We start from the raw sequence: 43,369 nt of genomic DNA, 5'->3' as shown, positions 1-43,369 counted from the left end.
ACAAGAAGAGGGGCGGGGAGCCCGTGCTCCCCGCCCCCGGTCCGTTCGTGGAAGGTCAGTGCAGGACGCCCAGGTCGGTGAGGCGGGCCTCGAGGTAGCCCTCCAGGCGTTCGATGCCGGCCGGCGCCAGCGGCCGCCCGTGCTCCTCCTCGGGCAGCAGGTCGACGACGCACCGCAGGTCCCAGTAGGGGTGGTGCTCGTAGTTGCCGCGCACCTGCTCGAAGGCCGCGGCGAAGGCGTCGGCGGCGTCGCGCCCGTAGCGCAGCAGGAGACCGCACCGCATGTGGGCGACGTCGATGCCGATGGGCCCGTAGGAGGCCCTGTCCCAGTCGACGATCCCGCACAGCCGCCCGCACGCCCACAGGGAGTTGTCGGGGTGGTAGTCGCGGTGGATGAAGTGCGGGGTGAACTCCGGCGGAGGGTCGGTGACGACCTCCAGGGCCTTGTCCCAGATCCCGGGGTTGCGGGCGTGGAAGGGCGGCTGGCGGATCTGCAGCCGGTTGTAGGGGGTGTAGGGCGGCATCGTGGTGCCGCCCTTGACGTCGTGCAGGCTCACCAGGGCCGCGGCCAGCTGGATGAGGTACTCGGAGAGGTCCTCGGGCACGGGGCGCGGCGGGTGGCCCGGCAGCCGGGTGATGAGCAGCGCTGGAGCGCCGCAGCGGCCCCCTGAGGGGTCGGCGGCGATGAGCTGGGGGGTCGGGATCTCACAGCCCGCCAGCAGCGCCAGAGCGGCGATCTCGCGTTCGGGCGGGAAGTCGGACTCCCACTCGGTCCAGCGGCGCAGCACCAGCCTGTGCACGGTGCCGGAGCGGGTCTCGACGAGCAGGAAGTGGTTGGTGTGACTGGTCCCGCCGGCGATGGGCCGGACGGCCTGCACCGCGCTGCCGGGTCCGAGGCACTCGCAGACCCAGCGCAGCGTCGCCTCACTGGGCGGCCTGCCAAGGGGAAGCGCCCTGGAGAGCTGAGCGTCCAGTGAGGCGTCGGCGGTGGTCACGGGGTCCATGTAAACGGATTCCGAACGGGCGGAGGAGTGATTTTGCGAAGACAGAACGTAACACTTTCCCGGTCACACACGTGGCCTTACGGCACTGGGAGGATGAGCACCCGCCGTAAGGCCACGTTTGGCGCGTCCCTCTAGTCCTTGCCGTCGCGACGGGGACGGAGGAGCGCCTCGGCGAGCGCGAGCATCGTCTCCTCCAGGGTCGCGAGACGTTTGAGGACGTCCTGGTGCACGGCCGACACCTTCTTGCTGACGTCCTCCTGGACGCTGTCGACGCGCTTTCCGAGTTCCGTCTGCACGTACTCGGAGCGCTTGGCGACCTCCTCGTGCACGGCGTCGGAGCGCTTGGAGACCTCGTCGTGCACCGCGTCCGAGCGCTTGATGACCTCGTCGAAGACGTTCTCCACGCGCTTGACGACGTCGTCGTGGATGTCGTCGAACCGTTTGGAGATGTCCTCCCGGACGTGGTCGAACCGGCGTGAGACGTCCTCGTGGGCCCCGTCGAAGCGCTTGTTGAAGTCCTCGCGGACGCCCGTGATCTGCTTGCCGACGCCGGACGCGCTCTCGTCGACCCGGCGCATCAGATCGTCCTGGATGCCGTCGACGCGGCGCTTGACGTCCTCCTGGACGGCACGGGCGCTGTCGTCCAGGCGGCGGGCCAGGTCGTGGTGGGCGGCGTCCACGATCTTCGTGATGGTCTCCTCGATCTCGCCCCGGTCGGGGCGGGAGCGCAGCTCCACGATCAGGGGATCGGTGACCGTGCTGACCTGGCGTTCCAGTTCGTCGAAGCGCTCGCCGTAGTCGACGGAGGGGCGCTGGGCGAGTTCGGCCAGCCGGCGGTGGATCTCCTTGATCTCCAGCGCGGCGGGAAGCTGCCCGACCCGCTCGCCGAGGGCGTCGAGGCGGCTGTCGAAGCCGTTGATCTTGCCGTCGAGCCCGTCCAGCCTGCCTCCGAGGCCCTCGACCCGGCCGCCGAGCGCGGCCAGCCCCTGGTCGGTTCGCTCGGCGGCCTCGCCGAGGGACTGCTCGACCCGGCTGGTGATACCGGTGATGGTGTGCTCGAGCCTCTCCGAGCGGTGGCCGAGCTCGGCGAGGGACTTGTCGAGCCGGTTGAACCGCACGGACGCGGACTCCATGCTGCCCTGGAGCTTGTCCAGCCACTTGGTCATGTCGGCCATGCGCTGGGACGCGTGCTGGGCGGAGTCCATGAGCGCCTGGAGCCGGGAGAGGCTCTCGTCGACGTTCTCGGCGACGACGCCGACGTCGGCCCACAGGGCGGGGAGCTCGCTGACCGGCTTGATCCGCTCGCCGACCGACTCGATGTGCTCGGCGAGCCCCTCGGCCCATTCCGGCGGCCGGCCGGTGAGCTCGTCCATCCGCCCCCGGACGCCGTCGAGCTGGCCCGCCAGGCTGCCGAGCTCGCGTTCCCGTACCTCCCGCAGCAGCCACTCCATGCCCTCGAGCCGCTGGCGGATCTCGTCCAGTACCTGACCTTGTGAACGTGATTCGTACACATGGTCCTGCGCCGCACGGGCGAGCAACTCCCGCATCCGGTCCGAGACCGGCTGACCCCCCGTCTGCAGGAAGTTGTGATTCGTTTCCACCCGATGCTCCTTCGTGTGCCCGCCCCGGAATTCGATGGGGCGCGGCAGTGTTTTGTAAGACCCCTGAGAACTTTAGTGCTTGATCATGAAAATGCTGAGTCGCGCCAGGGAAGCGGAGAGTTTCAGAGAATCATGGAAATTGCGCGCCCTGGGGGGATGGTCCGATCAGTCCCGCCGGTGGCGACCCTCGTACGAGCTGTGGGAATACCCGTTGTACTGGGGCGTGACCAGTGGATATTCAAGATCGAAAACACTGCTGTCGAGCAGCCGGAAGAGGCTCTGTTCGGTGACGAAGACCCCTCTGCAGAATCCGCATTGGGCAATGGTGATTTCGCCGTGCTGGTAACTCGCCATTTCAGCACGGCATTTCGGGCAGAACAAGATCGCCTCGGTCAATGCCGACCCCCCGTCAGGCTGCTGTTTCACCCACACTAGTAACGGCAATGCCGGAATGGGCGCATTATTTGCCTGATCCTGGGAGGTTCGGCGTCAGCGCTTGGCGCACAGCAGGGCGAAAGGAGAATCGCCGACCCGGGTGAGCACCACGGTCCCGGCGGACGGACCGGACGGGCGGAGGTCCCGGCGCAGCCGGTCGAGGTCGGCGGCGAAACCGCGCTTCTTGAGCGTCAGCGTGCCGACGCCGCGGGCGCGCAGCGCGGCCTTGAGGCGCTTGACCGAGAACGGCAGCACCTCCTCGATCTCATAGGAGCTGGTGAAGGGCGTGTCCTTCAGCACGTCCGAGGTGATGTAGGCGATCCGGGGGTCGGCCAGGCCGCCGTCGACCAGGGCCGCCGCCTCGCCGACGAGATGGGCGCGGATGACTGCGCCGTCCGGCTCGTACAGGTAGCGGCCCCAGGGGCGCACCTCGGGCACGGAGGACGCGGGGTCGGGCGTCAGGGAGTGGACCTCGCCGTCCCTGAGGAGGGTGGCCCTGCGCGCGGGTCCGCCGGCCAGGTCCCCCAGCCAGAGCGCCGCCTCTTTGACGTCCCCTCCGTCGGAGATCCACTCGGTGCTCGCGCCCTCGGGGATCGCCTCGTAGGGGATGCCGGGCGCGACCTTCACGCAGCCCGCCGGGGCCCGGGAGGCGAGGTCGAGCAGCGCGTCCAGCGGAGGCTCGTAGGCCTTGGGGTCGAACACCCGGCCCCGTCCCGTCCGGCGTCCGGGATCGGCGAAGACCGCGGCGTGGCCCGACGGGTCCTGATCGAGGGCGTCGCCCACCCGCGCCTCGGCGAGCCCGGAGACGCCGAAGGCCGCGAGGTTGGCCGAGGCCACCGCGACGGTCAGCGGGTCGCGGTCCACGCCCGTCCCGGCGGCCCCGGCGCGGGCGCGGAAGAGGAGATCGGCCCCGATCCCGCAGCACAGCTCCAGCACGGGCCCGGAGAGCCCGGCGAACCTGGCCGCCCGGTAGGCGGCGACGGAGGCCCTGGTGGACTGCTCTAGCCCCTGGGGGGTGAAGTACATGCGCGCCGCGTCCGGGCCGAACTTGGCGGCCGCCCTGGCCCGCAGGCGCACCTGGCCGAGGGCGGCGCCGACGAGCTCCGCCGGGTACCGGGAGCGCAGCCGGGACGCGGTCGCCAGCAGCCCTTTCTCCGAGACATCGGACTCCATGGCCGCGTCCAGGACCTCCCGCCCGTCCGGAGCGAGCAGCGCCTCGAAGTGAGCGATCTCCATAAACCCAAGGTAGAGGCTTGAAGGGAGTCCGGTTGACTGTCAGGGAGGCACGCAATAACCTCACGACTGGCACTCTCATGGGTAGAGTGCCAATGCGACGAGCCCGGTCTGGCACCCGCGACGACAGGCCGGTCGAGGTCGCCTCCTAAGCAGACACGCACACTTCACAATCGAAGGGGAGGTTCGACATGTCGACCGCCACCAAGGTTGCTCTCAAGCCGCTCGAGGACCGCATCGTGGTCCAGCCCCTCGAGGCCGAGACGACCACCGCTTCCGGTCTGGTCATCCCGGACACCGCCAAGGAGAAGCCCCAGGAGGGCACCGTCGTGGCCGTGGGCCCCGGCCGCGTCGACGACAAGGGCGCCCGCGTCCCGGTCGACGTCTCCGTCGGCGACGTCGTCCTGTACTCCAAGTACGGCGGCACCGAGGTCAAGTACAGCGGCGAGGAGTACCTCGTCCTGTCGGCGCGCGACGTCCTCGCGATCGTCGAGAAGTAAGAGCGGCCCGACCCCGCCGCGCCACGGGCGCGGCGGGTGAGACGACCGGATTTTTCGCTCCGCCCCGGCGGCCCAGTGGGGCGGCCGGGGCGGAGTGCTCTGGACCCGAGGAATACGAGGAAGAGTCGCCATGGCCAAGATCCTGGAGTTCGACGAGGACGCCCGCCGCTCGCTCGAGCGCGGCGTGAACGCGCTCGCCAACGCGGTGAAGGTGACGATCGGCCCGCGTGGCCGCAACGTCGTCATCGACAAGAAGTTCGGCGCTCCGACCATCACGAACGACGGCGTGACCATCGCCCGTGAGGTCGAGCTGGAGGACCCGTACGAGAACCTGGGCGCCCAGCTCGTCAAGGAAGTAGCCACCAAGACCAACGACGTCGCGGGTGACGGCACCACCACCGCGACCGTCCTGGCCCAGGCGCTGGTGCGCGAGGGCCTGCGCAACGTGGCCGCCGGCGCCTCGCCGCTGGGCCTCAAGCGCGGCATCGACGCCGCCGCCAAGCACGTCTCGGACCTGCTGCTGAAGTCCGCCACCGAGGTCGACGACAAGGCCTCGATCGCGCACGTCGGCACGATCTCCGCCCAGGACGCCAAGATCGGCGAGCTGATCGCCGAGGCGTTCGACAAGGTCGGCAAGGACGGTGTCATCACCGTCGAGGAGAGCAACACCTTCGGCCTGGAGCTGGAGTTCACCGAGGGCCTGCAGTTCGACAAGGGCTACCTGTCGCCGCACATGGTGACCGACCCCGAGCGCATGGAGGCCGTCCTGGACGACGCCTACGTGCTCATCGTCGAGGGCAAGATCTCCAGCGTCAACGAGTTCCTGCCGCTGGCCGAGAAGGTCGCGCAGAGCAAGAAGGCGCTGCTGGTCGTCGCCGAGGACGTCGAGGGCGAGGCGCTGGCCCTGCTGGTCGCCAACAAGATCCGCGGCACCTTCCTGTCCGTCGCGGTCAAGGCCCCGGGCTTCGGCGACCGCCGCAAGGCCATGCTGGGCGACATCGCCACGCTGACCGGCGGCCAGGTCGTCTCCGAGGCCATCGGCCTCAAGCTCGACAGCGTCGGCCTGGAGGTGCTGGGCCAGGCCCGCCGCATCACCGTCACCAAGGACAACACCACCATCGTGGACGGTCTGGGCGACGCCCAGGCGATCTCCGACCGGGTCCGCCAGATCAAGGTCGAGATCGAGAACAGCGACTCCGACTGGGACCGCGAGAAGCTGCAGGAGCGGCTGGCCAAGCTGGCCGGCGGCGTCTGCGTGCTGCGCGTCGGCGCGGCCACCGAGGTGGAGCTGAAGGAGAAGAAGCACCGCCTGGAGGACGCGATCTCGGCCACCCGCGCCGCGATCGAGGAGGGCATCGTCTCGGGCGGCGGCTCGGCCCTGGCCCACCTGGCCAAGGAGCCCTTCGAGGGCCTGGGCCTGACCGGCGACGAGGCCACCGGCGCCGAGGCGCTGCGCCGCTCGCTGGTCGAGCCGGCCCGCTGGATCGCCGAGAACGCGGGCCAGGAGGGCTACGTCGTCGTCTCCAAGATCCAGGCGCTGGCGACCGGCCACGGCTACAACGCCGCCACCGGCGAGTACGGCGACCTCAAGGCGCAGGGCGTCATCGACCCGGTCAAGGTGACCCGCTCCGCGGTCACCAACGCCGCGTCGATCGCCGGCATGCTGCTGACCACCGAGGTGCTGGTCGTGGAGAAGCCCGAGGAGGAGGCCCCCGCCGCGGCGGGCGGCCACGGCCACGGGCACGGCCACTGACGGCTGAGTTAAGCGAGGGGAAACCCCCATGGAACCTGGTTTCCATGGGGGTTTTCTGTATTCAAAACACGGTTTCATGGGACGCGCCCCGGCAATGTGACCATTCCGTTGTCGTCATCGGTGAAGACATGAATCATTTCCCTGGGCATAGTGCTCTGTGTGACGGAGGCTGCGATCGCCGGGACCGAGAGCGCTCACCTTCTGGTGCCGCGTCAGTCCCGAAGTGAGGAAAGCGAGCCTGACCTGCGAGAACTGGCGAGTCTCGCGGTACAGGGGGATGCCGGGGCCACCGAGGTGCTCATCGGGCGGGTGCGGCCGATGGTGGTGCGTTATTGCAGGGCCAGGCTGGGGAGGGTTTCCGGGCAATATCACGCGGCGGACGATGTGGCGCAGGAAGTGTGCATCGCGGTTCTCTCCGCGTTGCCCAGATATCGCGACATGGGACGTCCGTTCGCTTCGTTCGTGTTCGGTATCGCGGCGCACAAGATCGCCGACGCGCTGCGGAGCGCCGTCCGCACCGCGGTGCCGACAGAGGACCTGCCCGACGGGCCCGACGAGCGGCCGGGCCCGGAGGAGACGGTCGTGCGGTACCTGGAGGCCGAGCAGGCCCGGGACCTGCTGCACCGGCTGCCGGGACAGCAGCGCGAACTCGTGCTGCTGCGGGTGGTCGCGGGGCTGTCGGCGGAGGAGACCGGTAATGTGCTCGGCATGACCGCGGGCGCCGTTCGGGTGGCGCAGCACCGGGCGCTGGCGCGCCTGCGTGCCATGGCGGTGGCGATGGAGGAGTCGAATCGGTGACCACGGGAGCCGGAGGCAGCGGGCCCGTCGACCTCCGGGCCCTGCGCGCCACCGACGCCCTGCTCGACCGGCTCTGCGCGCGGGCACCCGACCCCGCGGGGGACCAGGACGCCGCCGTGCGGCTGCTGAGGGCCCTCCTGGAGGACGTGAGCGCCGCTGACGAGTCGTCGGACGGCAGGAGGACCGCGGGGCCCTCACCGGCCGTGGTGGAGCGCTCTCCGGCCGCGACGCGGCGCAGCGGCGGCTCCCTGGGCGTGCGGGCGGCGGTCGCCGTCGGGGTGGCCTCGGCGGTGCTGGCCGCCGGCGGCGTCGCGGCGGGCTGGAGCCCGGGCGAGGACGCCGGAGCGGGGATCAAGAGCGGCCCCGTGCTGCCGGAGCCGGATCAGGACGGCCCGCCGGACTCCCGTCCCTCTTCGCTGTCGATCACGCCGTCCACGTAGCCCCTGGCGTACTCCCAGGTGACGTAGTCGATCGGATCCGGGTTGAGGGCCGGTTCGTGGACCCTGGGCTGCCCCTCCTCCAGGAGGTGGCGCAGATTCCCCCGCAGCAGCTCCCAGTCGATGTAGTGGGTCTTTCCGCAGTCCTCGCACTCCACTGTGAGACCGCGCACACCCAGCGGCTCCAGCAGGGTGCGGAAGACCTCGAGATCGGTAAGGTCGGCGAGCACGTCCTCACGCTCCGCAGGGCTCAGCGGAGCGATCTCTTCGAGCTCGCCGAACGCGGCGGCCGGGTCGTCCGGGTCGCCTGCGAACGGGTCGAGCGGCGTTTCGTCGTGCACGACTCCAAACTACTGCGCCGGGTGCGATGGCGGGAAGTCGCAGGTCCTCTGGGGTGTTGCCCGTACGATGGTGTTTAAAGCCAGCCAGCGCCGTAGGAAGGCCCAAGATGAACCCCGCCGTGGAGACAGGAAAGTTCGCCCCCGTGGGCCTGACCTTCGACGATGTGCTGCTGCTGCCGGGTTACTCCGACCTCCAGCCCGGCGACGCGGACACCACGACCAGGCTGTCCAGGGGCATCACCCTTCGGATACCCCTGGTCTCCGCCGCCATGGACACCGTCACCGAGGACCGGATGGCGATCGCGATGGCCCGCCAGGGCGGCATCGGCGTGCTGCACCGCAACCTGGCCATCGAGGAGCAGGCCCAGTACGTCGACACGGTCAAGCGCTCCGAGGCCGGCATGATCACCAACCCGGTGACCTGCACGCCGTTCGCGACGCTGGCCGACGTCGAGGAGCTGTGCGCCCGGTACCGGATCTCCGGGGTGCCGGTCACCGACGAGCGCGGCGTGCTGCTGGGCATCGTGACCAACCGCGACACCCGGTTCGAGACCGACATGTCCCGCCCGGTGAGCGAGGTCATGACCCCGATGCCGCTGGTCACCGCCCGCGAGGACGTCTCCCGGGAGGACGCGTTCGCGCTGCTGGCCAAGAACAAGATCGAGAAGCTGCCGCTGATCGACGACGAGGGCAGGCTGCGCGGGCTGATCACCGTCAAGGACTTCGCCAAGACCGAGCGCTACCCCCACGCCACCAAGGACGAGGAGGGCCGCCTGGTCGTGGCCGCCGCGGTCGGCGTCGGCGAGGACGCGGTCCGGCGGGCCCAGGCGCTGATCGAGGCCGGGGTCGACGCGGTCATCGTGGACGTGGCGCAGGGGCACTCCAAGGGCGTCGCCGACACCATCGCCAAGATCAAGGCCAACTCCCGGGTGCAGGTGATCGGCGGCAACATCGCCACCTACGCCGGGGCCAAGGCGCTGGTGGACGCCGGCGCGGACGCGGTCAAGGTCGGGGTGGGCCCCGGCTCCATCTGCACCACCCGGGTGGTCGCGGGCGTCGGCGTGCCGCAGATCACCGCCATCTACGAGGCGGCCCGCGCCTGCGCCCCCGCCGGGGTGCCGGTGATCGGCGACGGCGGCCTGCAGTACTCCGGCGACATCGGCAAGGCCATCGCGGCGGGCGCGTCCACGGTGATGCTCGGCTCGCTGCTGGCCGGCGTGGACGAGTCGCCCGGCGACCTGGTCTTCGTGCACGGCAAGCAGTACAAGACCTACCGGGGCATGGGCTCGCTGGGCGCGATGCGCAACCGCGAGCGGGGCAAGTCCTACTCCAAGGACCGCTACGCCCAGGGCGAGGTCGTCAGCGAGGAGAAGCTGGTGCCCGAGGGCGTCGAGGGCCAGGTGCCCTACCGCGGCCCGCTGGCCGCCGTGTCCCACCAGCTCGTCGGCGGGCTGCAGCAGGCCATGTGGTACACCGGCAGCCGCACCATCGGCGAACTGCAGGAGAACGGCCGGCTGATGCAGATCACCTCGGCGGGCCTGAAGGAGAGCCACCCCCACGACATCCAGATGACCGTGGAGGCCCCGAACTACCAGGGCCGATAGACTCGCCCGGTCGTTTACCAGCAGGGTTGCAGAAGGGTCTGACGGTGGCAGCTGAGGTTGAGATCGGGCGCGGCAAGAGCGGGCGCCGGGCGTACGCCTTCGACGAGATCGGCATCGTCCCCTCTCGCCGGACGCGCGACCCCGAGGAGGTCAGCGTCGCCTGGCAGATCGACGCCTACCGGTTCGAGATCCCGCTGCTGGTCGCGCCGATGGACAGCGTGGTCAGCCCGGCGACGGCGATCATGGTCGGCCGGATGGGCGGGCTGGGGGTGCTCGACCTCGAGGGCCTGTGGACCCGCTACGCCGACCCCGAGCCGCTGCTGGCCGAGATCGCGGAGCTGTCCGACGAGCAGGCCACCCGGCGGCTCCAGGAGGTCTACCAGGAGCCGATCAAGGAAGAGCTGATCGGACAGCGGATCGAGGAGGTCAGGGAGGCCGGGGTCACCGTGGCCGCCTCCCTGTCGCCGCAGCGCACCGCCCGGTACTCCAAGGCGGTCGTGGACGCCGGCGTCGACCTCTTCGTCATCCGCGGCACCACGGTCTCGGCCGAGCACGTCTCGGGCCGGGCCGAGCCGCTCAACCTCAAGCAGTTCATCTACGAGCTGGACGTGCCGGTGATCGTCGGCGGCTGCGCCACCTACCAGGCGGCCCTGCACCTGATGCGCACCGGCGCGGCGGGCGTGCTGGTCGGCTTCGGCGGCGGCTCGGCCCACACCACCCGCGACGTGCTGGGCGTGGCCGTCCCCATGGCGACCGCGGTGGCGGACGTCGCGGCGGCCCGCCGGGACTACATGGACGAGTCCGGCGGCCGGTACGTGCACGTGATCGCCGACGGCGGCATGCGCTCGTCCGGCGACATCGCCAAGGCCGTCGCCTGCGGCGCGGACGCGGTGATGGTCGGCTCGCCGATCGCGCGGGCGACCGAGGCCCCCGGCCGCGGCCACCACTGGGGGAGCGAGGCCCACCACGGCGACGTTCCGCGCGGCACGCGGCTGGCGCTGGGCACGATCGGCTCCCTGGAGCAGATCCTCTTCGGCCCCTCGCACGCGGCGGACGGCTCGATGAACCTCATCGGCGCCCTGCGGCGGGCGATGGCGACGTCCGGCTACACGGAGGTCAAGGACTTCCAGCGCGTCCAGGTGGTCGTCGAACCCAAGTGACGCGTCCCGGCGGCGCCGGGAAGGGGGCGGGAACATCCACAGGATGTGCCCGCCCTTTCACGTTGAGGGACTTTTGGTTACTGATCGGTAATTCTTCTGGGGTACGGGGTTGGGGCGGGTCCCGGTGTGGGAAGGCGTGGGAGGGAACGGGACCGCCAAACCTGAGCGGGGGATCTCCATGATCGGGCTGGGCAGTTCGCGGCTGGGGCCGCGGGAGCGTGAGGCCGCGCTGGCGGAGATGGCCGCCGAGGAGTTCGACGTCGTCGTGGTCGGCGGCGGGATCACCGGCGCGGGAGTGGCCCTGGACGCCGCGACCCGGGGCCTGAAGGTCGCGCTCGTCGAGGCCAGGGACTTCGCGTCCGGCACCTCCTCGCGCTCCTCGAAGCTGATCCACGGCGGCCTGCGCTACCTGGAGCAGTACAACTTCGACCTGGTGCGGGAGGCGCTCACCGAGCGGGGACTGCTGCTCCAGGTGATCGCGCCGCACCTGGTCCGGCCCGTCCCCTTCCTCTTCCCGCTGACCCACCGGGGCTGGGAGCGCTTCTACGTCGGCGCGGGAGTCGCGCTGTACGACTCGCTCTCGTTCTCGATGAGGGCGTCCCGCGGGGTGCCCCCGCACCGGCACCTGAGCCGGCGGCAGGCGCTGAAGGTCGCCCCCTCCCTCAAGCGGACCTCCTTCACCGGCGCCATCCAGTACTGGGACGCGCAGGTCGACGACGCGCGCTACGTGATGACGGTGCTGCGGACGGCGGCGTCCTTCGGGACGCGGATAGCCTCCCGCACCGAGTGCGTGGGGTTCCTCCGCGAGGGCGAGCGCGTCACCGGGGTGCGGGTCCGCGACCTGGAGGACGGGCGGGAGCTGGAGGTCCGCGCCCGGCAGGTGGTCAACGCCACCGGCGTGTGGACCGACGACATCCAGCACCTCGTCGGAGGCCGGGGGCAGATCCACGTCCGGGCGTCCAAGGGCATCCACCTGGTGGTCCCCAGGGACAGGATCCACAGCTCCTCGGGCGTCATCCTCCGGACGGAGAAGTCCGTCCTGTTCGTCATCCCGTGGGGGCGGCACTGGATCATCGGGACCACCGACACCACCTGGACGTTCGACAAGGCCCATCCCGCCGCGTCCAAGGCCGACATCGACTACCTGCTCAACCACGTGAACGCCTTCTTGAACGTCCCGCTCACCCCGGACGACGTGGAGGGCGTGTACGCGGGGCTGCGCCCGCTGCTGTCGGGGGAGTCCGAGGAGACGTCGAAGCTCTCCCGCGAGCACGTCGTGGCGCATCCCGTGCCGGGCCTGGTGATGGTCGCCGGAGGCAAGTACACGACGTACCGGGTGATGGCCAAGGACGCCGTCGACGCCGTCGTGCACGGCCTGGACGGCCGCGTCGCGCCCTCCTGCACCGACCGGGTCACGCTGGTGGGGGGCACGGGCTACCAGGCGCTGTGGAACTCCCGGTACCGGCTGGCCTCCTCCTCCGGGCTGCACGTGGCCCGGATCGAGCACCTGCTGCGCCGGTACGGCACCCTCATCGAGGACCTGCTGGAGCTGATCGCCGAGCGCCCCGACCTGGCCAGCCCGCTGGCCAGGGCCGACGACTACCTGCGGGCCGAGGTCGTCTACGCCGCCACCCACGAGGGCGCCCGGCACCTCAACGACATCCTGTCGCGCCGCACCCGGATCTCCTTCGAGACCTGGGACCGCGGGCTGGGCGCCGCCGAGGAGGCCGCCACCCTGGTCGCCCCGGTCTTCGGCTGGTCCCAGGAGGAGGCCAAGCGCGAACTGGAGCACTACATCCAGCGGGTGGAGGCCGAGCGCGCCTCCCAGACGTCCGAGAACGACCAGGAGGCCGACGCCCTGCGCCGAGGCGCCCCCGACCTCGTCCCGACCAGCCTCCCGGCGAACGAGCCGGTCAGGTGAGCACAGCCGATCCTCGCTTCGCTGCGGTCGGCTGTGTTCGTCTGGGGGCGACCCCCAGACCCCCGCGGGGTGAAACAGCCGATCCTCGCTTCGCTGCGGTCGGCTGTGCTCATCTGGGGGCGACCCCCAGACCCCCGCGGGGTGAAACAGCCGATCCTCGCTTCGCTGCGGTCGGCTGTTTCAGGTGATGTCGACGATCGGCAGGCGGTAGGCGGCGGGGGCCGTCGCCGGGACGATCGGGTTCTTCGGGGCGACGGGGGACAGGCGCTGGTAGGGGGTGCCCAGGGCCGGGCGGAGGTCGGGCTCGTCGCGGTTGGGCCAGAACGCCATGGCGCGCTCGGCCTGGGCGGTGATGGTGAGGGACGGGTTGACGCCCAGGTTCGCGGAGATCGTCGAACCGTCCACCACGTGCAGGCCGGGGTGGCCGTACAGGCGGTGGTAGGGGTCGATGACGCCGGTCTGCGGGGAGTCGCCGATCACGCAGCCGCCGATGAAGTGGGCGGTCAGCGGGATGTCGAACAGGTCGCCCCAGTTGCCGCCGGGCATGCCGCCGGTCTCCTCCGCCATCAGCCGCACCGCCTCGTGGCCCTGGGGGATCCACGTGGGGTTGGGCTCGCCGTGGCCGGGCCGCGCCTTGAGGTCCCAGCCGAAGGGGCCCTTCTCGCCCTTGACGGTGATGGAGTTGTCGCGGGTCTGCATGACCAGCGCGATGACCGTCCGCTCCGACCACCTGCGCAGGTTGGGCAGCCGGGCCAGGTCCCACGGGCGCTTGGCGACCTCGCCGAGGAACTTCAGCCAGCGGGGCGCGCCGCCGCCGTCAAGGAGCAGGGAGCGCATCAGGCCCATCAGGTTGGAGCCGTGCCCGTAGCGGACGGGCTCGATGTGGGTCTGCTCGTCCGGGTGGAACGAGGAGGTGATGGCCACGCCCTTGGAGAAGTCCTCGCCCTTGGCCGAATAGCGTTCCGCGCCGAGGATCGCCTCGGAGTTCGTGCGGGTCAGGACCCCGAGGTTGTCCGAGATGTTCGGCAGGGACCTCTCGGCCTTGAGCTTGTGCAGCAGCTTCTGCGTGCCGTACGTGCCGGCGGAGAAGACGACCTGCCCGGCGGTGAGGGTCCTGCGATTTCGCCCGAAGGAGCCGGTGCGGACGATGTCGACGGCGTAACCGCCCTCGACCGGCCGCACGTCCGTGACGCGGGACAGCGGCATGATGCGCGCCCCTGCCTTCTCGGCGAGGTAAAGGTAGTTCTCGGTGAGCATGTTCTTGGCGCCGTGGCGGCAGCCCGTCATGCACTCGCCGCACTGCGTGCAGCCCTTGCGCTCGGGGCCGGCGCCGCCGAAGTAGGGGTCTTCGTGCCTGGCGCCGCCGTGCTTGCCGAAGAACACGCCGACGGGCGTCAGCCGGAAGGTGTCGCCCTTGCCCATCCGGTCGGCGACCCGCTTGACGACCCTGTCGGCCGGGGTCATCGCCGGGTTCTGCACCACGCCGAGCATCCGCCTGGCCTGGTCGTAGTAGGGGGCGAGCTCGGCCTCCCAGTCGGTGATGTGCGCCCACTGCCGGTCCTCGAAGAACGGCTTCGGCGGGACGTACAGGGTGTTGGCGTACACCAGCGAGCCGCCGCCGACCCCGGCGCCGGCCAGCACGGTGACCATGCCGCCCTTCTTGCCGCGGACCAGGTGGATGCGCTGGATTCCGGTGAGCCCGAAAGCGGGGGCCCACACGTAGGAGGGCAGGCGCCAGCTCGTCTTGGGGAGCGGGCGGTGGGCGGTGCCCTCGCCACGGGTGTCGAAGCGGCGCCCCGACTCGATGACGCCGACCTTGTAGCCCTTCTCGGTGAGGCGGAGCGCGGTGACGCTGCCGCCGAACCCGGAGCCGACTATGAGAACGTCGTAGTCCACGGGAGGCCTGTCCTTACTTGAGACGCAGGCGCTTGAGCGTCTTGAGGGAGGTGGTCAGGAGGTCGACGTACTTGGCGTACGGGACTCCGGGAGGGGCGTCCAGCTCCATGTACTGGGTGGTGGCGAGCGTCTGCGCCTCGGTGTACTTCAGCAGGCCCTCGGCGCCGTGGCGGCGGCCGACTCCGGACTGCTTCATGCCGCCCATGGGGGCGTCGTGCGAGGCCATCGCCGAGCCGTAGCCCTCGTTGACGTTGACGGTCCCGGCCTGGAGCCGGGAGCCGACGCGGCGTCCGCGGGCGAGGTTCCGCGTCCAGACCGAGGCGTTGAGGCCGTAGTGGGTGTCGTTGGCCCGCTCGATCGCCTCCTCCTCGGTGGCGAACTTGTAGACGCTGACGACCGGGCCGAACGTCTCGTTGGCGCACAGGTCCATCTCGGTGGTGACCCCGGTGAGGATGGTCGGCTCGTAGAAGAGCGGGCCGAGGTCGGGGCGCGCCCTGCCGCCGGCGACGACCGTGGCGCCCGCCTCGACGGCCTGCTCGACGTGCGCGGTGACGGCCTCGAGCTGGCGCGGGTAGGTCAGCGAGCCCATCTGGGGTTCGAAGTCCAGGGACGAGCCGAGCTTCATCGCCTTGGTCTCGGCGGCGAACTTGGCGAGGAACTCGTCGTGGACCTTCTCGTGCACCAGCAGGCGCTCGATGGAGATGCACAGCTGACCGGCGTTGCTGAAGCAGGCCCGGACGGCGCCGCGGGCGGCCTTGACCAGGTCGGCGTCCTCCAGAACGATCATCGGGTTCTTGCCGCCGAGCTCCAGCGAGTAGCCGATGAGGCGGGGCGCGGCCTTCTCGGCGATGAGCCGTCCGGCGCGGGTGGAGCCGGTGAAGGCGATGTAGTCGGCTTCGCCGATGAGGGGGTCGCCCAGTTCGGCGGGGTCGCCGACGACGACCTGCCACAGGTCGCGGGGCAGCCCGCACTCGATCATCAGGTCGACGCACCACAACACGCTCAGCGCGGTCTGGGTGTCGGGCTTGTGCACGACGGCGTTGCCGGCCAGCAGGGCCGGGATGGTGTCGCCGACGCCCATGCTGATCGGGTAGTTCCACGGGGTGATCACGCCGATCACGCCCTTGGGCTGCCGGTACTCGTAGGTCTTGACGGCCAGCGGGAAGGCGCCCTGGCGGCGCTTGGGCGCCAGCAGCTTCGGCGCGCGGCGCGCGTAGTACAGCGGGCCGAGGGTGACGTCCAGGAACTCCTCGAAGGCGTGCCGGCGGGCTTTGCCCGTCTCCCACTGCAGGATGTCCAGGATCTCGTCGCGGCGGGCGATGAACTCGTCGACGAAGCGCAGGACGGGCTTGGCGCGCTCGGCCGGGGAGAGCAGGGCCCAGGCGCGCTGTGCGGCGCGGGCCTTGGCGTAGGCCCGCTCCACGTCCTCGGCGGTGGAGAGCGGCACGGTGGCCAGGGGCTCACCGGTGAACGGCGTGTTGATCACCGTGGTGGCCCCGGAGGAGTTCACCAGGCCGGTGACCCTGGCGATGACAGCGTCGGAGAGGGGGCGGGAGGAAGCCGTCTGGGTTGCCATGCCGGTCAGCATATGACCGAGCGGCCAGGTTTGAATACCTGCAAGTAACCCAAAATGGCCACCCGGTCATTATGGGTTGGCTCACAATCTTGGACCGATCCACATCGGTAAAGGCGAGAAAGACCAAGGTCGTCCGGTGTATCAGGAGGGAGAGAGAATTTCAGAGGGGGTTACGGATGGCTGCTACCACCCGACGGACCGTGAGACCCGGACGGCAGGAGAAGCGGGTGCGGACCCGCGAGGCGCTTCTGGACGCGGCGCAGCGGCTGTGGGCCGAACGCGGCGTCCACGGCGCCTCCCTGGACGACATCGCCGGCGCGGCCGGGCTCACCAAGGGCGCGGTGTACTCCAACTTCGCCGGGAAGGCCGACCTGCTCTTCGCCCTGCTGGAGCGGCACACCACCCGCGGCGAACGCCTCGGCCGGCGCTGGGACGGCGACAACGACGAGGACCGGCTGCTGGGCCAGCTCCTGGTGGAGTTCTGGCTGTACGGCATGCGCGACTACTCGGCCGGCTGGCGGATCGCCGACTGGTACCACTGCCAGCGCACCGAGCTGGCCGAGCGGCTGGAACGGCAGGAGCGTTCGGGGGAGGCGCCGGACGGCGGGCCCGCGATGCCGGCCCAGGAGCGCGCGGCCCTGGCCATGGCGATGGAGCTCGGCCTGGCCCTGCAGCACCTGCTCGACCCCGACCGGGTCCCGGCCGGGATCTACGACAGGGCGATGAGGCTGGTGCTGGGCGGAGCCCCTACTCCCACTCGATAGTGCCCGGAGGCTTGCTGGTGATGTCCAGCACCACGCGGTTGACCTCGCGGACCTCGTTGGTGATCCGGGTGGAGATCCGCTCCAGCAGGTCGTAGGGCAGGCGCGACCAGTCGGCGGTCATCGCGTCCTCGCTGCTGACCGGGCGCAGCACCACCGGGTGGCCGTAGGTGCGGCCGTCGCCCTGCACGCCCACCGAGCGCACGTCGGCCAGGAGCACGACCGGGAACTGCCACACGTCGCGGTCGAGGCCGGCCTGGGTCAGCTCCTCGCGGGCGATCGCGTCGGCCTCGCGCAGCAGGTCCAGCCGCTCGCGGGTCACCTCGCCGATGATCCGGATGCCCAGGCCGGGGCCGGGGAAGGGCTGGCGCCAGACGATCTCCGGCGGCAGGCCGAGCTGCTCGCCCAGGGCGCGCACCTCGTCCTTGAACAGGGTGCGCAGCGGCTCGACCAGGGAGAACTGCAGGTCCTCCGGCAGGCCGCCGACGTTGTGGTGGGACTTGATGTTGGCGGCGCCGGTGCCCCCGCCGGACTCCACCACGTCGGGGTAGAGGGTGCCCTGGACCAGGAACTCCACGTCGTCCGTGGCGGAGATCTCGCGGGCCGCGGCCTCGAAGACCCGGATGAACTCCCGCCCGATGATCTTGCGTTTCTCCTCGGGGTCGGTGACCCCGGCCAGCGCGGACAGGAAGCGCTCCTCGGCGTCCACGACGTGCAGCTTCACGCCGGTGGCCGCGACGAAGTCCTTCTCGACCTGCTCGGACTCGTCCTTGCGCATCAGGCCGTGGTCGACGTACACGCAGGTCAGTTTGTCGCCGATGGCCCGCTGGACCAGCGCGGCGGCCACGGCCGAGTCGACTCCGCCGGACAGGCCGCAGATGGCGTGCTTGTCGCCGACCTGGCGGCGGATCCGCTCGATCGACTCCTCGGCGATGTTGACCATCGTCCAGTTGGGACGGACCCCGGCCAGCTCCAGGAAGCGCTTCATCACGGTCCTGCCGTGCTCGGTGTGCAGCACCTCGGGGTGGAACTGCACGCCGTAAAGGCCCTCTTCGGGGTTCTCGAAGGCGGCGATCGGGGTCACGGACGTGGTCGCGGTGACCTTGAAGCCCTCGGGGGCGCGGCTGGCGTAGGTGCCGTGCGACATCCACACCTTCTGCGCCACGGGCAGGCCCGCGAACAGCTCGCCGCCCAGGACGTCGAGGTCGGTGCGGCCGTACTCGGCGACGTCCGTCCGCTCGACGATGCCGCCGAGGGTCTGGGCCATCACCTGGAAGCCGTAGCAGATGCCCAGGACCGGGACCCCGGTGGTGAACAGGCCCTCGGGCGCGGCGGGGGCGCCCGGCTCGTACACCGAGGAGGGGCCGCCGGACAGGATGATCGCCTTGGGCTTGCGGGCGAGCATCTCGCTGACCGGCATGGTGGACGGCACGATCTCGCTGAACACATGGCATTCCCGGACGCGCCGGGCGATCAGCTGCGCATACTGCGCGCCGAAGTCAACGACGAGAACAGTGTCGAACGACTGTTCGGTCACGGGCACGGGAGAGCCTTTCGCGGCGAAGACAGGGAGTGACACCAGTCTACGGGCTCCCACGGTGCGTGAACGCTGGTGCCCGGACTGTCGGAACGTTGGCGTTCCACCGGTTTTCTGCAGGTACTTTCTTGTACATTCTTCTCACCTCCCCCTGGTAAAGCCTCCCCGTCACCCCAGTCCCGACCGCCCCCACCGCAAGACCCCCCGAGGAGCCCCGTGAAGCGCGTAGGGAAATGCGCCGTGCTCGGCCTGGCCGTCGCGGCGATGGTCTCCGTCCCCCGTCTCGCGGAAGCTCCCGCGACGGCCGCCCCCGCTGTGGCGGCCCCGCACGCGGAGGCCTTCTGCGCCACGGGAGGGGACGTCCACGCACACGACGAGCACGGGCGGGCCCGGGTGCGCTACGGGGCGAGGACGGCCGAGCCCGGCTCGCGGGTGAGCGCCGGGGTGGCCGAGCAGGTCGAACGGGAACTGGACCGGCAGGAGATCACGGGCAGGCTGCTGCGCTCCACGGACGACGCGAAATGGATCCACATCCCCGTCCACTTCCACGTGCTGCACAACGGGAAGAAGGGCAAGGTCACGAAGAAGGCCGTGCTCGAGCAGATCAAGGTGCTCGACACCGCCTACCGGGGGAAGAAGGGCGGATCCAGCGCCCGGATCAACTTCTACCTGAAGAAGATCACCTGGACGAGGAACGCCGACTGGTTCGGGAAGCCCCAGCAGTACGAGACGGACTTCAAGAAGAAGCTGCGCAAGGGCGGCGACAGCACCCTCAACGTCTACACCGCGAACCTCGGGAGCGAGCTGCTCGGCTGGGCGACCATGCCGTGGGACTACAAGAAGGAACCGGCCAACGACGGCGTGATCGTCCACTACGACAGCCTGCCGGGCGGGAAGATCAAGCACTACAGCCTGGGCTACACCGCGGTGCACGAGGTCGGCCACTGGCTCGGTCTCTACCACACCTTCGGCCGGGCCTACCCGGACGAGGACGGCTGCTCGGCCGGCGACCGCGTCGGCGACACCCCGGCCCAGAAGGAACCCACCAACGGCTGCCCGAAGAAGGCTCCCGACACCTGCCCCGCCTGGGGCCGCGACTCGATCCACAACTTCATGGACTACGGGTACGACAAGTGCATGACGGAGTTCACCAAGGGGCAGGTCGAGCGGATGCGCACCGCCTGGAGCCGCTACCGCCTCTGAGCCCGGTCCCGGGCCCGCTCCAGGGCCAGGGAGAGCAGTTCGCGGTGCGCCGGGAGCATGCCCTCGGGCAGCTCGTCCGGCGCGAACAGCCGCGCCTCCAGGACCTCGCGGTCCTCCAGCCTCAGGCCCTCCATGGCGTCGGCGCCGCCGGTCAGGACGGCCTCGTGGGCGATCTCGATCCGCAGCCGGTACCCGCTGGTCACCTTGAGCAGGCGCCCCACCTCCACCGACAGGCCGGTCTCCTCGCGGACCTCCCGGGCGATCGTCTCCTCGTGGCGCTCGCCTTTGCGCGCGTAACCGGTGGGAAAGCCCCACTGCCGGTCCAGGGGCCACAGGCGGTGGCGCAGCAGCAGGACCCGCCCGTCCGGGCCGAAGACGACCCCCGTGACGCCGCAGTTGAACTTGGCGTGGGCGAACCACAGCAGCCGCCACTGGTAGGACCCGCGGATCTTGCGCCACATCCGTGCCAGGAAAGCGTTCACCGTGCCACCGTACGGCTTCCGGGCACGGGAAGGCCCCCGCGGAAAGGGGCTTCCGCGGGGGCCGGGGGCGTCGACCGGGCCTGGATCAGGCGGTGGTCAGAGCCTTCTCCGCCTCGAGGGTGGCGGCGGTGGCGTTGACGACGGCGGCGATGCGCAGCGCCTCCTGGACGAGCTCACGGGAGAAGCCCGACTCGCGCAGGACCTTCTCGTGGGACTCCAGGCAGCGGCCGCAGCCGTTGATGGCCGACACGGCCAGGCACCACAGTTCGAAGTCGGCCTTGTCCACCCCGGGCTTGGCGATGACGCTCATGCGCAGCTTCGCCGGGAGGGTGGCGTAGGTCTCGTCCCCGATGAGGTGGGTCGAGCGGTAGTACACGTTGTTCATCGCCATGATCGCGGCGGCGGCCTTGGCGGCCTCGAACGCCTCGGCGCTGAGGTAGTCGCCCGCCTCGGCGGAGATCTCCGCGATCACCTGGGCGCTCCTGGTGGCCAGCGCGGTGGAGAGCACCGTGCCCCACAGCTGCTGCTCGGACAGCTGAGAGGTGCCGGTCACCGAGCCCAGGTTGAGCTTGATGTCCTTGGCGTAGGACGGAAGGGCGTTCTTCAGGTTGTCGACGCTCATGGTCAGGCGTCCGCGAGCAGCTTGTTGACGTCCAGGGTGGACTCGCCCTTGTTCCAGTTGCAGGGGCACAGCTCGTCCGACTGCAGGGCGTCGAGGACCCGCAGGACCTCCTTGACGTTGCGGCCGACGGAACCGGCGGTGACCATGACGAACTGGATCTCGTTGTCGGGGTCGACGATGAAGGTGGCGCGCTGGGCGACGCCGTCCTTGGTCAGGATGCCGAGGGCCCCGGCCAGCTCGCGGTTGAGGTCCGACAGCATCGGGAACGGCAGGTCGCGCAGGTCCTCGTGGTTCTTGCGCCAGTTGTAGTGCACGAACTCGTTGTCCACGGACGCGCCGAGCACCTGGGCGTCGCGGTCGGCGAAGTCGTCGTTGAGACGGCCGAACTCGGCGATCTCGGTCGGACACACGAAGGTGAAGTCCTTGGGCCAGAAGAACACGACCCGCCACTTGCCTTCATAGGACTTCTCGTCGATGGTCTCGAACGCGTTGTCGGCGTCGAGGGAGACGCAGGCGGTCAGCGAGTAGGACGGAAACTGGTCACCGATCGAAAGCACAAGGCCCTCCCTGGGCAAAGAGATGCGGGTGGTCGGTACCCAGGATCTCGCAGGTATCGTCATGTGAGAAATCAGCTCTACGGGGTGTCCGCGATAGGAGTTGCTTATCAGCCGCCCGACAGTCGCCCAGTTGCGCGCCTTTCTCGCGGTGTCGGAGCACCTCCACTTCCGCGAGGCCGCCTCGGCGCTGCGGATGAGCCAGCCCGCGCTCTCCGGCGCCGTCGCCGCGCTGGAGGACGCCCTGGGCACCCAGCTTCTGGAACGCACCACGCGCAAGGTGCTGCTCACTCCGGCGGGGGAGCGGGTGGCGCGCCGGGCCGCGGCCGTCATGGCCGAGCTCGACCGGCTGGAGGAGGAGGCCGCGGCCGAGCGCGGGCCGCTGGGCGGGCCGCTGCGGTTCGGGGTCATCCCGACCGTCGCCCCCTACCTGCTGCCCACCGTGCTGCCCGACCTGCGGCGCGAGTTCCCCCTGATGGAGCTGGCGGTCCGCGAGGAGCAGACCGCCCACTGCGTGGCCGAGCTGATCGGGGGCCGGATCGACGTGGCGGTCCTGGCCCTGCCGGTCACCACGCCGGGGCTGGTGGAGCTGCCGCTGTACGAGGAGGACTTCCTGCTGGCCGCGCCCAGCGGCTACGAGGTGGACGAGCCGCTCGCCCGCGACGCGCTCGGCGACTTCGAGATGCTGCTGCTGAACGAGGGCCACTGCCTGCGCGACCAGGCGCTGGAGGTCTGCCGGGAGGCCGGCGCCCGGGCCGCGGCCGCGACCTACGCCACCAGCCTCACCACGCTGGTGCAGCTCGTCGCGGGCGGACTGGGTGTGACATTGCTCCCAGAATCGGCGATTCCCGCTGAAGGTGGACGAGAGGGGATGAACGTCCGGCGGTTCCGCGACCCCGCCCCCCACCGCTCGATCGGGCTGGTGCACCGGTCGACCTCCCCCCGGGCGCCGGAGTTCGAGCTCCTCGCCAAGGTGGTCCGGGACGCCGTCCGGAGCCGCGGCTGGAGCGTCAGGGTCGCCTCCTGAAACCTCGCTTGCGAGAAAAGTTGTCAAGATGCCCCTCGATCCTCACCCTGAGGTACAGAATGGTTGCCCAACGTGATGATTCTGGGGGGCATGTTCATGGCAAAGACTCCTAGGGACCTCTCTGTGCGCATCAGGAGCACCGAGGCCGAGCTGGTGATGGCCGAGGACCTGCTGCACGCCGGGGCGGACCCCGCCGACCTCGACGACGAATGGCTGCTGGCCAGGCCGTTCCGGGTCCGGCACCTGCTGAGCCGCTCCTGAACCGACGAGGAGGCGGCGAAGTCGCCCCCGCACGGGTCACCGACCACGTCCTCAGGGCCTTCAGGAGTCTGTGATGCATCTCCGGAGCGGCGCCTCGTCGCCCTTGCTCAGCGTGATCGTCCCTTTCCACGACCTCTCCGAGTACCTGCCCGAGTGCCTGCGGTCGCTGGCCGCGCAGAGCTACCCGAAGCTGGAAGTGGTCATGGTGGACGACGGGTCCACCGACGACGGGGCGGTCGCCGCCAAGGCGACGGCCGCCAGGGACCCCCGGTTCCGGCTGATCCAGCAGGAGAACTCCGGTCCCGGACCGGCCCGCAACACCGGCGTCGCCCACGCCACCGGCCGGTACCTGGCGTTCGCCGACGGGGACGACGTGGTCCCGCCCGACGCCTACCGGCTGCTGGTCCAGACGCTGGAGCGCACCGGCTCGGACTTCGCCGCGGGCAACGTCCTGCGCATGTCCGAGGGCAGGACGTGGCAGTCGTCGCTGCACCGCGACATCTTCACCGAACCCAGGGAGCGCACCCGCGCGAGCCTGCACCCGCTGCTGGTGCGCGACCGCACCCCGTGGAACAAGGTGTTCCGGCGCTCGTTCTGGGACGACCACGGCTTCACCTTCCCGGCGGGCCTGTACGAGGACCCGCCGGTCGTCCTCACCGCGCACGCCGTCGCCCGGTCCGTGGACGTGCTGAGCGAGACCGTCTACCACTGGCGACGGCGGCCGGGCTCCATCACCGAGGAGCGGCACGAGGCGGCGAACCTCCTGCAGCGGCTGCGGTCCGCCGAGTGCGTCCGCCAGGAGCTCGCGGTGCGGGCGCCGGAGCTGATCGGCGCCTACGACCTGCACGTGCTGCTCGGGATCGAGCTGCGGGTGGTTTTCAGCACGCTGGCCGAGGCCGGCGGCGCGGCCGCGTCCGGAGCCGCCGAGACCATGGACGAGGCCCTGGAGCTCGCCACCCGTCTGGCCGCCGAGCTCGGCCCGGAGACGGCCGGGCACATGACGGCCTTCCAGCGGCTGCGGCTGCACCTGCTGCGCGAGGGCAGGCGGGAGGACCTGGGGGAACTGCTGCGGTTCGCCAAGGCCGGGGGGCACCGGTCGGTGCCCGTGGTGCGTGAGGACAGGCACTGGCACGCCCGGTACCCCTTCTCCGACAGCGCGCCGCACGGCCTGTGCGACGTGACGCGCGAACTGGAGGCGGTGGCCCGCCTCGACAGCGCGGGCTGGACGGACGACGGCGTCCTGGAACTGGAAGGCCACGCCTACATCAAATGGCTGGAGTCCGAGTCCTCCCGCATCCGGCTGTGGCTGCGCCCGTCGGGCAGGATCGGCCGGATCAGGGTCCCGCTGGAGAGGGTCGACAGGCCGGACGTCACCGCGGGTTCGGGGCAGGCGCTCGTCAACCACGACGCCTCGGGGTTCCGGGCGCGGATCCCCGCGTCGTCGCTGAGGACCCTCGGACGGCTGCGCCCGTCGGACTGGCGGTTCGAGGTGGAGGTGACCTGCCAGGGGGTGCGGCTGCGCAGCACGCCGGCGCCGCCGCGCTCGTCCCTGCAGAAGTGGCCCACCGCCACCCGGGTGGAGCGGCTGAACGCCGTCCTGCGCGTCGAGGCGGCCGAGGAGGACGGCGAGTACGTGCTGCGGGTGCGCCCGCAGGAGGCCACGCTCCTCGCGCACCGGGTGGAGGGCGGGCGGCTGGTCCTGGAGGGCACGCTGGCGCGGACCCCGCTGGGCCCCCTGCAGATGGTGCTCGCCCGCAAGGACGCCAAGGTGCGGGTGACGGCCGAGACGAACGGGCTGCGCTTCCGGGCCGAGGTGCCGACCTCGGAGCTGGCCGGGCCCGCCGTGCTGTCCCCCGGAGCGTGGGAGGTGCGGCTGGGCGGGTTCCGGGTGCAGGCGGCCTGCCCCGACGAGACCTACCCGGTGCCCGGCGGTGAGCTGGCGGTGAGCCGGACCAGGCACGGGGTGCTGCGCCTGTTCGCGCGCCGCCCCAAGCCGGTGGTGCGGAGCATCTCCTGGACGGACGACGAGCGGCTGGAGGTCGCCGGCTCCTACCTCGGGGCGGTCCGGCCGTCCGAGCTGGTGCTGCGGCACCGGCGCTCGGGGGAGGAGCACCGGATCCCGCTGGAATGGCGGGAGGCCGCCTTCACCGCGGCGCTCCGGCCCCGGAGCATGCCCCGCCCGTTCGGGGACGTGGCGCTGGGCGGCGGACGGTGGACGCTCCACCTGGACGGCCAGGCGGTCTTCGTCTCACGTGACGCCCTGCGCGGGCTGCCCGGACCCCGCGTGAGCGGATGGCACGAGTACGCGTTCGCCGTCTACCGCATGGACGCGCTCGAACTGCAGGCCAAGGCGGGGCCGCACGGCTGTGAACGCGGCCGGTACGCCCGGGAGTCCCTGCGGCGGACGGTCTACCGGGAGCGGCGCTCCCAGCCCGTCCGCGACCTCGCGCTCTTCGACGCCTACAAAGGGCGCGAGTACTCGTGCAACCCGCGCGGCCTCTTCGAGGAGCTGCGCCGCCGCGACCTCGGCGTGGAGTGCGTGTGGGTGACGGCGGACGGCGCCTTCCCCGCGCCCGAGGGCGCGCGGATCGTCCTGGCGGGCAGCCGCGAGCACTTCGAGGCGCTGGCCGGAGCCCGGTACGTCTTCGGGAACTTCGTCCAGGAGCCCTGGTACGTCAAGACGCCCGGCCAGACGTACGTGCAGGGCTGGCACGGCGTCCCCTGCGGCGTTCCGGAGGGCGACGGGCTGGAGGCGCCGCTGCGCCGGCTGGCCGGACCGTCCTGGCGGGAGCACGACGTGCCGCAGTGGGATCTGGTGCTGGCCCAGAACTCCTGCTCTGAGCGGCTCTTCCGGGAGGTCTTCGGCCACGGGGGAGAGATCCTCACCGTCGGCCACCCCCGCACCGACCCGCTGCACCGCCTGGAGGCGCCCGCCGCCGCGGCGGGTATCCGCCGTGCCCTGGACATTCCGGAGGACAAGAGGGTCGTCCTGTATGTCCCCGCCTGCCGGAGCGACCCGCGTAAACGCGCCGCGGCCCCGGATCTCCCTCCGGCGCCCGATCTGGCCCGCCTCTCGGCGACCCTGGGCGAAGGCCACGTGATCCTGTCCCGCGCGCCGCACTCCGTCGGTCCCCGGCCCCGGGCGGCCTCGGTCCTCGACGTGACGGCCTGGCCGGATCCCATCGCGCTGTGCCCGGCCGCCGACGTCCTGGTGACCGACCACTTCCCGACCCTGGTCGACTTCGCGGGCACCGGCCGTCCCGCGATCCTCCTGTCCGCCGACGGAGGGGCTCCCGCGCCCGGTCCCGTCGTCGCCGGCACCGGCGAGCTGATCGAGGCGCTCACCCGACCGGAGCCCCCCGGCGACCGCCACCGCGCCTTCGTCGAGCGGCACTGCCCCCACGACGACGGCTGGGCGGCCTCCCGTGTCCTGGACCACCTGAACCTGAGATGAGAGGACGGCTCAGCGCCGCCGCAGGAACCGCCGCACCACCAGCACCACGACCAGCACCCCGAAGACCGGCAGCACCCGCCTGAGCCACCCCGCCCGCTCCGACAGCTCGTACAACTCCAGCTCCGACCGGTGACCCTCACCGGACTCCACGCGCCCGACGCCGCCGGCCTTCGGACTCTCCGCTCCGGCAGCACCCTGCTCCACCGAAACGGCCTCCACAGATGCGGTCTCCACGGGAGCCGGGGCGGGCGCTTCGGCCGACACGAGCTCTTCGGCTCCGACCGTGACGGTCTCCGCGGGGGCGGCTTCGAGGGTAAGGGGTTCCGTCTCCACGCCCGCTGACCGCTCAGCGGGCGCGGTCTCCGCAGGAGAAGGGGCGGGTGCTTCGAGCGGTGCGAGTTCTTCGGCGTCGATCGTGATGGGCTCCGCGAGGGTGGTTTCGACGGTGGAGGGTTCCGTCTCCAAGAGGGCCGGGGCGGGCGCTTCGGCCGGTGCGAGTTCTTCGGCGTCGATCGTGATGGGCTCCGCGAGGGTGGTTTCGACGGTGGAGGGTTCCGTCTCCAAGAGGGCCGGGGCGGGCGCTTCGAGCGGCGCGAGTTCCTCGGCGTCGATCGTGACCGGTTCCGCGGCGGGGGGCTCCGGCTTCGCGGGGGAGGTGAGGAGGGCGTTGAGGTTGGTGGAGAAGCGGGTGAGGAGCTTGGCGCCGGTGTCGTGGACGAGGTGCTCGCTCAGGGAGGCGGCGCGGCCGCCGGTGAAGGTCAGCTTGGTGTGCAGGACGACGCGGGCCGAGGAGGCGGAGGGCAGGACGGTGGCCTGGAGGGAACCGGAGACGGTGCCCTGGCCGCGGGCCTCGCGGGCGGTGATCTCGAGGATGGCGGTGCGGGTCAGGTCGTCGACGACCGCGATGCGGACGGTGCCCCGGTAGGTGACCGTGGTGGGACCGAACTTGATCCTCAGCCTGCCGTGGTACTCCCCGTCCGCGCCGGACTCGTAGACGGCCCCCGGCACCAGCGGATGCATGCGCTCCACGTCGAGGAGCACCGGCCAGGCGGCGTCCGCGTCCGCGGCGACGGTGAAGTCGTGGTCGAGTTCCATGGGAGACCTCCAGGAATGATGCTGAAGGTGACCCTATGTCCCAAGGTGAGGGCCGTGCCAACGGGATGGGGAAAGCGCTGCGGACACGGCGGTGAGCAGGTAGAGTTCTCACCATGTACTCGCGCGCACTGAGCATCTGCCACGCCGGTGGCGCGCTGTCTTCGTGTTGTCGTCGCTGACCGCCCCAGCCAGTCAGCCGTTTTCTCCGTGCGGGCCGTAGCCCCGGAGACCAGCCGAAGGATCTTCCCGTCTTGAAGACCGAGTCTTTTCCCGACATCACCATGCGCGACCAGGTCCGTACGACCGGTGCGCCCCCCACCGTCGGCCAGCTCGCCGCCCGCGTCCAGGAGGCCGCCGCCCGCCCCGGCGCCTGGTGGCACCTGGTGCGGTTCGACTCCGCCGAACGGGTGCGGGTCGAGCTGGAGGACGGCCTGTGGCTGATCACCTGGCCGCCCGGGTACCGGCTGCCCGCTCACGGGCACGGCGGCGCCGCCCAGATCATGAGCGTGATCGCGGGCGAGCTGGCCGAGGTCGCCGTGGGAGGCGACGGCGCGGTGGCCCGCCCCCTGCGCGCCAACCGGATCCGCGTCCAGGCCGGCGACCGCATGCACGAGGTCGTCAACCCGGGCACCGGCTACGCCGTCACCCTCCACGTCTACGCTTGACGGGCCTCAGCGGCGGGGCGGCAGCAGCCAGCGGACCAGCAGGACCAGGACGAGAGCGGCCGCGAACCCCACCGCCTGGTAGGCGAACGGCAGGAGCTCGACCCCGCTGAGCGCCGTGTACAGGAACAGGGCCGCGACGGCGAGGAAGAGGGCTCCGGCGGCCAGCGCTCCCAGGTCGGTCCTACGCGGGCGCACGGACCACCTCCAGGTCGCCGACCCTGCCCTTGACCTGGAGTTCCAGTACCGGGGGGTTGGTCCCCGAGCCGGGCAGCGTGCGCTCCACCCTGGCTCTGGGCCCGCTGGTGATCTTCTTGTCGACGGTGACGTCGCCCAGCCCGGTCGAGACGCGCAGTTCCACCTGGACGTGCGAGGGCAGCAGCACCTTCAGGCCGCCGAGGCCGACCTCGGCCGCGACGCGGTAGCGGCCGCCGTCGTGCAGCGGCAGCGCGGTGAGGTCGAGCACGCCCTGACCCGCGATGATCCGGTACGGCTGGACGACGTCGGGGTCCACCGGACGCCAGGAGACCTCGCCGAAGCGGGCTCCGTTCTCGACGTCCGCGGCGGCGGTGGTGCCGATCAGCGCCATCGACAGCAGCGCCCCGACGGCGACGAGCCCGTTGGTCCGGCCCGCCCAGGTTCCGGTGACCAGGCCGAGCGCCACGACGGCCAGCGCGGTGGCGCACGCCACCTGCACGGACGCCGTCTGGGGCAGGCCGGAGGTGAAGGCGAGCGAGGAGGCCCCCGCTCCGGCGGCCAGCAGCAGGGTGGTCCAGGCGAGTACCGGCGGCCTGCCGCCGGAGGGGTGCTCCGGCTTCCCGGCGACCGCGCATTCGGGCTCGGAGGTCTTCACGGAGGCGGCGGGCTCGGAGAGGTCGAAGAGGTCGGTGGCCCCCGACGGCCTTTCGGGGCCGGAGCGTTCGGCGGGATCCTTCTGGAAGGCGGCGGACGGGCCGGGACGGAACGGCTGGAGCGTGGCCAGGTCGATCCATCCGGCCTGGGCCTCCTCCGGAGGCACGGCGGACTGGGGGGTCTGGGTCGTCATGGCGGGAAGGGGCTCCCCTCGTAGCCGGTCGGGCAGCGTGCGGGCCGCCGCGACGAGGTCGGCGCCCTTGGCCTGGGCGATCAGCGCGATCAGCGCCACGATCACCCCGGCCGCCAGGGTGTCCCCGCCGAGGCTGTTGAGCAGGCCCTGCCCGGCGAGGTCGAGCAGGACCCCGGCGCAGAGCAGGACTCCGAGCAGGGTCAGCACCGTCGACCCGGCGAGCAGGCGGCCGGACCTGCGTTCCAGGAAGGCGGGGCCGCCGTCCTCCTCGGGCATGATCATGAGCGCCAGGACGTACAGCGGCACGGCGCACCAGGACGCGAACACGAGCAGGGCGAAGCCGACCCGGAAGACCAGGGGGTCGATCCCGGTGTAGCGGCCGAGGCCGGCGCAGACTCCGGCGCCGATGCGTCCTTCTCCGGCCCGGGTCAGCCTGTCGGAGGTCATGTGCTCATGCTCACTCATCCGTGCCCGGCGCGGTATCCGGGGTCACCCTGAACCGACCCTGAGAACGGATCGGGGACGGGCCCTGATGCGAGGACCCAATGAGGGATGTGACGATCTGAGCATGACCTCCGACGGCATCGTCCGGTTCACCCGGGCCAAGGACGGCCGGCTGGTGGCCGGGGTGTGCGCTGGACTGGCCGGGCATCTGGGGCTGGACCCCATGGTGGTGCGGTTGGCGTTCGTGGGGCTGGCCGCCGCGGGCCCCTACGGCTACGCGGCCTATTTCGCCTTCTGGGTGCTGGTCCCGGGCCGGGACGAGCCGCCGGGGCGGCGGCGTCCGGCGCAGCTGGCCGCCTACGCCCTGCTGGCGGCCGGGCTCAGCGTGCTGACCGGGGGTTCGGGGATCGCGCAGCTGGCCCTGTGGCCGGTGCTGGTCGTGGCGGTGGGCGCGGCGCTGCTGTGGCAGCAGGCCGACCGGGACCAGCGGGAGCGCTGGAGCACCCTGCCCAAGGGCATGTGGTGGCGGGGCCTGCTGGGCATGCTGCTGGTGGTCGGCGGGATCGGCGGGTTCTTCGCGCAGAAGGTCACGGCGACGCAGATCCCCCAGGTGCTGCTGGCCACCGCGATCATCCTCACCGGGGTGACGGTGATCCTCACCCCGTGGCTGGTGCGGCTCTGGCAGGAGCTGGACGCCGAGCGCGCCGAGCGGGTGCGGTCGCAGGAGCGGGCCGAGGTGGCGGCGCACATCCACGACTCGGTGCTGCACACCCTCACGCTGATCCAGCGCAACGCCCAGGACCCCAAGGAGGTGGCGCGGCTGGCCCGTTCCCAGGAGCGGGAACTGCGGGCCTGGCTGTACCAGCCCAAGTCGGACTCCTCGCAGTTGTTCGCCGCGGCGGTCAAGGAGGTCTCGGCCGAGGTGGAGGACGCCCACGGGGTGCCGGTCGAGGTGGTCTGCGTCGGCGACTGCCCGCTGGACGACCGGGTCAGCGCGATGGTCCAGGCGGCCAGGGAGGCGCTGGTGAACGCGGCGAAGTACTCCGGGGCGCCCTCGATCTCGGTCTACGCCGAGGTCGAGGGCGACGAACTGGAGATCTTCGTGCGGGACCGCGGCGCGGGGTTCGACCTGGACGGCGTTCCGCCGGACCGGATGGGTGTGCGAGGGTCGATCATTGGACGTATGGAACGGCACGGCGGCACCGCGCGGGTGCGCAGCGCACCGGGCGAGGGCACCGAGATCAGGCTGGAGCTGAAGAAGTGACACGGGTCGTGCTGGTCGATGACCACCAGATGTTCCGGACCGGGGTCAAGGCCGAGTTGGGGCCGCAGATCGAGGTGGTGGGGGAGGCCGCGGACGTCGACGAGGCGGTCGCGGTGATCGGTGAGACCAGGCCCGAGGTGGTGCTGCTGGACGTGCACCTGCCGGGCGGCGGGGGCGTGGAGGTGCTGCGGAGGGTGCTGCCGTCGCAGACCCGGTTCCTGGCGCTGTCGGTGTCGGACGCCGCGGAGGACGTGATCGGGGTGGTCCGCGGCGGCGCCCGCGGCTACGTCACCAAGACGATCTCGGGTCCGGAGCTGACGGACGCGATCGGCCGGGTGGCCGAGGGCGACGCGGTCTTCTCGCCGAGGCTGGCGGGGTTCGTGCTGGACGCCTTCAGCGCGACGGCGGCGCCGGTGGCCGATCCGGAGCTCGACCTGCTCACCGCCCGGGAGCGCGAGGTGTTGCGGCTCATCGCCCGCGGGTACGCCTACAAGGAGATAGCCAAGGAGCTCTTCATCTCGGTGAAGACGGTCGAGACGCATGTGAGCAGCGTGCTGCGCAAGCTCCAGCTTTCGAACCGCCACGAGCTGAGCCGGTGGGCGGCGGCCCGGCGGCTGGTCTGACGCGGAGACCACGCAGAAGCGAACAATGAGTGCGAGATCAGCATCATATGCATTTAAGGGTTATTGATTCGTTGCCAACGGTAAGTTCTCGGGGATGAAGCGCACACTCCTGATCACGCTGGCCGCCGCGGTGGTCTGGGGCACCGCGCACTTCCGCACGGGTCGGCGGATCGCGGGCGCGCTTCTCCTCGCGCTCGAACTGATGTTCCTGGTGGGCGCCGTGCTGCTGGCCTGGCCGCTGCGCGAGGAACTCGCCTCCTGGCTGGTGCAGCCCTTCTGGCTGGACGCGGCGACCGCCGCCCTGATCTTCCTCGGCATGGTCTGGTGCGCCGTGATCATCCGCTCCTACCAGCTGGTCGCGGAGGGCAACGGCGTGGCCGTGGCCGGGGTGGTCGTGCTGTGCGCGCTGGTGGTCGCGCCCCTGGCCTACGGGGTGGAGCTCGTGCGGGTCTCCAAGAACCTGGTGACCGACGTGTTCGCCGAGGAGGACGGGAACGACGCGCCCTTCGGCGGCCGCGACCGGTTGAACGTGCTGCTCCTCGGCGCGGACGCGGGACCCAACCGGGTCGGGGTGCGGACCGACAGCATGACGGTGGCCAGCATCGACGTCCGGCGCGGCGAGACGACGCTCTTCAGTCTGCCCCGCAACCTGGAGAAGGTCCCCATGCCCACCGCGGTCTCCCGGGAGGCCTTCCCCGACGGGTTCGCGGGCACGGGCGACGCCACCACCCCGGGACTGCTCAACGAGGTCTTCCAGTGGGCCGAGGAGCACCCCGAGATCGTGCCCGGCGTGGCGAAGGGGGACCGCGGCCCGACGCTGCTGAAGCAGACCGTCGGCGGAATCCTCGGCCTGACCGTCGACTACTACGTCATGGTCGACATGAAGGGCTTCGCGGAGCTGGTGGACGCCGTCGGGGGCATCCGGATCAACGTGACCGAGGAACTGGTCTACGGCCGGCAGAGCGAGGGCCGGATCCCGGCGGGACTGCGCACCCTCACCGGGGAGCAGGCCCTGTGGTTCGGCCGCACCCGCACCAACAGCGACGACTACCACCGCATGTCGCGGCAGAAGTGCCTGCTCTACGCGCTCTCCCAGCAGGCCGACCCGGGCACCCTGCTGACCCGCTTCCACGGCATCGCCTCCGCCACCAAGCGGGCGGTCTCCACGGACCTGCCGCAGAACGTCCTGCCCGAGGTGATCGACCTGTCGCGGCGGTTCAAGGGCTCGGACATCAAGAGCGTGCAGTTCGTCCCGCCGCTGATCAGCACCGCGAACCCGGACTGGGAGCTGATCAGGTCCAAGGTCGTCACCGCGCTCGCGACCCCCGCCGCCAAGGCGAAGGCGACCAGGCCGGCGTCCGTGCCGCCCACCCCGGTGGCCAGGCCGGCCGCCGCCGTCGCGACGCCGACCGCCCCGGGTGCGACGCCCACGGACGGGACGACGCCGGGCGGCGAGGACACCGAGTCGCTCGCCAAGACCTGCGCCTGAGCCCGGCTGAGCCGGGAGGCCGCGCGGCCCGCCCGGAGGCGGGCCGCGGGGCTCAGAGCTTCTCGATCGGGGCGTACCTCAGGACCAGGCGCTTGACGCCGTAGTCGCCGCCGAAGTCGACGGACGCGGCGGCCTTGTCGGCGGCGCCGTCGATGGCCACGACGGTGCCGAGCCCGAACGAGTCGTGGGTGACCCGGTCGCCGGGCGCCAGGGACGGGACGGGGCGGCCCGCCACGGGCCGCGCGGCGGGGCGGCTCGCCGCGGACGACAGCGAGTGGGGGCTGCTGGAGGAGGCGACCCGCTCCCAGACGACCAGCGGGTCGGGGATCTCCGCCAGGAAACGGGACGGCGGGTTCATCTGGGGCGCGCCCCAGGAGCTGCGCATCGCGGCGCGTGAGACGTGCAGGCGCTCACGGGCCCGGGTGATGCCCACGTAGGCCAGGCGGCGCTCCTCCTCCAGCTCCTTGGGGTTGCCCAGGGCGCGCAGGTGCGGGAAGACGCCGTCCTCCAGGCCGGTGAGGAAGACGACCGGGAACTCCAGGCCCTTGGCGGTGTGCAGGGTCATCAGGGTGACCAGGCCCTCGCCGTCGTCGGGGATCTGGTCGGCGTCGGCGACCAGGGACACCCGCTCCAGGAAGGCGGTGAGCTGGTCGGGCGGGGTGATCTCCTCGGGGTCTCCCGCCTCCCGGGCCTCGGCCGCCTCCGCCTCGCGGGCCGCGGCGAGGTCCTCGAACTCGCGGGCGACGTTCTCCAGCTCCTGGAGGTTCTCCACCCGGGTCTCGTCCTGCGGGTCCTTGGAGGCGCGCAGTTCGGCCAGGTAGCCCGTGCGGTCGAGGACCGCCTGGACGATCTCGGCGGGGCCGTGCCCGCCGACCATGGCGCGCAGCTCGTCCAGCAGGGCGACGAACTCGTTGATCGACTTGAGGGAGCGGGTGGCCAGGCCCGGCACCGACGGCGCCGAGCGCAGCGCCTGCCAGAACGAGACGCGCTCGCGGGCGGCGTGGGCCTCCACGCAGGCCTCGGCGCGGTCGCCGATGCCGCGCTTGGGCACGTTGAGGACGCGGCGCAGCGAGACGGTGTCCTCGGGGTTGGCCAGCACCCGCAGGTAGGCCAGCAGGTCGCGGATCTCCTTGCGCTCGTAGAACCGCACGCCGCCGACGACCCGGTAGGGCAGGCCGACCCGGATGAAGACCTCTTCGAAGACCCGGGACTGGGCGTTGGTGCGGTAGAAGATCGCGACGTCGCCGGGCCGCACGCCGGAATCATCGGAGAGCCGGTCGATCTCGGCGGCGACGAACGCCGCCTCGTCGTGCTCGTTGTCGGCCACGTAGCCGGTGATCTTCTCGCCCTCGCCCTGGTCGGACCACAGGCGTTTGGGCTTGCGGTCGCCGTTGCGCTCGATCACCGCGTTGGCGGCCGACAGGATCGTCTGGGTGGAGCGGTAGTTCTGCTCCAGCAGGATCGTGGTGGCCTGGGGGTAGTCCCGCTCGAACTCCAGGATGTTGCGGATCGTGGCGCCCCGGAAGGCGTAGATCGACTGGTCGGCGTCGCCGACCACGCACAGCTCGGCCGAACCCAGGCCCTCGACGGGCGCGGTGAGCTCGCGCACCAGCTCGTACTGGGCGTGGTTGGTGTCCTGGTACTCGTCGACCATGACGTGCCGGAACCGCCGCCGGTAGTGCTCGGCCACGTCCGGGAACATCTGCAGGACGTGGACCGTGGTCATGATCAGGTCGTCGAAGTCCATCGCCCCGGCCTGGGAGAGCCGGGCCTGGTACATCTCGTAGGCCTCGGCCAGCTTCTGGTCCAGGTGGGTGGTGGCGCGCGACTTGAAAGTCTCGTAGTCGATCAGCTCGTTCTTCAGGTTGGAGACCTGGGAGGAGAACGACTTGGGCGGGTAGCGCTTGGGGTCCAGGTCGAGCTCGCGGCAGACCAGCGCCATCAGCCGCTGGGAGTCGGCCTGGTCGTAGATGGAGAACGAGCTCGGGAAGCCCAGCCGGTGGGCCTCGCGGCGCAGGATCCGCACGCAGGCGGAGTGGAAGGTCATCACCCACATGGCGCGCGAGCGCGGCCCGACGAGGGAGTCGACGCGCTCCTTCATCTCACCGGCGGCCTTGTTGGTGAAGGTGATCGCGAGGATCTCGCCGGGATGGACGCCCCGCTCCGACAGCAGGTAGGCGATCCGGTGGGTGAGCACCCGGGTCTTGCCGGATCCGGCTCCCGCCACGATGAGCAGCGGCCCGCCGGAGTGCGTGACGGCGGCCCGCTGCTGCGGGTTGAGGCCGTCCAGGAGAGGGTGTGAGGTTGCAGTCGACATCGTCTGTCGAGTCTACGGGCGCGGACGGACAAGAGGCCCCTTGTCGGGGGAGTAAGGGCGGTCTTACAGTCGGTGCATGACCCGCACCGCAGTGGCCACCGCCGTCACCTCAGCCCCTCCCGAGCAGGTCTTCCGCCATCTGGCGATGGCCGAGGCCTGGCCCGTCTGGATGCGGATCCCCACGCGGTCCCGGCGGGCGCTGTCGGGCGCCCCGGACCCCGACGGCGTGGGCGCGGTCCGCGCGATCTTCCCCATGCGCGAGCGGGTCGTCGCCTACGAGCCGTCCTCGCACTACGCCTACGAGATGGTGTCCCTCACCCCGTTCAAGGACTACCGCGCGGACGTACGCCTCTCCCCGACCCCCGAGGGCGGCACCCTGATCGAGTGGTCGGCCCGGGCCGGCGCGCGGATCCCGGGCACCGGCGGGATCGTCGGCTTCGGCCTCCGCTTCGTCACCCGGCAGCTGTCCCGTTCGCTGGCCGCGCACGCCTCCGGCTGTGGGGGGAAGTGCCCGGTGCGCTGACCGGCGGTACTCCCGGAGGCGAGGATTCGGCGGGCGAAAGGTTGCTCGACCCGGCTGTTTGTGACTTATGTCCGGCTGTGGTCAAAGGTTCGGTGGAAACCTGCGGAAACCGGAATAGTTGCTGCTCAAAGCATCCATGACCGCCCGCTCCACGACCGGTCGACCTGGAGTCGGCGCCGGGAGGAGCGGTGTGTCCTTCGGAGGAGGAGCCGTGCCGCACCTGCTGGTGGCCGAACCCCGCGTGCCCGCGGACGTCCCGCCCGTCCTCGCCTCCGCCGGGGCCGACCGGAGGCTGGGCGGACCCTACGCGGCGGCCTCCGCGCTGGCGCGGGCGCTGGTCCCCAGGGCCCCGATGTCCTCGATCGCCGCGCACGACATCGAGCTGCGCGCCATCGCCCCCGACCTCGCGGTCCCCGTGCTGCGCACCACCGTCGCCGAGTCGCTCCCCCGCGAGGAGCGCATCCTCGTGCCCGCGCCGCAGCGCACGCTGCGGATCGCGAACGGCTTCGCGGAGTTCGTGCGCGACGCGGTCACCGAGCCCCGCACCTTCCTCGTCACCTCCTACGCCGAGGCCGACCCCGCCGACAAGGAGCTGATCGGCGTGCTGGCCCGCCGCGTGCCGCAGCTGACGATCGTCACCTGCGACGCGCCCGGCGCCGAGGAGCGCGACGGGTTCTGGGCCGGCCTGTGGGAGGACGGGGACGCCGCCCGGCACCGCGACGCCGTGGAGTGGTGCCAGGAACGGGGCTGCCACGAGGCGGCGGTCGAGATCGGCCGCCGCGCCGTCTTCGGCACCGAGGTCGCCGAGCCGGGCACCGAGGACTGGTGGGCGATCGTCCACGCGACGGCCATCGGCCTGGCCTCGCTGAAGCGGGAGGAGGAGGCCGAGGAACTGCTGGGATACGCGCGCACCCACACCACCGACCCGTTCTGGCACTCCACCATCGCCTACACCAGCGCGATGCTCCTGGCCCGCCACCACGACCCGGGCCGCCGCGACCTGGAGGCCGCGCTCGGCCTCGTCAACATCGGGATCGCGCTGTGCGGGCTGCTGCCCGGCCGGGAGGACCGCGCGGTCAAGCTCGGCTTCGACCTCAACGGCAAGGCCCTCATCCAGGCGCGGCGCGGCCTGCGGGACGAGGCGCTGGCCCTGGTCGAGGAGGCGATCGAGCTCGCCGAGACCGACCTGCCCGCCGGATCCCAGGCGGTCCACCGCATGGTTCTGCGCGCCAACCGCGCCCAACTGCTCGTCCAGCACGGCGACCCGGAGGCCGCGCTGGCGGACCTGAACGCGGTGGTCGACGCCGACCCCGGCTACCCGGACTACTACGTGGACCGCGGAAACCTGCTGGTCGCGCTGGGCCGCGAGGACGAGGGGGTCGCCGACTACGAGACCGCGATGCGGGTGGGCCCGCCGTTCCCCGAGGCCTACTACAACCGCGCCGAGGTGCGCTTCGCGCGCGGCGAGCACGAGGCGGCGCTGGCCGACCTGGACTACGCGCTGGAACTGGATCCCGGTTTCGTCGACGCGCTGGTCAACCGGGCAGGCCTGCTGGCGGCCGGGGGCGAGCACGAACGGGCCCGCGCCGACGCCGAGGCGGGCCTGGCCGCCGACCCGGGCAACCCCTACCTGCTGTGCGCGCTGGGCCAGGTGGAGAGCGCGATCGGAGACGTGGCGCGGGCCTGGGCGGCGTTCGAGGAGGCGCTGCGGCACGAGCCCTCGCTGGCGGCCGCCTGGGCCGGGCGCGGCATGCTCGCCTACGAGCTGGGCAAGGTCGCCGACGCCGTCGCGGACCTGGACCGGGCCGTCGGGCTGGCCGAGGAGCCGGGCCTGCTGTTCAACCGGGCGATGGCGCTGCGCGCGGCGGGACGCGAGCGGGAGGCCGTGGCCGACCTGACCCGCGCGCTGGAGCTCGCCCCCGACGACCTGGACATCCGGCTGGCCCTCGCCGGCTGACGGCGCGCGTCACGAGGGCGGGATCGGCAGCGGCTCCTCCTGCGCGGCCAGCGCCAGCAGCACCAGCGCCGCCGTCCAGCCCAGCGGCGCCACGGAGTGCGGCTCGCCCTCCTCGTCCACCCGCTCGGGCAGCACGCCCAGCGGGGTGCGGTGCTCCGACAGCCAGTCCAGCCAGCCGGTCTCGCGCCCGGACGCGGTCTCGGCCAGCGCGAACATCGCCACCTCGGGCGTCCACGCCTGGGTCTTGGCGCCCGCCCAGCGCTCCCCGGGCAGGAGGCCGCCGTTCTCCTCGATCCGCAACCGGTCGACGGCGACGGCGAGCGCGCTGGTGACGCGCCGGTCCTCGGGCGCGAACGGAGGTGCGAGAAAAGTCACAGAGGCGTCCATGTTCCCGCCCTCCAGGGGAGAGCGGGGATAGCCGTGCACGCCGTATTCGCGCCTGATGGCCGAGTCCAGGCGTCTCGCGGCGGACCGCCAGCGGGAAGCCTCCCTCCGGTGCTCGTCCCCGGCGATCGCGGCGGCCGCGCGCAGGCCCGCCAGCAGGGGGGCGGAGACGCCCAGCGTGGGCCGGTCCGGGACCTGCTCGGTGGACGGGTGCCGTTCGAAGTAGTCGGAGGACGCGGGAGGCAGCCCGTCGTCCCCGAGGTTGTCCGCGATCCAGTCGGCGGCGCGCTTCACCATGTCCCAGGGCGCGAGGTCCTCGTCGGCGTACCGGCCGGTGAACCAGGACGCCCAGAGCACCCAGCCGATCTCGTCGAGCTGGACGAAGCGGCCGTCGTTCACCGGGCTGCCGTTGGCGCGGTACCGGGTGGCCCAGCGTCCGTCGTCGCCCTGGACCCGGGCCAGGAACGACAGCACCAGGCGGGCCTCGTCCAGGTGGCCGGTGACGGCGAAGGCGGCGGCGTGGAAGGCGGCGTCACGCGGCCAGGTGTAGTTCCAGATGCCGTACCAGGAGGCGGTGGACACGCCCGACGGCGAGGTGAGCAGCCGCAGGTCGAGCAGGGCGCGGGAGGCCATGTCCTGATGTCCGGCCGCCGCGCCGGGGACCTTTCCCCGGCTCAGCCAGTCCTGGTCCCCCTTGACGGCGGCGACCGCACGGGGGTCGTCGGCGGGGACGGTGACGGGCTCCGTCGCGCCGTGCGGGATCAGCCTGACCCGCCCGTCGGGGAGCCGGAGCACCGAGCTGCCCGGCAGGTAGGAGGCGTCCTCGGCCTCGGCCTCGCTGATCGGGCTGCTGAGGAAGGGCCAGCCTCCGCCGCCGAGGAGGCCGGGGCTGTTCCAGCGGGCGGTGCTGCCGTCGGGGTCCTGCGCGCCGCAGGTGGCGAGGATGGCCAACAGGGTGAGGACCGCGGCCGTTCGCCGTATCTGACGCCGCACGCTGCTCCCTAAAACCGACAAAAGCTCTAATTAGTACATCAAACGCGGGTGGAAGATTGACACAAGAACGGTCTTCCCTTGACTACTGGTGAGTAATCGAGCCCGCCGGTCTGTGCCGCCGAGCCCGTTGGCTAGGCTTGCCTGCCGGAGCGGACCGCCGTGATTACCGCACGTGCGGTCATCACCACCCGTCGATCCCTCAAAGGACGTCTCCTCGTGGACCTGTTCGAACATCAGGCGAAGGAACTCTTCGCCGAATACGGCGTACCGGTGCCCACCGGCAAGGTCGCCTTCACCCCGGCAGAGGCCCGGACCTACGCGGAAGAACTCTTCGCGGCCGGCAGCAAGAAGGTCGTCATCAAGGCCCAGGTCAAGACCGGCGGCCGCGGCAAGGCCGGCGGCGTCAAGCTGGCCGACACCGCCGACGAGGCCGAAGCACTCGCGAACCAGATCCTCGGCATGGACATCAAGGGCCACACGGTCCACAAGGTCCTGGTCGAGGAAGGCAGCGCGATCGCGCAGGAGTTCTACTTCTCCTTCCTGCTGGACCGGGCGAACCGCACCTACCTCAGCATCTGCACCGTCGAAGGCGGTGTGGAGATCGAGGACGTGCCGCACGACAAGCTGGCCCTCATCGCGATCGACCCGCTGACCGGCGTGGACGAGGCGAAGGCCCGCGAGATCGTCGTCGCCGGCCGGCTGCCCGAGGTCGCCGTGGACGGCGCCACCGACATCATCGCCAAGCTGTGGCAGGTCTTCGTCAAGGAAGACGCCACGCTCGTCGAGGTCAACCCGCTGATCCTCACCGCCGACGACCAGGTGCGGGCGCTGGACGGCAAGGTCTCCCTGGACGAGAACGCCTCCTTCCGCCAGCCGCGCCAGGCGCAGCTGGAGGACAAGGCCGCGGCCGACCCGCTGGAGGCCAAGGCCAAGGAGAAGGACCTCAACTACGTCAAGCTCGACGGCAGCGTCGGCATCATCGGCAACGGCGCGGGCCTGGTCATGTCCACGCTCGACGTCGTCGCCTACGCCGGCGAGGAGTTCTCGGGCTCGCCGAAGCCCGCGAACTTCCTCGACATCGGCGGCGGCGCGTCCGCCGAGGTCATGGCGGCGGGCCTGGAGATCATCCTCTCCGACCCCGCGGTCAAGTCGATCTTCGTCAACGTCTTCGGCGGCATCACCGCCTGCGACGCGGTCGCCAACGGCATCGTCTCCGCCTACGAGCTGCTCGCCTCTCGCGGCGAGACCGTCGACCGCCCGCTGGTCGTCCGGCTCGACGGCAACAACGCCGAGCTCGGCCGTCAGATCCTCAACGACGCCGCCCTCAAGGGCGTCGAGCAGGTCGAAACCATGGACGACGCGGCCCGCCGCGCCGCCGAACTCGCCGCGGTAGGTGCGTAATGGCCATTTGGCTCACTGAGAACAGCAAGATCATCGTCCAGGGCATCACCGGCGGCGAGGGCTCCAAGCACGCCGCCCGCATGCTGCGCTCGGGCGCGACGGTCGTCGGCGGCGTCAACGCCCGCAAGGCCGGCACCACCATCACCCTCGAGGGCCAGGACCTGCCGGTCTTCGGCACCGTGGCCGAGGCCATCGAGGCCACCGGCGCGGACGTCTCCGTGGTCTTCGTCCCGCCGAAGTTCACCAAGGACGCCGTGGTCGAGGCGGTCGACGCCGAGATCCCGCTGGCCGTGGTGATCACCGAGGGCGTGCCCGTGCAGGACTCCGCCGAGTTCTGGGCGCACGCCATCGCCAAGGGCAACAAGACCCGCATCATCGGTCCGAACTGCCCCGGCATCGCCTCCCCCGGCAAGTCCAACGCCGGCATCATCCCCGCCGACATCACCCCCGGCGGGCGCATCGGCCTGGTGTCCAAGTCCGGCACCCTGACCTACCAGATGATGTTCGAGCTGCGCGACTTCGGCTTCTCGACCTGCGTCGGCATCGGCGGTGACCCGATCATCGGCACCACCCACATCGACGCCCTGCAGGCCTTCCAGGACGACCCCGAGACCGACGCGATCGTGATGATCGGCGAGATCGGCGGCGACGCGGAGGAACGGGCCGCGGCCTACATCGAGAAGAACATCACCAAGCCGGTCGTGGGCTACGTCGCGGGCTTCACCGCCCCCGAGGGCAAGACCATGGGCCACGCGGGCGCCATCGTGTCGGGCTCCTCCGGCACCGCCCAGGCCAAGAAGGAAGCGCTGGAGAAGGTCGGCGTCCGGGTCGGCAAGACCCCGAGCGAGACCGCCCGCCTCATGCGCGAGATCATGAAGAACCTCTAGTCGCGTCGGTCTGGGGGGCGACCCCCAGGCCCCCGTGGGGGGAACAGCCGATCCTCGCTTCGCTGCGGTTGGCTGTTCCCGAGTTTCTCACCAAGACCGCCTTCCCTTTCGCGGGGGAGGCGGTCTTTCTCTTTTCCCGGACGAATGCGACACGCCGTGCGGGCAGGGGCGAAGAGTCCGGCGGGAGTGCCAGCATGACGGGATGAGCAACGTCGAGCAGCCCTCCGGGAAACGCAGGCTCCGGGTCGTCCGGGACAACGACTCGCCGGAGACCCTGGCCGCCGAGAGCCGGGAGACCGCCGAGGCGGTGGCGGAGGACGCCGCGGACGAGCCGGAGCGGACCGGAGGGAAGGGCGGCTCGGGGGAGCGGGCGGACGAGACCGGGGAGCGCCCGCCGCGAGGCGGCGGCGGACCCGCGCGCCCGCTCGCCGTCACCGGAATGGTCGCCGCCGCCTGGTGCATGGGGCTCGGACTCACCGTCCTGACGACGATCACGCTCGTGGGCTGGGTCGCCGCGCCCCGCAGCACGCTCGGACCCGGCCTGCCCGGAGTGTTCCGCACCGCCGTCAACTTCTGGCTGGTGGCCCACCACGCGGGCTTCACCACGTCCGGCGGCCGGGTCGGGCTGCTGCCGCTGGGCCTGATCCTGCTGCCCGCCGGACTGCTCTACCGGGGCGGCGGCTGGATCATCCGGGCCGCCGAACAGCGGTACCGCAGGCGGATCGGCGTGGTCCAGGTCTCCCTGCTGCTGGCCGCGCCCTACGCGACGTTCGCCGTGATGCTGGCGCTGCTCGCCCGCACCCCCAGCCTGGAGGCCTCACCCTGGCAGGCGTTCCTGGCGTGCTTCTCGCTGGCCTTCGTCGCCGGGGGGCTGGGCGCCGCCCGCGCCATCTCCGCGTCCAGGGGCCGGGTGCGCTCGGGCTTCGGGGCGCTGCTGCGGCTGCTGCCCGACCGGCCCAGGTCGGTGGTGACGGGGGTGCTCGGCTCGCTGGCCGTGCTGACCGCCGCGGGCGCGCTCCTGACCGGCGGCTCCCTGGCCTACCACCATGAGGAGGCGGCCGACGTCTACCGGATGCTCGCCCCCGACCTCGTCGGCGGGGTGCTGCTGATGCTCGTGGAGATCGCCTACCTGCCGAACGCCGTCATCTGGGGCATGTCCTTCGCGGTCGGCCCCGGCTTCTCGGTCGGGGCGGGCACCAGCGTCTCGCCCACCGGGGTCTTCCTGGGCGCGCTGCCGTCCTTCCCGCTGCTGGCCGCGCTGCCCGAGCCGGGGCCCGCCCCGGTGGTCTCGCTCTTCGCGCTGCTCGCGCCCTTCCTGGCCGGCGCGGTCGGCGGGGCGCTGACCGTGCGGTCCTTCCCCAGCGCGGTCTACGAGGCGGCCCCCCTGTGGGGGTTCCTGTCGGGCGTGCTGACCGGCGGCGTGATGATGATCCTGGCGGCGCTGTCCGGCGGCCCGCTGGGCGGCCACCGCATGGCCACCATGGGGCCGTCGGCCTGGCAGATCGGGCTGCTGGCCACCCTGGAGGTGGGCCTGGCCGCCGCCTGCTCGGCCTGGCTGGTCAACTGGTGGATGTTCCGGGAGCGCCGCCCCCGCAGGACGAGGCTCGGGAGCCGCCGCGCGGCCGACGCGGCCGCCGACGACGACCGGTACGAGACCGACCAGTACGAGGCGGCCTACGCGGCCGACGAGCGGGAGGGCGTCTACGACGGACAGGGCGCGGACGAGGCCGCTCCCGGGCGGGTCCCACCTGCGCGCTCCGCGGACCCCGTCTCGTTCGTGGACCCCGAGCCCGTGCTGCGCAGGCGGGACTGAGGGCGGCCGGTCAGAACAGGTCCCCGTACTCGCTCAGGCTGCCCCGGGGCATGTTGAGCCGGTCCTCCATCTTCGGCAGCCAGGACTCCTTGCAGGCCTTCTCGTCGATGGTGGTGTTGGCGGTCCGCAGGCACTCCTGGTAGCCGCTCAGCTCGGTCCACAGGACCACCGTCATGGCCAGGATCATCGCCGAGAACAGGGCGCCGGCCAGGCCCGTGACCAGGCCGGCCACGGCTCCCGGGGTGGGGCCGGTCGCCTTGCGGCGGACCTTGACCGCCACCACCACGGCGGTGACCCCGGCGATGACTCCGGC

The 43,369-nt window shown here is 71.4% G+C and carries 38 protein-coding genes (1 of these 38 only partly in view); 21 read left to right on the top strand and 17 right to left on the bottom strand.

Features of this window, described 5'->3' with window-relative positions; translation table 11 throughout:
* Positions 1-55: 55 nt before the first annotated feature.
* The 4 genes from ABD327_RS00720 to ABD327_RS00705 all read right to left on the bottom strand — a co-directional run bounded on the left by ABD327_RS00720 (position 56) and on the right by ABD327_RS00705 (position 4,275).
* Positions 56-1,003, bottom strand: a complete 948-nt coding sequence (locus ABD327_RS00720; protein ID WP_344448069.1) for an aminoglycoside phosphotransferase family protein — start codon at positions 1,001-1,003, stop codon at positions 56-58.
* A gap of 131 nt (positions 1,004-1,134) precedes the next feature.
* A complete protein-coding gene (locus ABD327_RS00715; RefSeq protein ID WP_344448067.1) occupies positions 1,135-2,604 on the bottom strand; it encodes a hypothetical protein in 1,470 nt (489 codons plus the stop codon).
* A 165-nt stretch (positions 2,605-2,769) separates the two neighbouring features.
* Positions 2,770-3,030, bottom strand: coding sequence for a zf-TFIIB domain-containing protein (locus tag ABD327_RS00710; RefSeq protein WP_344448066.1), 261 nt, complete (start codon positions 3,028-3,030; stop codon positions 2,770-2,772).
* Between the two features lie 63 nt (positions 3,031-3,093).
* Positions 3,094-4,275, bottom strand: a complete 1,182-nt coding sequence (locus ABD327_RS00705; RefSeq protein WP_344448065.1) for a THUMP-like domain-containing protein — start codon at positions 4,273-4,275, stop codon at positions 3,094-3,096.
* Positions 4,276-4,463: 188 nt separating this feature from the next.
* Between ABD327_RS00705 and groES the strand changes: the two genes are divergently transcribed.
* From groES to ABD327_RS00685, 4 genes are all read left to right on the top strand, one after another.
* On the top strand, positions 4,464-4,772 hold the full coding sequence (gene groES / locus ABD327_RS00700; RefSeq protein WP_344448064.1) for a co-chaperone GroES: 309 nt from the start codon (positions 4,464-4,466) through the stop codon (positions 4,770-4,772).
* Between the two features lie 130 nt (positions 4,773-4,902).
* Entirely contained in the window at positions 4,903-6,525 is a 1,623-nt protein-coding gene (groL, locus tag ABD327_RS00695; RefSeq protein WP_344448062.1) for a chaperonin GroEL, read from the top strand.
* Between the two features lie 201 nt (positions 6,526-6,726).
* Positions 6,727-7,323: a sigma-70 family RNA polymerase sigma factor gene (locus ABD327_RS00690; protein ID WP_344448075.1), complete on the top strand. Its 597-nt coding sequence runs from the start codon at positions 6,727-6,729 to the stop codon at positions 7,321-7,323.
* The gene (locus ABD327_RS00685; RefSeq protein ID WP_344448061.1) at positions 7,320-7,763 is read left to right on the top strand and encodes a hypothetical protein; all 444 of its coding nucleotides are present in this window, start codon (positions 7,320-7,322) and stop codon (positions 7,761-7,763) included. Before ABD327_RS00690 ends, ABD327_RS00685 begins: the two co-directional genes overlap by 4 nt.
* Here the strand turns inward: ABD327_RS00685 and ABD327_RS00680 are convergent.
* On the bottom strand, positions 7,706-8,101 hold the full coding sequence (locus ABD327_RS00680; RefSeq protein WP_344448060.1) for a DUF5319 domain-containing protein: 396 nt from the start codon (positions 8,099-8,101) through the stop codon (positions 7,706-7,708). The two genes, ABD327_RS00685 and ABD327_RS00680, sit on opposite strands and share 58 nt — an antisense overlap.
* Positions 8,102-8,208: 107 nt before the next feature.
* Between ABD327_RS00680 and guaB the strand changes: the two genes are divergently transcribed.
* The 3 genes from guaB (at position 8,209) to glpD (ending at position 12,786) form a co-directional block, all read left to right on the top strand.
* Positions 8,209-9,705 (top strand): IMP dehydrogenase, encoded by a 1,497-nt coding sequence (gene guaB, locus ABD327_RS00675; RefSeq protein ID WP_344448059.1) that lies wholly within the window; start codon positions 8,209-8,211, stop codon positions 9,703-9,705.
* A gap of 44 nt (positions 9,706-9,749) precedes the next feature.
* The gene (locus ABD327_RS00670) at positions 9,750-10,865 is read left to right on the top strand and encodes a GuaB3 family IMP dehydrogenase-related protein (protein WP_344448058.1); all 1,116 of its coding nucleotides are present in this window, start codon (positions 9,750-9,752) and stop codon (positions 10,863-10,865) included.
* Positions 10,866-11,043: 178 nt separating this feature from the next.
* Positions 11,044-12,786, top strand: a complete 1,743-nt coding sequence (glpD, locus tag ABD327_RS00665) for a glycerol-3-phosphate dehydrogenase (protein WP_344448057.1) — start codon at positions 11,044-11,046, stop codon at positions 12,784-12,786.
* 180 nt (positions 12,787-12,966) lie between these two features.
* On the opposite strand, the gene ABD327_RS00660 is transcribed toward glpD, so the two are convergent.
* The gene (locus ABD327_RS00660) at positions 12,967-14,682 is read right to left on the bottom strand and encodes a GMC oxidoreductase (RefSeq protein WP_344448056.1); all 1,716 of its coding nucleotides are present in this window, start codon (positions 14,680-14,682) and stop codon (positions 12,967-12,969) included.
* Between the two features lie 13 nt (positions 14,683-14,695).
* Positions 14,696-16,258, bottom strand: coding sequence for a succinic semialdehyde dehydrogenase (locus ABD327_RS00655; protein ID WP_344448055.1), 1,563 nt, complete (start codon positions 16,256-16,258; stop codon positions 14,696-14,698).
* A 227-nt stretch (positions 16,259-16,485) separates the two neighbouring features.
* On the opposite strand from ABD327_RS00655, the gene ABD327_RS00650 reads away from it, so the two are divergent.
* The gene (locus ABD327_RS00650) at positions 16,486-17,022 is read left to right on the top strand and encodes a TetR/AcrR family transcriptional regulator (RefSeq protein WP_344448054.1); all 537 of its coding nucleotides are present in this window, start codon (positions 16,486-16,488) and stop codon (positions 17,020-17,022) included.
* Here ABD327_RS00650 and guaA read toward each other — a convergent pair.
* Positions 17,006-18,562 carry a glutamine-hydrolyzing GMP synthase gene (guaA, locus tag ABD327_RS00645; protein WP_344448053.1) on the bottom strand — a complete coding sequence of 519 codons (1,557 nt, stop codon included), beginning with the start codon at positions 18,560-18,562 and terminating at the stop codon, positions 17,006-17,008. The genes ABD327_RS00650 and guaA overlap by 17 nt on opposite strands.
* Positions 18,563-18,772: 210 nt before the next feature.
* On the opposite strand from guaA, the gene ABD327_RS00640 reads away from it, so the two are divergent.
* A complete protein-coding gene (locus ABD327_RS00640; protein WP_344448051.1) occupies positions 18,773-19,759 on the top strand; it encodes a zinc metalloprotease in 987 nt (328 codons plus the stop codon).
* Here ABD327_RS00640 and ABD327_RS00635 read toward each other — a convergent pair.
* From ABD327_RS00635 to ABD327_RS00625, 3 genes are all read right to left on the bottom strand, one after another.
* Complete coding sequence (locus tag ABD327_RS00635) at positions 19,747-20,241, bottom strand: NUDIX hydrolase (RefSeq protein ID WP_344448050.1); 495 nt, start codon at positions 20,239-20,241, stop codon at positions 19,747-19,749. The two genes, ABD327_RS00640 and ABD327_RS00635, sit on opposite strands and share 13 nt — an antisense overlap.
* 85 nt (positions 20,242-20,326) lie before the next feature.
* Complete coding sequence (gene ahpD / locus ABD327_RS00630; protein WP_344448049.1) at positions 20,327-20,863, bottom strand: alkylhydroperoxidase, AhpD family; 537 nt, start codon at positions 20,861-20,863, stop codon at positions 20,327-20,329.
* Positions 20,864-20,865: 2 nt separating this feature from the next.
* A complete protein-coding gene (locus tag ABD327_RS00625; protein WP_344448048.1) occupies positions 20,866-21,420 on the bottom strand; it encodes a peroxiredoxin in 555 nt (184 codons plus the stop codon).
* Between the two features lie 130 nt (positions 21,421-21,550).
* Here ABD327_RS00625 and ABD327_RS00620 point away from each other — a divergent pair, with 130 nt between their 5' ends.
* The 3 genes from ABD327_RS00620 to ABD327_RS00610 all read left to right on the top strand — a co-directional run bounded on the left by ABD327_RS00620 (position 21,551) and on the right by ABD327_RS00610 (position 26,159).
* Positions 21,551-22,444 carry a LysR substrate-binding domain-containing protein gene (locus ABD327_RS00620; protein WP_344448047.1) on the top strand — a complete coding sequence of 298 codons (894 nt, stop codon included), beginning with the start codon at positions 21,551-21,553 and terminating at the stop codon, positions 22,442-22,444.
* Between the two features lie 123 nt (positions 22,445-22,567).
* Positions 22,568-22,705 (top strand): hypothetical protein, encoded by a 138-nt coding sequence (locus ABD327_RS00615; protein ID WP_344448046.1) that lies wholly within the window; start codon positions 22,568-22,570, stop codon positions 22,703-22,705.
* A gap of 73 nt (positions 22,706-22,778) precedes the next feature.
* Positions 22,779-26,159 carry a bifunctional glycosyltransferase/CDP-glycerol:glycerophosphate glycerophosphotransferase gene (locus tag ABD327_RS00610; protein WP_344448045.1) on the top strand — a complete coding sequence of 1,127 codons (3,381 nt, stop codon included), beginning with the start codon at positions 22,779-22,781 and terminating at the stop codon, positions 26,157-26,159.
* Between the two features lie 9 nt (positions 26,160-26,168).
* Here the strand turns inward: ABD327_RS00610 and ABD327_RS00605 are convergent, their stop codons facing one another.
* Positions 26,169-27,254, bottom strand: coding sequence for an SRPBCC family protein (locus ABD327_RS00605; RefSeq protein ID WP_344448044.1), 1,086 nt, complete (start codon positions 27,252-27,254; stop codon positions 26,169-26,171).
* Positions 27,255-27,505: 251 nt separating this feature from the next.
* On the opposite strand from ABD327_RS00605, the gene ABD327_RS00600 reads away from it, so the two are divergent.
* Complete coding sequence (locus ABD327_RS00600) at positions 27,506-27,919, top strand: cupin domain-containing protein (protein ID WP_344448043.1); 414 nt, start codon at positions 27,506-27,508, stop codon at positions 27,917-27,919.
* A gap of 6 nt (positions 27,920-27,925) precedes the next feature.
* On the opposite strand, the gene ABD327_RS00595 is transcribed toward ABD327_RS00600, so the two are convergent.
* Both ABD327_RS00595 and ABD327_RS00590 read right to left on the bottom strand, forming a co-directional pair.
* Positions 27,926-28,114, bottom strand: a complete 189-nt coding sequence (locus ABD327_RS00595; protein ID WP_344448042.1) for a hypothetical protein — start codon at positions 28,112-28,114, stop codon at positions 27,926-27,928.
* On the bottom strand, positions 28,101-29,408 hold the full coding sequence (locus tag ABD327_RS00590) for a PspC domain-containing protein (protein WP_344448041.1): 1,308 nt from the start codon (positions 29,406-29,408) through the stop codon (positions 28,101-28,103). The genes ABD327_RS00595 and ABD327_RS00590 overlap by 14 nt, the downstream gene beginning before the upstream one ends.
* Positions 29,409-29,529: 121 nt before the next feature.
* Here ABD327_RS00590 and ABD327_RS00585 point away from each other — a divergent pair, with 121 nt between their 5' ends.
* The 3 genes from ABD327_RS00585 (at position 29,530) to ABD327_RS00575 (ending at position 32,781) form a co-directional block, all read left to right on the top strand.
* Complete coding sequence (locus ABD327_RS00585; protein WP_344448040.1) at positions 29,530-30,669, top strand: PspC domain-containing protein; 1,140 nt, start codon at positions 29,530-29,532, stop codon at positions 30,667-30,669.
* A 29-nt stretch (positions 30,670-30,698) separates the two neighbouring features.
* Entirely contained in the window at positions 30,699-31,292 is a 594-nt protein-coding gene (locus ABD327_RS00580) for a LuxR C-terminal-related transcriptional regulator (RefSeq protein ID WP_425547015.1), read from the top strand.
* Positions 31,293-31,386: 94 nt separating this feature from the next.
* Positions 31,387-32,781 (top strand): LCP family protein, encoded by a 1,395-nt coding sequence (locus tag ABD327_RS00575; protein ID WP_344448038.1) that lies wholly within the window; start codon positions 31,387-31,389, stop codon positions 32,779-32,781.
* A gap of 52 nt (positions 32,782-32,833) precedes the next feature.
* On the opposite strand, the gene pcrA is transcribed toward ABD327_RS00575, so the two are convergent.
* Positions 32,834-35,098, bottom strand: a complete 2,265-nt coding sequence (gene pcrA, locus ABD327_RS00570) for a DNA helicase PcrA (protein ID WP_344448037.1) — start codon at positions 35,096-35,098, stop codon at positions 32,834-32,836.
* 76 nt (positions 35,099-35,174) lie between these two features.
* Here pcrA and ABD327_RS00565 point away from each other — a divergent pair, with 76 nt between their 5' ends.
* Together ABD327_RS00565 and ABD327_RS00560 are read left to right on the top strand one after the other, a co-directional pair.
* On the top strand, positions 35,175-35,621 hold the full coding sequence (locus ABD327_RS00565; RefSeq protein WP_344448036.1) for an SRPBCC family protein: 447 nt from the start codon (positions 35,175-35,177) through the stop codon (positions 35,619-35,621).
* Positions 35,622-35,811: 190 nt separating this feature from the next.
* Entirely contained in the window at positions 35,812-37,578 is a 1,767-nt protein-coding gene (locus tag ABD327_RS00560) for a tetratricopeptide repeat protein (protein WP_344448035.1), read from the top strand.
* A 9-nt stretch (positions 37,579-37,587) separates the two neighbouring features.
* Here ABD327_RS00560 and ABD327_RS00555 read toward each other — a convergent pair whose 3' ends face one another.
* Positions 37,588-38,955, bottom strand: a complete 1,368-nt coding sequence (locus tag ABD327_RS00555) for a glycoside hydrolase family 15 protein (protein WP_344448034.1) — start codon at positions 38,953-38,955, stop codon at positions 37,588-37,590.
* A 216-nt stretch (positions 38,956-39,171) separates the two neighbouring features.
* Here ABD327_RS00555 and sucC point away from each other — a divergent pair, with 216 nt between their 5' ends.
* From sucC to ABD327_RS00540, 3 genes are all read left to right on the top strand, one after another.
* Positions 39,172-40,356 (top strand): ADP-forming succinate--CoA ligase subunit beta, encoded by a 1,185-nt coding sequence (gene sucC / locus ABD327_RS00550; RefSeq protein WP_344448033.1) that lies wholly within the window; start codon positions 39,172-39,174, stop codon positions 40,354-40,356.
* The gene (gene sucD, locus ABD327_RS00545; RefSeq protein WP_344448032.1) at positions 40,356-41,243 is read left to right on the top strand and encodes a succinate--CoA ligase subunit alpha; all 888 of its coding nucleotides are present in this window, start codon (positions 40,356-40,358) and stop codon (positions 41,241-41,243) included. Before sucC ends, sucD begins: the two co-directional genes overlap by 1 nt.
* A gap of 202 nt (positions 41,244-41,445) precedes the next feature.
* Positions 41,446-43,056: a cell division protein PerM gene (locus tag ABD327_RS00540; protein ID WP_344448030.1), complete on the top strand. Its 1,611-nt coding sequence runs from the start codon at positions 41,446-41,448 to the stop codon at positions 43,054-43,056.
* A gap of 10 nt (positions 43,057-43,066) precedes the next feature.
* On the opposite strand, the gene ABD327_RS00535 is transcribed toward ABD327_RS00540, so the two are convergent.
* Positions 43,067-43,369, bottom strand: partial view of a hypothetical protein gene (locus ABD327_RS00535; RefSeq protein ID WP_344448029.1) — the 3' portion only. It continues 96 nt past the right edge of the window; 303 of the gene's 399 nt are visible here — the last part of the coding sequence; its start codon lies off the right edge, out of view — the gene reads right to left on this strand; the stop codon is at positions 43,067-43,069.

It is taken from the genome of Actinocorallia aurantiaca, assembly GCF_039533685.1.
Classification (GTDB): domain Bacteria; phylum Actinomycetota; class Actinomycetes; order Streptosporangiales; family Streptosporangiaceae; genus Actinocorallia; species Actinocorallia aurantiaca.
The sequence above is the reverse complement of the archived record's forward strand: the minus strand, read 5'-3'. Positions and strand labels throughout refer to the sequence as shown.

Coding starts and splice junctions, on each gene's coding strand:
- ABD327_RS00720 (WP_344448069.1), bottom strand. CDS start 1,003: ATGGACCCCGTGACCACCGCCGACGCCTCACTGGACGCTCAGCTCTCC.
- ABD327_RS00705 (WP_344448065.1), bottom strand. CDS start 4,275: ATGGAGATCGCTCACTTCGAGGCGCTGCTCGCTCCGGACGGGCGGGAG.
- groES (WP_344448064.1), top strand. CDS start 4,464: ATGTCGACCGCCACCAAGGTTGCTCTCAAGCCGCTCGAGGACCGCATC.
- groL (WP_344448062.1), top strand. CDS start 4,903: ATGGCCAAGATCCTGGAGTTCGACGAGGACGCCCGCCGCTCGCTCGAG.
- guaB (WP_344448059.1), top strand. CDS start 8,209: ATGAACCCCGCCGTGGAGACAGGAAAGTTCGCCCCCGTGGGCCTGACC.
- glpD (WP_344448057.1), top strand. CDS start 11,044: ATGATCGGGCTGGGCAGTTCGCGGCTGGGGCCGCGGGAGCGTGAGGCC.
- ABD327_RS00655 (WP_344448055.1), bottom strand. CDS start 16,258: ATGGCAACCCAGACGGCTTCCTCCCGCCCCCTCTCCGACGCTGTCATC.
- ahpD (WP_344448049.1), bottom strand. CDS start 20,863: ATGAGCGTCGACAACCTGAAGAACGCCCTTCCGTCCTACGCCAAGGAC.
- ABD327_RS00610 (WP_344448045.1), top strand. CDS start 22,779: ATGCATCTCCGGAGCGGCGCCTCGTCGCCCTTGCTCAGCGTGATCGTC.
- ABD327_RS00605 (WP_344448044.1), bottom strand. CDS start 27,254: ATGGAACTCGACCACGACTTCACCGTCGCCGCGGACGCGGACGCCGCC.
- ABD327_RS00590 (WP_344448041.1), bottom strand. CDS start 29,408: ATGACCTCCGACAGGCTGACCCGGGCCGGAGAAGGACGCATCGGCGCC.
- ABD327_RS00585 (WP_344448040.1), top strand. CDS start 29,530: ATGACCTCCGACGGCATCGTCCGGTTCACCCGGGCCAAGGACGGCCGG.
- ABD327_RS00580 (WP_425547015.1), top strand. CDS start 30,699: ATGTTCCGGACCGGGGTCAAGGCCGAGTTGGGGCCGCAGATCGAGGTG.
- ABD327_RS00575 (WP_344448038.1), top strand. CDS start 31,387: ATGAAGCGCACACTCCTGATCACGCTGGCCGCCGCGGTGGTCTGGGGC.
- pcrA (WP_344448037.1), bottom strand. CDS start 35,098: ATGTCGACTGCAACCTCACACCCTCTCCTGGACGGCCTCAACCCGCAG.
- ABD327_RS00565 (WP_344448036.1), top strand. CDS start 35,175: ATGACCCGCACCGCAGTGGCCACCGCCGTCACCTCAGCCCCTCCCGAG.
- sucD (WP_344448032.1), top strand. CDS start 40,356: ATGGCCATTTGGCTCACTGAGAACAGCAAGATCATCGTCCAGGGCATC.
- ABD327_RS00540 (WP_344448030.1), top strand. CDS start 41,446: ATGAGCAACGTCGAGCAGCCCTCCGGGAAACGCAGGCTCCGGGTCGTC.